The following is a 42,537-nucleotide window of genomic DNA, read 5'->3' as shown; positions in this document are numbered from 1 at the left end:
GCCGAAGGGAGCCAAGCCGAAGGGAGCCAAGCCGAAGGGAGCCAAGCCGAAGGGAGCCAAGTCGAAGGAAGCGATGCCGAAGTGGCGGGGTTTTAAACCCAATTTTCCGATAACTTATATGTTATGAGTTCATCCCCGCCGAACCCATTGATCTTATATATATGTGGGTTGTGAACACCCTAACGAAAAAATCTCCAAACTCCCCCCTTCCATAAAAGGAGGGTTAGGGGGGATAAAACCCACTCCTAAACCGCATTCTGCCATCTTTGACCATACTGTTAAAAAAAAAGTTTTTCCAAAGTGATATGAAATCTGATCGATGTGGGTATGTTTTATCTAGAAGCAAAAAAACACTAACCTCTACTAAACAGGAACTAAACCAATGAATAACACATTTAAAGCTAACCTCATCAAATCTCTCGCTAACAAAAAAGGAAACAAAGGTTTCACTTTAATTGAACTTTTAGTCGTTGTAATTATTATCGGTGTATTAGCAGCGATCGCCTTACCTAACCTCTTAGGACAAGTTGGTAAAGCTCGTGAGTCTGAAGCTAAGACTACTATCGGTGCATTAAATCGCGCTCAACAAGGTTTCTTCACTGAAAAGTCAGCATTTGCTACCTCTACAGATGAAGTTGAAGTACCTATCGGTAATGAAAAATACTACGTTATTGCTATTGAAGCAAATGGTGTTCAATTCGCTCAGGGTAGTCAAGATCCAGTCGCTGCTGCAGGAGTTCCTAGTGCTACTGATGCCGCTATTGCTAATGGTAAGAATGGAACCAGGGACTATGCCGGAGCCGTAAGCTACGATCAGATCAATCGCTCATTCGCAACTGTTGTCTGTCGCTCTACAGATAAACCTGCTCAATATGTGTTAGCAACTGGTGCTGCTGGTATAGCGGCGACTACATCTGGTGTTGTCGGTGACGGTATAGTCGTTGGGTGCGCTGCTACTGGTGTAGAAGAAGTCAAGTAAGTTTAAGACCTAGGCAACCTTTGCTTAATCTAAATATCGACAGGTGGTTAGTGTTAATGTTTCCACCTGTTTTTATTTTTTTTAGTGGTTTTTTAGGGGGGAGAAGTAATATAATTCAGATATGACATGGGAAATTGAATACACAAACGAATTTGGTAAATGGTGGGACGCACTCAGCGAGAAAGAGCAGAACAATATTGTGGTTGTGGTCAACCTTTTGTCAGACAAGGGTTCTAATCTTCCATTTCCTTACTCTTCAGGGATTGTGGGGTCTAAACATTCTCAAATGCGAGAGTTGCGGGTGCAAAGTGGCGGAAAACCTTTAAGGATTTTTTATGTTTTCGACCCAAGACGGACAGCCATCTTGCTTATTGGGGGAGATAAAACGGGAGATGACCGATTCTACCAGAAATACATTCCCATTGCTGACAGGTTATATGACATTTATCTAGAAGAGATTGAAAAGGAGGGCTTACTATGAGTGGACACCATAAATTTTCCCAACTGACTGAGCAGTTTTCTGAGGAACGCCAAGCCGAAATCGCCCAAAAAACTGCCCAACTCCAGGCAGAAATGGAACTTAGTGAGTTTTTGCAATTAGAAGAACGAGAAAAAAAAATATTAGCAATTTCCTTAGATGAGGATATTTTAGAATGGTTTAAAAATCAGGGACAAGGCTATCAAATCCTGATTAATAATGTTCTTCGTTCTTATGTTAATGCTCAACAAAAGAAAACACATTAAAGCTAACTGAAGAAGTCAAGTAAGATTTCTCCTCATCCGTAATTCTTGCTTAATCTTAATAATAACAGGTGGTTAGTGTTTAAGTTTCCACCTGTTTTTATTTTTTTTTGTTGTGTGTGTTAGACTGTATTATGTGAAGTCAAAAATTTGAAAAATGCTCAAGGAATGCAATGACAAAATCAAGTCAGAATCCTCAAGGAATATTTGCTCCCTATATGCAACATTACGGACAAATACCTTCAGAACAATTAAACAAAAATCAACCACTAATGGAACGTCTAAAAAAATGGATAGAAGAAACTGAAGCCGAAAAAATTACAGAAGAAGAAGCTAAAGCAAGAGAGCAACAATGGGAAGAATTCAAAGAAATTATTGATAGTTTTAGACCTGCTGGACACAAACTTTATAAAGAGGAATGATTATTTTTATCGAATGTTTGGGTTTAAAACCCCGCCACTTCGGCATCGCTCCCTTCGGCTTGGCTCAGGGCAAGCAGTGCATCGCGTTTTAGGGCGGCTTTATATTAAGTTTTGTGTGTTTTACAAAATCACTTGGCATTTAATAAAACGATACGTTAATATAAAAAGGCAACATAGCAAAGGTCGAAATGCTTAATCTCACTTACAACTATAAACTAAAACCAACTAAACAGCAAATAGAAATAATTGAACATAATTTAACTGTTTGTAAATCTGTTTGGAATCATGCTTTGTATGAGAGAAAACTTTGGTATAACTCTCGTAGTTGTAAGATAAATATGTGTTCACTCCATAGTGAATATATTGTAAAACCTTTTGAATCCCCTAACTATCATAATCAATCAGCTAAATTAACTTTAGCCAAGAAAAATAATGCTTTTCTAAAATCAGGTAATGCTCAAGCAATGCAGCAAACTCTAAGAAAATTAGATAGAGCATTTAACGACATGAGAAGTAAAAACATGGGACTTCCTAGATATAAAAAGAGTATGAAATCTTTTAATATTTTAGGAAAAATTTCTCTAGAAGAAAATCATATTGAAATGCCTTTACTTAAAAAAGTAAAAGTAATTAAATCTAGAGAGATACCAGAAGGATTTAAGATTAAGCAAATTCAAATCATTAAAAAAGCATCTGGATATTATGCGAATTTAATGATTGAACTCGATGTTAATGTTCCTCAACCTACTCCTCACAGTCATGCTGTAGGAATAGATGTAGGCATTCTTAGTATGTTGTCAACCTCCGATGGTTTAGTTATTCCAAGGCCTAAGTTTCTAGATAAAGCACTGCGTAAGATTAAATTACTACAAAGAAAGCTTAAAAAGAAAATGTTAGGTTCTAACAACTGGAAAAAACTACAACATCGTATAGCGTTATTACATGAAGCAGTAGCAAACAGACGTAAAAACTATCACTTCAAACTAGCTCATCAACTCTGTAAAGATGTGGGAATGATATTTGTAGAAGATATCAATTTCATCTCTTGGAGTAAAGGTTTATTCCGCAAACAATCTTTAGATATGGGATTAGGTAACTTTTTTACTATCTTAGAATATGTTTGTAGTCAAACCGATACTTACTTTGCCAAAGTTGATAAAAACTACACATCTCAAATATGCCCTAATTGTGGAACACATACAGGTAAAAAAGAGTTAAGTGAAAGAGTCCATCATTGTAATGAATGTAGATTTGAAATTGATAGAGACATTGCTGCTTCAATGATAATAAGGGATAGAGGTTTAAATCTTGTTGCGGCCGGTACGTCCGTGACTTAACACCTCGACTACGCTCGGTGTTAAAGCTGAGCGAAGCCGAAGCTTTAAGTTGCTTTTGGAGGCGTTCTAGCGGGGGCAGAAATGTCTAGTGTCGAGCCTGTGAAAAAAGAATCCACTCGCCTTTAGGCAGTGGAGGTTCAACAGAAGCAAAACGTCCTAAACCCAATCAAAAAGTCATGGACAAGCTAAAGCTATATAAATGGGAGATAGCAACAGCTTGACTAAAAAGAATATTATTGGCTTGATTATCAATGGACAATTGACAATTGACAATTGACAATTGGTTAATTTGGTTTAAAACCTCCTCTTTTAAGGGGAGAAATTAAAAAATTTTTCCTTATTTTCAATCCTCTACCTTTTAGGTAGAGGTAATTGTCAATTGTCAATTGTCCATTGTCAATTGTCAATTGTTGAAGAATCTAAAAGTTTGTCTATTCTGGCATAAATATCTTGAGAACTTCCTGCTTTTCTCAATCCAACTCCCACAATTAAAATTAAAATATCCTTTGGCTTCACCTGATAAATAATCCGATATCTTTGACCGACTGCTCTAATACTTCGATAACCTTTTAGGTTATCGGTTAAAGCTTTGCCTTGTTGTTCTGGATTAGATTTGAGCTTTTCAATTCGCTCCCTGAGTTTTTGGAGATGTCGCTGATCTTTAATTTCTGAGAGCATCTCTAATGCTAATGGGGTCAAACGAATGCTATATTCTTGTTCCTGAGTCATAATCCAAGTTGCGTTTTAGCATCTTCCCAACTGATAGTTTCTCCCTTCTCTGCTTGAGCAATACTCTCTTGTAATTGTCGTGCAAAGGTAGCATCAGAAAGGATACTGATAGTTTCTTGGAGAGACTCAAATTGCTCGTAACTCATTGCCGCCATCACAGGTTTACCGTGTTTGGTAATTATGATAGGTTCATCCATGATTTCATCGGCTAATTCTAAGAACTTTTGTCTGGCTTCTGTGATGGGTAGATACTTGGTCATAGTAAATGTACGTTAAAATGTACAGTTATATTGTATCACCTATGATTTTATAAAAAAATCTGACAAAACCCTTTTCAATTTTTGGAAGTTGTGTTAGCCTAGTATAAGTGAAAAAAAAACGCGGGTGTAGTTTAGTGGTAAAACCTTAGCCTTCCAAGCTAATGATAGGGGTTCGATTCCCCTCACCCGCTTCCTCAATGTCTGGTAAGTCTAAGGGTTTGCGTAATCTCAAAGCCTTAGCATTAACTTAATTTATCAAATCATCAAAAAATGTTAAGCAGGTAGGATGTAGCAAATTTCACTTACCTGTACAATGGAGAATGGAATATTCTAAAGAAACCTATGAACGAGAATGCGGTGTCTAGTCAGCGTACTGCTGATAAGGTAGAAATATCGATTCACCTCGATGCAGATGTCTTAGAACAGCTTAAGCATCTGACAAACGATCCCAGTCGTATTATAGAAACGGCCATTAAACAATGGCTACAAGGTGAGGGTGACAGAGATGATGATTTGACCCGCACATTTCGCCGTAACCCTCCCCTCCCACCGAGAGGAGAGTGGAACGATTAAAGCTTTTCTGGTCAGTAGTAGGGTGTGATGTGAATTTAACAGTAATTTAGGGGCGCAAATTTTGCGCTCCTAAAACCTCTGTAATTCTGTCCCAAGTTTCTATGGGGTTAGTTGATGTGACTAAGTGCATTCCGGCCTCTGCAAACCGTTGAAATGCGGCCTCTGCTTGAGGGGTAAAATCAACAATATTAGGAATGACAACGGGAGAAGTACAATCTTCCAATAAATAAACTTTTTGGGCTAACTTTGGGTCTTTGATTTGTATTTCTTTGAGTAAATCATCTACTGTCCAAGCAACACAGTGACTTTTGGCTTGCCCCGCAATTATAATGATATCAAAATTTAGTAATTGTTGCAAAAATCGAGTATTTTTGTGAGCAATGATTTCTCCTTGTTCATTGGTTAAAACTTCAGGACTTAAGACAGAATAATTTTCGGTTAAGGGGTTATTTCCTTTGAGTTCAAAATGAGTTTGACTATGACGGGCTATATTATGAAAAAATAGGGCTTCTTCTACGGATGAAACTAAGGCGTGTCCGATACCTCCTAACATAGAATGATAGGGCCATATCGTTAAGGGAAATTTTCCGTCCTCTGTTAGCTTTTTAACATAAAATTGAGTATATTTCTGTAAAGTTTCGTACTTAATATTTAGATTATTAGCAATTGTTGGATTCACTTTCCAGATACCTTGTTGAATATCTTCTAGATGAATCATGGTAACAGCAGGTTGAGGATTTTCTCCTGCATCATTAACCCAAAAAATTGGGTGAAAAATTTGCATTGCTGTGTGGGTGTCCATTGTTGGTGCAATGGTGGTAATGATCCCTAAATTATGATAAATAAACTCACATAATCTAATATTATCTTTTATTGCTCCATTGCCTGATTTTCCTGCTACAAATAACTCAAAATCAGGAAGGCAAAAGGTATTTTGTGCATCAATAATTAAGAGGATTATTTTAGTTTTATCTTCTGCTGAGGGTTTGATATTATGATGTTTTGCCCACTGTTTAGCTTCAATAGCTCTTGTTTGATAAGGAACTCGCCAAACTTTATCAACGTTTTGAGGAGCGAAAAATGAAGGAACATCTAATTGATTCATCTTGATAAATAAAACTTGGTGGGTTACGGTGGATAGAAAATTAAACGGTTTATATTTTGATTTTTTGCCACCTAACCCACCCTACTATACTATTAAAATAATCAAGTATTAACTAATCATCAACTTTAGTTTTTTCTTGTTTTTTCTGATATTCAATAATTCCCTGACGAAACCCTAAAACAACTAAAATATTAGAGATACTAAGCCAAGATTCTGCGCTACCATGTAACCAATCAATATTAGCTAATGCTTCCCCGTAATGAATTCTAGCATAAATTCCTGCTGGAATTGTTACCCCAACAAACACTAATAAAACATAGAAACCAATTAATGCTAATTTAGGGGTTTCTTGACAACGGGTAAGAAACCATAAAAAACCAAGATAGGGAAATAAAGAAACAGCAAATAATGTATCTTTAGAGAACATAATTAACGCCTAAAATCAAGAAATATTTTGACGAGAAGACCGAAAAATCCACCAAGCAGCCAAACAAAGGGTACAATTTCCTATGACTGTCATTGCTGCTTGAACTGTTACCAACCAAGTCAAAGATTCAGCATTATCAAAAAAATGCCAAGTACAAGCACACATAGCACTAATTAAAGCAGGTAACATTCCCCAAGAAAGCGATCGCCAATAAAACTTATCACTAACTTCAGCAAAAGTCCAGACAAACCAAATAGCAACTGTCCATTCAATGACACTAGAAACATGAACCATCCAGGTTGGAATTGAGAGAGCATTCATAAGCCATTAACTAATAATTAACTATCGAGATTCTAACCATTCAATCACTTTTTTACCAAGATTTGTGCCATCAAGACGATCAATTTCTCTAATTCCCGTTGGACTGGTAACATTCACCTCAGTTAAGTAACCACCAATGACATCAATACCCACAAAATATAAACCATTTTGCCGTAATCTAGGGCCAACAATCGCACAAATTTCCTGCTCTCTGGGGGTAATTTCTGTTTTTTCAACCCGTCCCCCTACTGCCATATTTCCTCTAAATTCCTGACCCGTTGGCACTCTATTTACAGCCCCAATAGGTTCACCATCTAAGAGAATAATCCGTTTATCGCCGTCCTTAGCTGCTGGCAGAAATTCCTGAATCATCACAGGTTCTTGGCCCTGGTGGGTACTCACTTCAATAATAGAATTAAAATTGCGATCGCTAGGTTCTAAAAACAAAATTCCTTCCCCTGCTTTACCCCCCAAAGGTTTCAAAACAGCCTGTTTTTTCTCCTCAACAAATCGCCGAATAATTGCCTTATCTTGACTCACCACCGTTTCCGGCATCACCGAGTAAAATTGTAAAGTGTACATCTTCTCATTTGCTTCCCGTAACCCTTGAGGAGAATTAATCACCAAAGTTTTTTCAGGATCAATTAATTCGAGGATATAAGTGGCATAGAGGTAACGAATAGTCACGGGTGGGTCTTTCCTCATAAACACCGCGTCCATGTCTTCTAGACACCTTAAAACCGCCTCAGAAACGTTATACCAATGAGGGGAACTAACCCAGCGTCCATCCTGCAATTCAACGGGGGTTAGTTGTATTTGAGATAACAGGCCCCACCCTTTCCCGTTAATGACGCTGAGTTGATGAACTTCTGTCACCCAAACTTCATGGCCCAAAGCTTGGGCCGCTTCCATCATGGCCACACTGCTGTCATGGCCTGGATCAAGTTTGGCTAAAGGATCAATAATAAAGGCTAATTTCATCCGGCCACCGATGTTTGTAATAACGGATCTAGTTTACCCTGGGATTCTAGAGAATATATGTCATCACAGCCACCAATATGCTGATCGTTGATAAAAATTTGTGGTAGACTACGACGGCCCTTTGCTCTTTCTGCCATCACTTCTCGCGCTTCGTCGTCTCCATCAATACAATATTCTGTAAATTCAACCCCTTTTTTGACTAATAGTGCTTTGGCCCGAATACAGAAAGGACAGGTACTCCAAGTATAAATTTCAACGTTAGGTGTCATTTTTTGGCTCAAGTGTTAAAGTTTCTATTAATTGTACTCTTTTCCCACCGTCCATTGTCACCTTAAAAGTCAATTTGATCAGCCATAATATAAGCGAACGTATGCTGTCTCAAGAATATCTTCTTATTAAAAGCCATGATGAAAATTACTTGTCTGAGTTTAACCAGTTTATTAACTGCGGTGGGTTTATCCTTTCCCGTACAAGCGGAAAATTTCAACCATCTTAATCAGTTATTGTCTACAAAACAATGTCAATTATGTGATTTAAGTGGTTCAGGTTTAGTGATGGCAGATCTTTCAGGAGCATCTTTGATCGGTGCTAATTTAGCAGGAGCAAATCTTTCTCAGGCCAATTTAGCGGGGGCTGATCTTCGGGGAGCAAATTTAAGTGGAGCGTCTTTATATGGGGCGAATTTAACGGGGGCCAATTTAAGCAGTGCCATCTTTAATGGAACAGATTTACGGGAAGCTTATTTAACCAATGCTAACCTAATGGGAACCAATTTACAGCAAGCTTATGTACAAGGAGCAAAAGGCATTGCTAATAATGCGGCAACCCCTGAATTATTTTATGGATGGGGATTAATTGAAACGAAAGAAGGGAATTATCGAGAAGCCATTGAAAATCATAATAAAGCTTTGATGTTAAATCCTGAATTTGCCCCTGCTTATTTAGCGAGAGGCTATGCTTTATTACGTTTAGGGAATGAAGAAGGCGCGATTCTTAATGCGAAAATGGCTTCTGAATTGTATGAGAAACAGGAAGATATTCAAGGGAAAGAAACCTCTGAGAATTTTGTTAAAAATATTGAGGCATTTCAAGAAGCAAGAAAGAAGGATCGTGGCAATCCACAATTAGACAGCATTGTTAGGGGAGTTGCGGGTTTGATGTTACAATTTTTGCTGAAAGGCGGTATTTAACCGTTAAGTCAGCCAGTATTTTAAAAATATAATCTACGATTTTTGATGGAGAGAAAGGATAAGCATGGCACAATTTAACCCCTTAAACAATTGGAAAATTCAAGGACAAAAATGGTTGCGTAATCATTTAATTGACATCGTTCATATTAATGATTGTACAACTCAAATTCAACAATTCCCCTTAAATTTGGGAGGAATTCCTACCCCAGAAATTAGGCAAATGTCATCCGTTCATCTTCCTGATCCTGTCCTTATTGATGCTTATTCTCTGCCGCCTATTTATACGGCAACTCTCAACAATATTCTGTATTATTCGACTTATAATTGTCTTTTTACTTCCTCCCGAAAACTGATTTTAGAATCCGCTGGTTATTTAGGGTATGAATTAAAATTAGAAAAGTTTAGCTTAAGAACTTTATATCTTAAGCCAGTTGAAAAATTATCTGGTACTTATAGTATTTATCGGGCAATTAATCGTCCTACTAATTATTATCATTCACTGATTGATTATCTACCTAGGGTTTATTTGTTAGATCAGCCTGACTATCAAAATCAACCCATTAAGTTATTATTATCTAGTCCCCCTACTAATATTGAAAATTTCTTTTTACAAAAACTATTGCCTAAAAATATTGAGCTTTGTATGGTTGATTCTCAGAAAATTTATGAGTTAGAAACGGTTGTTTTTCCCAGTATTATGACCCGTCCCAGAGCAGGTTATCTTCCTCAACCTTATCTTGAATACTTATTAAAAAAAATTGCACCTAAAAGACCAAGAAATAAAATAAATCGTATTTTTATATCGAGAGAAAAAGCTAAGAATAGACGAATTATCAATGAGGATAAATTGTTAGAAATTATTGCAAAATATGGGTTTAAAAAATATTGCTTAGAAACCTTATCTGTTGAAGAACAAATTGAATTATTTTATGATGCTGATTCAGTAATTGCGCCTCATGGTGCTGGCTTAGCAAATCTGATATTTTCTCGTCAAGTTAATGTCTTAGAACTATTTGCAGAACCCAAAGTTTTACCTCATTATTATTATCTTTGTCAAGCTTTAGACCATCGTTATGACTATTGTTTTGCTGAGTATAATTCTCCTCAAAAACTAAATGGATTTTCTGTTAATCTTCAAGGGATTTATAACTATTTAGAAACATTAAACTAGCTATTAAGCTAAAGTCTGTTTTTACAAAAAATGCTGCATAAGCAGCATTTTTTACAGACCTAATAAAAAAGTTTGCTAATAAACCTTGGTAGTCTTTTTTCTAGTCGAGAAACGAGTCTATAATCATCGAAAAAGCCTCGTAAACTCGGAATCTCTTGCCAATTTTCACAGGAAGTTCCCTTCGCTTTATTGCCATAACCAGGCCGATATTGTCCTTCTTGGGGATAAATAACTACTCGATCTTCTTGAGTTCCTAACCAAGCTCCCCACCAAGAAAAAGTAGAATAGGAACAGATAAAATGACGACATTGAGTCATCAAAAATAAATCTTCATAGTTTTGATTTCCCGTGACAAAAAAGGGATTATCAGCTACCCCTTCTAATAATTGTTTAGCTCGTTCTGGTTCATCAGAAAAAATGACAATAGAATTTTTATTAGGAATGTATGAGAGAGCTTTTTTATAATAACCGCGTCTCATTGGTGGTCTTTTTAACTGTCCTACTACATCCCCAAACCGTAAATGGATGCCCACAGAATCGGTAAAATCAAACTCTTTAAACTTATCTTGAATAGATGCAATTTTTTCGGGTTGAAATGAAAACCATTGACGCACTAACTCCGATTTATGATAATATTTTTCTGATTGAAAATACCCAAAAATCTCAGTGTTATCTTCTATATTTAGCGCGTCAGCACTAAATCCAGGATTATTAGATTCTTGTCGATAATGTTTAGTAATACCTTCCGGTTGACTAACACGCTCATCTTGATCATTCAGGGTAAATAATAACTCACCTTGCCAAGATGGACAATAAAATTTAACCCCTAAGCGGTTGGCCGTACTCCGTAAAAAGGCATACTGAAACATTTTATTTCCTAAACGAACATTGTAACCAAGGGTGGGAAATGAAATCATGTTAGGTGATTCTTGAACTAAACGTCTAGCAATTACTGATAATCATCTTAATCCTAGATGTCTAGCTTGATCAACATTTTCCCTACAGAGTCAAACAAGGTTGATTTAAGGCTAACTTATCTTGTAACAATTGAGTTAAGATCGGTAAGGCACTAGGTTCTGATAGGGTTAATGCTTTAATACCTGTTAGTTTCTCCACTAATTCTACCCCTGATGAGGTGCTAGTGGCGATCCCTGTAATCAGATCGGGCATAAACCCAAACCCCTGACAAACTCCTACCACTGCATAGGGATCTGAGGCACATAATACAGTAAAACAAATTTGATCTTTCAGTTCTTCTAAGACCACAGACCCATTATAAGGCTCCAAGGGAGAGGCCCCTGCTTCTACAACCGCTACATCTGGGTTTTCAACTGCCATCATACTCAATAATTGACGTACTGACATCCGAAATTCTTCGGGGGGTGCAACAGAAGACGGTAAACCCACATCCACAAAATCAAAAATGCGATCAGCCCCAGCATCTCCCATTGATAGCACATCTCGATAACGTCCGGCCCCTGTTAATTTGGCGGCGACAACTTTTAAGCCTAACTGTTTTAATTGATGAATAATAACCCGGGCCGCCGTAGTTTTTCCCGCTGACATTGATGTACCAATAATCATGATGGTGGGGCATTCATAAGGGATATTGCGAATAACTGGCGCAAAATCTTTCATACAAACTTTGTGGTGATTTCGTATTACATGGCCCCGATATTGAAGGGAGGTGATCGGCGGTAATAAATAAGACTTTGAGGTAACTTTACCAAACAAACCCGCACAAGTCATATTGTCCATGCGGCCATCTTCCTCAATAGACTGCCATTCTCCCACAGCTTCTAAAGTCGCTCGTCTGATGCCAAAAGCCCCAATAATGCGATCGCCTGGTAATAAGCTTGCTAAGCGTCCATTGGTCAGTTCTACTGTAGCATTGGGGGACACAGGGGACAAGACTTCCCCCACTACATAATCACCCGTTTCCCATTGTTTTCTGGGCAAAGAAACCACATCAAATGGTTGCAGTTTGAGATCAGAAATACGGGTTAAAGAACTATATAAATAAGGAGGGTTGAAAAGGTTAGTATTCATGATTTTTCTGCCTAATTTATAGTTTTGGTAGGGGCGAAGGGCCGCTCGCCCCTACATCATCACAACAAAGGAGGATCAAGTAACAACCGGGCCAACAAAGCTGATCGCTCTGCTAAAGTATCAACATAGATAAACTCTCCAGGAGAATGGGCCGCGTCTCCTACTGCCCCTAAACCGTCTAATGTGGGGGCATAACGGTTAGTGGTATTACCATCCGAACCCCCTCCTGCGGTGGCTTCTGTAAGGTCTAAACCCAACTCAGAAGCCATATTATAAGCCTGTTGCCAGAGTTTTTCACTTTCTGGGGTTTTTTCCATCGGGGGTCGTCCGATACCTCCTGTAATGATTAATTGTGTGCCTGGGGTGGTGGGTTGTAAACTGAGTATTTGAGACTCAATAAATTGGGCATCTTTTTGATGGAGTACCCGCACATCAACCACGGCCTGACTTTCAGGGGCGATCACATTGGAACGAATACCCCCGTCAATGGTTCCCACATTAACGGTAATGCCTTTTTCGGGGTTATTGAGGGCAAATAATTGTTGAATGACAAAGGATAATTCTAAAATAGCACTCGCGCCTTTTTCCGGTTCTAACCCTGCATGGGCCGCTTTTCCGACGACTTTGATCGTAAAACGTCCCACCCCTTTACGACGGGTTTTTAACTGTCCCGTTTCCCCTAAAGAGGGTTCCATGACAAAGACGCGATCGCATCCTTGGACTAATTTACGAATATAAGGGGTAGACTCTTTACTGCCTATTTCTTCATCGGAGTTGATTAAAAAAACAGGGGTTACAGTTGGTATAAAATCACAGTATAAAAGACTTTCTAAGGCGAAAATAGTTTGTATTAATCCTCCTTTCATATCATAAACACCGGGGCCATAAAGTTTGCCATTTTGTTGTATTAATGGCATAGTTCTTAAGGTTCCCAAGGGCCAAACCGTATCACAATGACCTAATAAAAGTTGTCGGGGTTGTGATTTAATGCGGTGTTTTGGAGTTGCTAAGAGGTGTCCTCCGTTAGTTTTGCCAGGAATAAGACGCACCCGATAATTACGGGTTTCTAGGGCATTTTTAAGTAAAGATAAGACCTGTTTTTGAGCAGTGGGAACCGTTGAAGGAGACTCGGCTAAAACTAACTGTTTTAAAAGTTCTACCATTTCCCCTTGACGACTGTGGAGATAGTCTAACAGTCGTTTAGAAATTTGGGAATTTAGGGTAGATGTTAACATTTTTGTAACTATTAACTATTAACTATTAACTCTTAACTATCAAATATCAATTAATAATTATTAACTATTAATTATTAATTAATTATTCACCGTTTAAACCCGGCATGAAAGGGGAAGGAAAAGCTATGATTAATGGTTGTATAGCGTCCAGGAGAGAGATAAACTAAGAGAGGAACATCGAGTAAAATATCTTGGTCATCTCGATCGCAACGTCTTAAAGCTGCTGTTTGTACCTGCGCGGCTGCAATTTTTCCGACAATTAAGCTATTTTCCCCAAAACCGTCTATGATACGGTCTAATTGGCATTCTAGGAACAAATAACCTTGCTGTAGTAACACTCCGTCAACGGTTGAAGCAGGGAAAGTCGGCAAAACCGATAAGCTAGGTTTGTGATCATGGTCACAACGGGGGGCGGCTGCTAAACTAGCGAATAGAACTTGATCAGGTTGAGGAAAACTGACAGTAAAAGCCTTTTCACGGCGAATATTTTGATAAGTGCCATGACGAGGGGTACAGATAAAGCCAAAATAATTATCCCATCCGAAGGGCATGGCCAAATGTTTCGGGGCAAGATCATAACTGCCGTCTGCTTCCTTCGTCCCAATAATAACCAAAGGCGCAACAGAAAAGAAACGATCCCATAAAGGTTTGTTAAGATCTAGATTAATTAGGCGATCGCTGGTAATAGGAGACATGACCCCTACCTCCCTAATGCTTCGGAGGCCAAATATAGGCTATCTCAATCCTAGATAAAATCAGCTTGAAAAAACCAAATTTTCCGCCTAAAGTTACAATTTTTCTCAATTTTTTAGACTTCTTAATAATTCGGCAAAAAAATGGCCGGATCATTCCGGCACCCCAATACAAGGGTCTTTTTTAAGCAATTTCATCTTTTATAACCCTTTAGTCTTGGTTTGACTCAGGATAACGGGGATGAATTTGTTCTGCTTCGGGACAATCATCAGAGACAGTAATATCAGAATTATATCGGGAAACAGAGGCCAGCTTTTGACTGACTGCCCCAATACTTTCAAGTCTCACCATTTCTTCCCAAGAACTAATTTCGTCGTCTTCTTCGGTTTCATAACGAATGGTAACTAAGTCCCCTTCCAAAGAAACAATAGTCGCTGCCTCGATCCAACGTTGTTGATCCCGCAAGAAAAGACAAACCTCTCGGTTTTCTGTACAGAGTTGATAAATCTTGCGGTGTAGCATAGATCTCTCCTTCGCAGGTAACATTCGTTTATGACTTTACCTTAACATTAAAGATTCACAAGATGCTACGTCAAGAAGGCTGTTTTTGAGAATTTTTTCAGTTTTGGCCCTTCCTTCCTTGGGGGTGAAGGAAAAATTGCCCGATGAGAGAGGTTTGATCTCACTAGCGATCGCCATAATGAACCACCCGAAAGCCGATATCATAAAGAGAGGCAAAGGGATCAAACTTATCCCGATAAGCGGAACGACATTTGCGGGGGCCGCTATTCCATGATCCTCCTCTAACAACCCGTTTCGTTTCATCCCCTGCTATGATCCAAGGGGTTCCGTTGTCAGGGGCATTCTCATAATTAGGATGCCAACCATCTTCGCACCATTCTCGGACATTACCATACATATCATATAAACCAAACCCATTGGCCACCCCAAAAAAGCCCACAGAGGTTGTTGTACGTCTATCTTCTCCTAAAGGGCCTTTTCCATAAGAACCCTGACTACAAATTTTCCCTTGATATTCCCAGTCTATCCCTGAATAGTTGGCTAAATCAGTGGTGATCGTTTCGCCAAAATGAAAAGGGGTGTTAGTATTAGCCCGACAAGCATATTCCCATTGAGCCTCACTGGGGAGATAATAAGAACGCTTACTATATTGGGAGAGTCTGGCACAAAATTCTAGAGCATCATACCAAGATACTTGTTCTACTGGATGATCAAGGCCAGCAAAACTTGACGGATGGGAGGTTAAGGGTTGTTTAACAGTCGGGAAATTTGCTACAGTTTGCCATTGTCCTTGGGTGATAGGATATTTACTGATCCAGAAAGGTTTAAGAGTAACGAGATGTTGGGGCGTTTGGGAGGAAAAACAACCCTCCTCGGTTTTGAGGGAACCCATATAAAAGATTCCCCCAGGAATGGCTACCATATCTAAGGTGATACCATGCTCTAATTGCTCCAGGAAATAAAGGGTTTTTTGGCGATCGCGTTGGATAATTTCGCCTTGGGGGTTGACTGTGACAACCTCAAATTCATAGGAGGATAGTGTAGTTGTCATGAAATTCGGTGATGAGAAGGTTAGTAAAAAGCTTTCTATTTATCGGAGTTTTCAGGATAGAATACCACAGTTGAGCAACAGGCAAAAGGCAGATCTCGACTACGCTCGATAACCAGATCTCGACTACGCTCGATAACCAGATCTCGACTACGCGGCAATTGAATTTCGACTTCGCGGCAATTGAGCGAAGTCGAAATTCGATAACCAGATCTCGACTACGCTCGATAACCAGGTAAAAGGAAAATAGAAAGATGCGAATTTTATTAATTGAAGATGAATCAGGAATTGCTCAATTTATTAGTCAAGGACTCAAAGAAATTGGTTATATAGTTAGTGTGGCTGAAGATGGGAAAGAAGGGAAAGATTATGTAGAAATGTCCGAGTATGACATCATTATTTTAGATATTATGCTGCCCAAAATTGACGGATTACAATTACTTCAAGAAATTCGTCAGCAACGGATTTTAACCCCTGTTTTGTTACTAACTGCTAGAGATCGGATTGAAGATCGGGTTAAAGGCCTTGATTATGGGGCAGATGACTACTTAGTAAAACCCTTTGCTTTTTCTGAATTATTAGCCCGTTTACGGGCCTTACAACGTCGTCCCCCGTTGCAAGTTAATACCCTTTTACAGTTAGCTGATTTAACCATGGATTTACCCACAAGAGAAGTGAGACGGGGGAGCCAATTAATTGAGTTGAGTCCCTTAGAATTTAAACTGTTAGAATATTTATTACGCAATGCAAATCAAGTATTAAGTCGGACACAAATTGGGGAACACGTTTGGAATTTAGATTTTTATAGTGAATCCAATGTAGTCGATGTTTATGTAGGATATTTACGACGAAAAATTGATCGAGATTTTGACACACCTTTATTACATACTATACGAGGAGTCGGTTATTGTTTAAAATGCCCTTAATCAGAATCATTAATCAGCAGCGGACTCGCTTTAATAAAATGACCTTAAGGGTTCGTTTAACTGCTTGGTATATCTTGTTATTAGGGGTAACTTTAGGGTTGTTTAGTGTTTATTTATATGGTCTATTAAAACATAATCTTTCTCGGCAAATGGACACTTCTTTAGAGGTAACAGCCTCAGAAACCCTTAATCTTCTTGTTGAGCAAAAAGGAAAAATTAAACTTAAGCATACTTTAGGATCTGATTCAGTTATTCATAATCTAACTGAAGCTGGTTTTATGGTGCGTTTAACTTCTAGAGATGGTAATGTTTGGGATGGGTTTGGACACTATCAATTATTACCACAATTTCTCCCTAAAACTATAGGCTACACTAATATTAAAATTAAGGATCAATTATGGCGAATTTATAATTTAGAAATCTCTCTTTTAAATACTCAAGGTTGGTTACAAATCGGTCAACCTTTGCAATCAGTATCAAAAACATTAGACCATCTATTGATATTAATGTTGTTGAGTTTTCCCCTAGTTTTAATGATTGCTGCTTGCGGAGGATTATTTTTAGCTGATCGCGCTTTAATTCCCATTGAGCGCATTATTCGCACCGCAGAAGCGATTAATAGGGATGAAATTACTTGCCGTATTAACTATCAAGGTTCTCTCGATGAAGTTGGAAGATTAGCGAATACTTTAGACCGAATGTTAGATCGATTACAAGCAGCTTTAGATCATGAAAGACGGTTTATTGCTGATGCTTCCCATGAACTTCGTACACCCTTAACAGTAATAAAAGGACGCATTGGTGTAACCTTAAGTCGTCTCCGAACTCCTGAAGAATATGTTAACACTTTACAACAGCTAGATCAAGAAGTTGATCGCTTAATTCGCTTAGCAAATGGTTTATTATTTTTAACTCGTTTAGAACAAGAAACTTTAACCAATCAAACCGTAAATTTAAGCAACTTATTAGAGATTTTAGTAGAACAATTAGCTCCTTTAGCTGAAGAAAAAAACATTGAAATCATTCAAAATATTGAGCTTGATTTAATTATTTATGGTCATTCAGATTATTTAACCAGTCTGTTTTTAAATCTCTTAGACAATGCCATTAAATATACCCCTAATCAGGGAATAATTACGGTAAAGACAGCTTTAGTAGAGCAAGGGGTAAACATCGTTATTAGTAATACAGGAGTAGGGATTTCTCCCCAATACTTACCCCATCTTTTTGAGCGATTTTATCGAGTAGAAGAAGCTCGTTCTCGACAAACTGGAGGGGCAGGATTAGGCTTAGCTATTGCTTACGAAATCGCCCGTTTACATCAAGGATTGATTACCGTTCAAAGTCAAACCAATAACATAACAACCTTCACCGTTTATTTGCCAGTTCAATGATAATATATAGCATTTCCACTCTTGTTTTCAAAGAATGAATTAGAATAAGTTTGAATTGATCACAGAACAAGAACCATGTTATCCATACCCATACCCATTATCCAACGCACCCTAGGAACCATCGGCTGCACCCTGGCCGTCATCATTGGTATAACCACCCTCAAAGCCATTCCTAAAACGGCTCAGGCTCAAACTGCACCCCCACCCCCCAATAGTCCCCTAACCGTTCGTTCCGACATCCAAGAAGCTAATTCAGAAACCGGAGTCGTCACCGCCAGAGGAAACGTGCAAATATTCTATCCTTCCCGTAATATTCAAGGAACATCAGCCCAAGCCCAATATTTTAGCAGAGAACGCCGTTTAGTTCTCACAGGCAACGTTTATGTCCTCCAAGAAGGAAATAGTATGCGGGCCGAAACCATGACCTATTTAATTGATGAAGGACGCTTTATTTCCACCCCAGAATCTGCTCAACAGGTAGAATCAATATACTTAGTCACCGAGGCGGAAAATGCGCCCCCAGAACCCGCCCCCGTTTCTCCTGCCCCTGTCTTCGATACTCCCTTGCCTACCCCCGACTTCTAAGCTAAACTATGACACTCATTTTAGAAAACATCCATAAAGCCTACGGAAAACGCCAAGTTGTCAACCGAGTTAACATCAAAGTTGCCCCTGGTGAAATTGTGGGACTCCTCGGCCCTAATGGGGCCGGCAAAACAACAACCTTTTATATTGCGACTGGCCTCGTCAAACCCAATAAAGGCAAAGTTTGGCTTAACCAAAAAGAAGTCACCCGCTTACCCCTAAATAGAAGGGCCCGCCTCGGTATTGGTTATATGACTCAACAGGCCAGCATTTTTCGTCATTTGAGTGTCTTAGAAAATATTCAATTAGCCCTGGAACAAACTAACGTCCCCTTGCGACAACGAACCCAACGCCTCTGTGATCTCTTAAGAGAGTTTCGCCTGGAAAAAATCGCTCATACCCAAGGCTCTCAAGTCTCAGGGGGAGAAAGACGCAGGACAGAATTAGCCAGATCTTTAGCGGTGGGCCAAGATGGGCCAGATTTCTTATTATTAGATGAACCTTTTGCTGGAGTTGACCCCATTGCTGTCTCAGAAATTCAAACCATGATCGCTCAATTACGCGATCGCTCAATGGGAATTTTAATCACGGATCACAATGTGCGAGAAACCCTGGCCATTACCAACCGCGCCTATATTATGCGGGATGGTCAAATTTTAGCGGCAGGTAGTGCCGAAGAACTTTATAACAATTCCCTAGTGCGACAGTATTATTTAGGGGAGAACTTCCAACTCTAAACCCACACATCTTATGGATATCGGCCAAGCAAACCCCGTTAAAATCAAGTTAAAATCCCAGATCCCTGGCCTCTCGATCATGGATCGTTACCTGTTTCTCGAACTCCTCTTACCATTTTTGTTTGGAATGGGGATTTTTACCTCTCTGGGCCTTTCCATTGGGACATTATTCGATCTGGTACGTCGTGTTACTGAGTCAGGACTTCTCCTTTCTGTGGCCCTAAAAATTCTCTTATTAAAAATGCCAGGATTTATTAGTCTGGCCTTTCCTATGGGAATGTTACTCGCTTCTTTGATGGCCTATAGTCGTTTATCTAGTGATAGTGAACTTATTGCCCTCAGAAGTTTAGGGATCAGTGTTTATCGTTTGGTGATTCCTGCAATTTTATTTAGTTTAGTGGTGACAGGATTTGCCTTTGTGGTTAATGACTGGGTGGCCCCGGCCGCTACCCATGAAGCTGCTGTTACGTTAGAAAGGGCAGTTAATCAAGAACGTCCTGATTTTAAAGAACGTAATATTGTTTATCCTGAATATAAAACGATTCAAGATGAAGATGGTCAAGATGTATCTGTCTTAACCAGGCTATTTTATGCTGAAGAATACAATGGGCAAAATATGGAAGGGTTGACTATTTTGGATCGTAGCCAAGAAGATGTTAACCAAATTGTCACCGCCCAATCAGCTACTTGGAATCTTTCAACGAATACCTGGGATTTTTTTAATGGGACGGTTTATATTATTGCTCCCGATGGTTCCTATCGTAATATTGTACGCTTTGAACATCAACAATTAGCCTTACCTCGCGCCCCCTTAGATTTGGCAAATCGTCGCCAAAATTTCACAGAAATGAGTATTAGTGAAACGAGAGAATATCTCCAAGCGATGAAATTAAGCGGCGATGAGAAACGGGTGCGAAAAGTACAAGTGCGTTTACAAGAAAAGTATGCTTTACCATTTGTTTGCTTAGTTTTTGGCCTGGTAGGGGCCGCTGTTGGAGTCAGACCCCAAAATACTAATAAAGCGACCAGTTTTGGGATTTGTGTTGGCCTGATTTTTGCCTATTATCTGCTCTCTTTCGTGGCTAGTTCCCTCGGTATTTGGGGTATTTTAAGTCCATTTTTCGGGGCCTGGTTGCCGAATCTTTTGGGATTGGGCGCAGGTGGTTTATTATTAGTTCAATCAGCAAGTTTACGATAATCTGTTTATGTCCCAAACCCAAACCTTGATTATTGGTTGGCTTTATCCTAATCTGATGAGTACCTATGGCGATCGCGGTAACGTTATCTGTATACAAAGGCGTTGTCAATGGCGTGGTATTCCAGTAACAATTAAACCTCTAGATCAACAAGCGGAAGTCTCTCAATTCTCTGAGGTTGATTTAATTGTCGGGGGTGGGGCCCAAGATCGTCAACAAGAATTAGTTATGCGGGACTTAAAAGGGGCAAAAGCAGCAGCATTAAAGGCTAAATTGGATGAGGGAACCCCAGGGGTGTTTACTTGTGGCTCTCCTCAATTATTGGGCCATTATTATGAACCCGCTTTAGGACAACGCATTGATGGGTTAGGATTATTAGATTTAGTTAGTAAACATCCGGGCCCCGACGCTTCCCGTTGTATTGGTAATGTGGTCTTTGAAATTACGGCTTCTCCCTTAGCTGAAGATTTAACCCAAATGTTAGGAAAACCTCCTTTAATTATTGGGTTTGAAAATCATGGGGGACGGACTTACTTAGGGGATGTTCAACCTTTGGGAAAGGTGCTTAAAGGTTATGGTAATAATGGGGAAGATGGTTATGAAGGGGCTTTTTATCGTCAGGCGATCGCTACTTATTCCCATGGCCCATTATTGCCGAAAAATCCTTTTCTAGCTGATTGGTTAATTAAAAGGGCTTTACAACAAAAATATCACACTGAAGTTACTTTAAGTCCCCTAGATGATACTTTAGCCTATCAAGCTAGAGCAGCTATGTTAAAACGCCTGGAAATGGCTGCTTAAGGTGACATAGTAATGAGGTGAGGTATTGCTTAAGTCTTTGTCGTTCATAGTTCTTCAATAGATTTCATTGGAAAGTATAGCTTCATAGGATTTTGCTTAAATTGTTGAAAGCCATACTTTTTATAGAAATTCAAGGCTTGCTCATCTAAAGCTTCAGCTATCACAGCTAGAGAGGCCACTTGTTTAGAGACATCCAGCGACTTTTTAAGAGCATCCACCAACATCAACTCCCCGAATCCCTTGCCCTTATGTTTATAATCTACAGCTAAACGACCCAACAGTGTAGCTGGCAATCGTGGGTAACGGGGCAGGCGTTTTGCCAAAGCTTCGTCTAGATCTGTAATATCAACAGTGAATGAAGAGAGCGTGTAATATGCCAATATATTAAAATCAGGCTCATCAAATAAAACGAACACAGTTGTAACTCGCTTTTTGAGATCTTGAGATGCCTGCTGACGTATGTAATTGTCTAAGCTATCCTTTCCACAGGAAAACCCTTTACGAATATGCTTACGAGCATCAAGCGGCTCAATCCTTACAACCATCAATCTGACATTACTTGCTTATAGCGTATAGCGGCTGATTTCAGAGAATCATTAGGCTTTGGAGGATTAAGGAGTGCATCGACAAAAGCTTCGCTATCCTCAACACTCAGCTTAAGTGTTTGGTGTTTCTGAATGACTCGACTAGCTTCTGCTTGAACACTTGCAACAACAAAATCTGTCAAAGTACGCCCTTCCAGATTTGCAGCTTTCTGAAAGAGAGCTTTAGTTTCTGGGGTGATACGAGCCTCAAGTCTCGCCATTTGTTTTGAATGATTCACATTAGCCATATCGACGAACCATATATATTATTAAAGGATTACAACTTCCATACTATACGGCAATTTGCCGTATGTCAACTCTGGAGCCGTCGTAAAATAATTATGACTCAAAAAAATCATACCAGTTTATCAATTCCCCGTATTTTAGATGCTAACCTTGATCGCGCTAGGGAAGGATTAAGGATAATAGAAGAATGGTGTCGCTTTGGTCTGGAAAATAGTAACCTCGCCGAAAAATGCAAGCAAATGCGTCAAGAAATTGCTAATTGGCATAGTTCAGATTTACGCATGGCCAGAGATACTCCTAATGACCCAGGAACCGAATTATCCCATCCCCAAGAGGAAACAAGAAGCAGTATTGATCAACTACTACAAGCTAATTTATGTCGGGTTCAAGAAGCCTTAAGGGTATTAGAAGAATATGGCAAACTTTATGACCCTAACATGGGAATTACCTTTAAACAAATGCGCTATCAAGTCTATACCTTAGAAAGTGATTTATTACAATGCTATCGTTACCAAAAATTAACAAATGCTAATTTATATCTGGTAACATCTCCCTCGGAAAATATATTAAAAATTGTTGAATCTGCTTTACAAGGAGGCTTAAAATTAGTACAATATAGGGAGAAAAATGCCAATGATATTATTCGCCTAGAAATGGCTCATCAACTCTGTGAATTATGTCATCAATATGATGCCCTATTTATTATGAATGATCGGGTTGATATCGCTCTAGCTGTTAAAGCAGATGGGATACATTTAGGACAACAAGACATTCCCATTGCCTTAGCTAGACAAATATTAGGGCCTAATAGAATTATCGGACGTTCTACTACAAATGAGCAAGAAATGGCTAAAGCGATCGCAGAAGGAGCAGACTATATTGGGGTCGGCCCTGTGTATGCAACCCCGACTAAAGCAGGTAAAAAACCCGCAGGATTAGACTATGTTAATTATGCAGCAAAACAGTCTCCGGTTCCTTGGTTTGCCATTGGGGGAATTGATACAATTAATATTAATGAAGTCATGTCAGCAGGAGCCAAACAAATAGCCGTAGTTCGTGCCATTATGGAAGCAGAAGATCCCCAAAAAATCACCCAAGAATTATTGACTAAACTCACAATAAATTAGAATATGAATACAACAGAAACCATCAGTTTACAAGTCAATGGAAAACCCGAAACCTGTTCCCCTCAAACTATTTTGCCCCAATTTTTAGTAAATTTGGGTTTAAATCCTCGTTTAGTTGCTGTCGAATACAATGGAGAAATTTTACATCGACAATATTGGGAAAATACCGAATTAAAAACAGGCGATCGCTTAGAAATTGTCACCATTGTTGGCGGGGGATAGTAGGGGCGGGTTTTTAACAATAAATTATGATTATTACCTATAATGTTAAATTAACCCGCCCATATATTAGTAATCAGTAATCAGCATTTTAATGGAGCAATATGGCAAATCAAACTCTAGGACTTGCACCCAATTTATACCAATATTTTAAGACTGTTTCTGTGAGAGAATCAGAAATACTTAAACAACTGCGACAAGAAACAGCAAAACATCCCATGTCCATGATGCAAATTGCCCCAGAGCAAGGACAATTTATGGCTTTATTAGTGCAATTAATGGGAGCAAAAAAAACCTTAGATATTGGGGTATTTACAGGCTATAGTGCCTTAGTTGTTGCCTTAGCTTTACCGCCAGATGGTCAAATAATTGCCTGTGATGTTGATGAAGAAACGACAAAAATTGCCCGACATTTTTGGGAAAAAGCAGGAGTCGCCAATAAAATTGATTTACGCATAGCACCCGCATTAGAAACCTTAGATAAACTGATAGCAGAAGGACAAAGTAACACCTTTGATTTTGCCTTTATTGATGCCGATAAAAGCAATTATGATAATTATTACGAAAAGGCATTATGGTTAGTCAGACAAGGGGGATTAATTGCCGTTGATAATGTATTGTGGGGGGGAAAAGTTGCTGAATCTGAGATACAAGATAATCGAACCCAAAAAATTCGTGCTTTTAATGAAAAACTGCACCAAGATCCCAGAATTAACCTTAGTTTAGTTCCTATTGCTGATGGGTTAACCTTAGCCTTAAAAAAATAAAAAAACAGGTTTTATTGATCAGCGATCGCTGTTATTTTCCGCTGAATTTGGTTGTAAATGGGGTTTATATCTAAAAAAATTTAATATAACATAAAAAACCCCCGTCTTTTGACGGGGGACGTATCGAAATGATACGAACTCAGCAATCGGAAAAATCAAACTTAGATGCGAATACTGCCCCCATCAAACAGAGGAATTGTCATGGAAAAGTTTTCCCCGTAGGTCAACTTTTGTTCTTGGAGAATACCGATCGCAACTTGTTCCCCAAGACGGAGAGATTCAAGATAATCTGTGAAGTAGTGAACCCCTGCCCAGTTTCGTCCAATGGCAATATTTGCAGCGATTTTGTTTAATTCCCCTTCAACCGTTAAAGGTTTATCTAAGGTAACAGGTTCTAATTTGCTGCCATTCGCACTAGGTTGAAAGGCAAAATTTAAGGTAGCACCCGCATCAAAAAACGCCTTGAGAATGGTAACACAAGCACCCGCAACGGTGGCATGACCTGCACCATAAGCCGGGTGCATGGGGGAACCTTCAGGAAAGGCCATAGGCAGCAAATAAGAAGCCTTGTAGCCATTATTAGCATCACTGGTGCGATCGCTAAATTTCTGATTTTGTTTGCAGTTATGGTCAGCCACTGCCTTCAAAAGACCTTCTCCTAAACCATCTACTAGGGGTTTAATGGCTTCAATGCCTTTGGTATCACCATTAACATACCGCGTCACCCAACCGCTAACAGCTTCAGGCCGCAGACGACGATGGACATTAAACTTCTGGAAACGTACCGCTTTGAGGGCGCGGGTTGCCACTTCTGTGACTAAAGACAGGATATGAGGGCCACCAAATTGAGCAAACCCTTGTTGTTTATCCTTAAAATCAGGCCCTTGGAAGGGAATACCTGGATCAAAGGGAATTTTTAGCCCCAACATGATTAAACAAGCATTCAAATAGGCTTCATAGAGAGCATCATAATGGACGTAGGTGGCTAAATCGCGGGGTGTAGCCATAAAACGATAAGGGGCGGGCGTTTCAGAATAAGTTTCTATCCCCCGTAAATCTGCCCCATTCTGAACATCCACCCAAGCTTCCCAAGTGGTCATATAATCTTTTAAAGGTTCAGCTACCCGTATTCGTTGATCGACGCGGATAGCACCATAGGCAATATAGCCATCACTGATGGCCTGTATGTTTTCTAATCCCTGATTTCCGACTAAAAGAAATTGAGATAAGTATGGCCCTACATTATCCCCAGGTGCAATACCTCGGAATACTGTTTCCTTGGTAAAGGGGCCCCGTAACCGTTTTTGCTCAGCCTGGGTTAAATTAACGTAATTGCTGGCTTGATTTTTAATCCAAGGAGACTGGTTAAGTAAATCAACAACTTTTTGAACTTCAGTAGAACTATTAAAATTGGCAAAGGGAACATCTCTTAAAAGAGCCATGCCATAGTTTTCAATCATTTCTGTGATTAATTCTTCACTGTCCAATTCAGGAGCAGGAGGCATCGTTACAGATTGAGAATCAGGCCCTTCTAATTCAAAGGTAGAACCGGCCCCCGCACTTTCCCACGCTCGAACGGGAACTTTGCCCCCTTTGCTGGTTTTAGCAATGTGAGACTGCCATTTAGGAAAGGGTACTCCATCTTGGTTCGGTGGGCCAAGGGGAGTATCGCGGAAGTCACGCACATCCCCTGAATCAATGCCCCTTACAAACTGTTGATAGTCGTCTGCATTAACGATCACACCTGTTTTTTCGCAATGGGGTAATCCTTTTGTATAGTTGGCCAGATGGGTGGGTTTATTCTCACTGTTGCGATAGCGAAGCTCTTCCCCATTACTAATATGAAGGGGGTGGGGGCGTTGACTGGCAACTTCAGCCGCATCACGGCGAATTCTGAGGGCTTCTATTCTGCGATCGTCCATAAAATTCTCCTAAAGATTCAGGGTGCTAGGTTCATACTGCCAACAAAGAAGACTTCACGACGTATATATCGGATTCCGGAAATTTACCGAAAATTTGGGTTTAAAGCCTCCCCCTTTATTTTATTTTATTCCTACTTTTATTTTAAGTCTGTTCCCAAAGTTCTGCTAATATTTTCTGCAATCCCTTCATAAAAATTTTGAAGCTGTGAGATGTATTTTTTTCTGACTTGTCCACTTCTAGATACTGGCCTATTTTTCTTGAACCACTTATTTGCTAATAATTACTAACCAATGTTTTAAGTTCTTGTTTCGCTGAATTGAGTTGATCAGGATCTCTATATTTTTGCTTGCTCTGTTTTTTACTTAATTTTCCTATTTGTAAATTAAACGCTTTTTCAACAGCAAGTAAGTCACCTAAAAACCAAGATTCGAGTTCATGACAAACAATTCTAATTAAAGTGTCCGAGCGTCCAGACTGTTGACATAAATCAGAAAGTTGTTTTTTTATTTCAAGACAATTTCCTGAGTCTTGATCTCGAATAATGATAAATTTTGCTTTTGTATTCCAAGCTTTTAGTTTTCGAGGAATAGATTTTTCAAGATCCTGTTTACCTTCATGGGGAATACATATAAAACTAATATTTGTTGGAATAATTCTAGGTAACAAAATATCTAACAGTGCTTTCATAGAAGCTTCTTCTAGCAAAAAAACTAAATCATAGTCATAGTTCATTTTGGATCAATACCTCCAAAAAGTCCCTGTTTCCATAAATACCCAGGTAGATCTCCTTCTTGAAATAGATTATTTAATAATTCTTGTTCAGAAGCACGATAAACTTTTGTAATTCCTTCATGTTTTTCTAACCAAAATATATTATTCAAATCAACAGCATTAAGAAAATCAGGGGAGTGAGTGCTAACAAAAACCTGTCCTTCTAAACGAGTATAAGCTTCAAATTCTTCAGCCAATTCTTGTAATAATAAAGGATATAATTGATTTTCTGGTTCTTCTACACATAAAAGAGGATGGGGATTAGGATCATGCAATAAAACAAGATAAGCAAACATTTTAATGGTTCCATCAGAAACATAACGAGCAATAAAAGGATCATGAAAAGATTCATCTTGAAACTTTAAAATTAAACGTCCATCGTCAGTTTCTTTTGCTTCTACTTTAGAAACTCCAGGAACTCTTTGCTTCATTTTTTCTAAAATATGCTCAAAAATATCTTTGTGATTTTCATAAATATATTGAGCAACTAAAGGTAAATTATCTCCTGTGGTGGATAAATGTTCTGCATATCCAGCATCTTTACTACCTCTAGCAGCACTGATATGAAAATCAGATACGTGCCAATTTTCGATTAAAAGTCGAAATGCACTAGCAGCTTTAAAGCGTTGAAATTGGCCAAGTCCTTTAATTGCTAAAGTATCTGCTGCGTCAAGTGTTTGCTCTTCACGAGTTAGTTGTTCCTCTGTTTTATCAAAATCTTCTTCATTTGTTATAGCATAACCTTTACCATTCTTAAAGTCTAGAAAATGAAAAGGAGATCCTTGACTACCACGTTTATAACGAAGAATTTCTCTTTTTACTATAGGTTTATTATTTTCTAAACCAATTTCTAGAACATAGGTAACTAATCTTACTTTTTTAAGAATTTCCATTGTAAATTTAATTTCAAAATAAATTTCTTCGTCTTCATGTCCTCGTGTAATTACTTCTTTAAATCCCCCTCTAAGTTGTAAACTTTGACGAACATTGTTTTTGAGAGAATCTCTTAAAAATCCAAATATGTCAAAAAGCGTACTTTTACCTGTACCATTTGCGCCAACAAATACACAAAATCTTGGAATATTACTAATAGTAATATTTTGAAAGGCCTTATAATTTTTAACAGTCAATGAAGTAATTTGCATAATTATTGATTGATTTAAAACACAAAAATATTTTATTTTTTAGAGGTTTAAGAATCTGGTTGATCTCCTAAAAATCTTCCATCAAATCGTTCATATTCATCTTCTAATAACCATGAATTTGCTTCATCATAAGTAAGACTTTTAAAAATCAATTTATACTGATTTGCTGGATCATAAATGCAGCAGCAACCATCTTGATCACCAACTAACATAAGCATTCGAGGAGGAAAAAGGATGGGATCGATCCAGACTTCAATGAATTGCCAATTCTTAATTTGTTCGTCTAGGTTTGGTGCGTGGGATAACATGATAAATATCGGTTCCTCTAATAATTTTTATCTCAGCATAGTAGAGTGGAATTTGATCACCATCTACTTTAATAATATAGCCAATTGGTTCAGTAAAGTAAAGTCCATAGCGTTCATAATTATCGTTTTAATCCTCAATTCCTGTTTTTTCTCCTCTTTCTATAATAGCTTGCGTTACTCGTTTCATATTAAGGGGAAGGTGCGCTATTAACGCACCTAAAATAGTCCCTAAAATTCACCCACTAAAGCATCATTACACCGTTCACAAATAGTAGGATCATCTTTAAATTCTCCGACTTTTGTAGAATAGTTCCAACAGCGATCGCATTTCTCTCCTTCTGCTTTAATAACCCCCACAGAAACTAAGTCAGACTCGCTTTGATAGTCTGCTTTTTTAATGCTTTCTAAACTATCCACTAATTCCACTTGAGAAGCTAAGACAAAATAGCGTAATTCATCGACTTTATTCCCTGTTAAACTATCATCAGGGTTGAATGCTTCTAGTTGTTTTCTCAAGTCTTTATCTGAGACATAAAGTAACACTTTTGCATCCAAAGATGACCCGATCGCTTTCTCTTTTCTAGCCAATTCTAGGGCGTTATTAATTTCATTCCTGATTTGCCGTAATTTTGCCCAGGAAGCCCCTAATTCTGGGTTTTCCCACTGTTTTGATGTTTTGACCCATCCCGCCTCAAAAACTGATTTATAAGGGGTTTCGTAGGGTAAGAATTGCCAAATGTCTTCGGCCATGTGACATAATACAGGAGCGATAGCTTTAGCTAAACTCTCTACAGCGACTGCTAATACTGTTTGACAACTGCGACGACGGATAGACTCAGGATGAGAAATATAGAGTCTATCTTTAGCAATATCTAGATAGAAATTAGACAAATCTACCACACAAAAATTTTGTACTGTTTGGAAGAAACGGAAGAATTGATAAGTTTCAAACGCATCTGTTACCTCTGTGAAAACTTCGGTGATGCGATGTAACATATATTGATCTAATTCCGGTAATTCCTCATAAGCAACTGTATGCTTTTTGGGATCAAAATCATGTAAGTTGCCTAATAAAAATCGGGCTGTATTGCGAATTTTGCGATAAACATCTGATAATTGCTTCAAGATGGTTTGTCCAACGGGAACATCTGAAGAATAATCTACCGATGACACCCATAATCTTAATACATCTGCCCCATAAGGCGGTTCCTGTTTCTGATTTTTGCCCCCATTAATAATGATTTGAGGATCAACAATATTTCCTTCTGATTTACTCATCTTACGTCCTTTTTCATCTAAGACGAAACCATGAGTTAATACTGTCTTATATGGGGCAATATCATTAACCGCAACACTGGTTAATAAACTAGACTGAAACCATCCCCGATGTTGATCAGTTCCTTCTAAATACATATCAACAGGATATTTTAATTCTGGTCGTTGTTTTGCCACTGCGGCCCAAGAAGAACCGGAGTCAAACCACACATCCATTGTGTCTGTTCCCTTGCGGTATTTGTGGGCATCTTTCTGATATTTTTTAGGTAATAATTCCTCTACAGACAATTCCCACCAAGCATCAGACCCTTTTTCTGCAATAATTTTCTGTACATAATTGATAGTTTCTGCTGTCAGTAAAGGTTCGTTAGTTTCTTCATCATAAAAAACGGGAATAGGCACACCCCAACTCCGTTGACGAGAAATACACCAATCTGAGCGATCGCTGACCATCGGAGTAATACGGTTTTCTCCTTGAGAGGGAATCCAATTGACTGTTTTAATCGCTTTTAATGCTGCATCTCGGAATCCTTCTACTGAGGCAAACCATTGTTCTGTTGCACGAAAAATAGTCGGTTTTTTGGTTCGCCAATCATAAGGATATTTATGTTTATATGGTTCCTCTTTTAATAATGCCCCCTTTTCTTTCAGTTCATTGATGATGACTTCATTGGCATCTTTAAGAACATTTAACCCTGCAAATTGTCCCGCTTCTTCCGTAAAGTTTCCCTTAGCATCAACCGGAGACAAAATTGCTAAACCATAGCGTTGACCGACGATATAATCTTCTTGTCCATGACCAGGGGCCGTATGCACTAAACCTGTACCTGATTCTGTGGTAACATAATCACCACCGATCAGAATTTCACTCTCTCTATCAAACAAAGGATGACGATAAATAGTGTGTTCTAAGTCCTTGCCTGGGAGAGTTGCTTTAACCGTTAACGCGGTTTCAAAGGTAGCTGATAACTTCTCCACTAAATCGGCTGCTACAATTAAATATTGATAGTTGCAAAGCTTAGAAGTCTGTTCTACTACAGCATAAGTGAGATCAGGATTAAGGGCAACTGCTAAATTTCCAGGCAATGTCCAGGGGGTAGTTGTCCAAATAGCAACCCCTAAATTAGATAAGAAAGGTTTTAAGGTTTTTTCTGCTTCCTTTGAAGCTTTAATGATAGGAAAAGCAGCAAAAACACTACGGGAAGTATGACCTTCAGGATATTCTAATTCTGCCTCAGCTAAGGCAGTTTGAGAACTAGGACTCCAATGAACAGGTTTAAGACCTCGATAAATATACCCTTTGAGGGCCATTTCTCCAAATACCCCAATTTGGGCCGCTTCGTATTCAGGAGTGAGGGTTAAATAGGGGTTTTCCCAGTCTCCCCACACTCCGAACCGTTTAAAGACTTCACACTGTTCTTGTTGGGTTTTAAGGGCAAAATCTCGCGCTTTGCGGCGTAATTTGAGAGGGGTTAAACCTTCCCTTTCCTGAGACTTCATACTTTGCAAAACTTTAAGTTCAATGGGGAGTCCATGACAGTCCCAACCAGGAACATAACGGACTTTGTGACCTTGCAATAATTTATATTTATTGATAATGTCTTTCAGGGTTTTGTTTAATGCGTGACCCATGTGGAGTGACCCGTTAGCGTAAGGGGGGCCATCATGCAGAATAAACAAGTCTTCTGGATTTTCTTGGGATAATTTCTCATAAATCTGATTTTCTGCCCAAAATTGCTGTAATTCTGGTTCTCGGTTCACGGCATTGGCCCGCATACTAAAATCAGTTTGGGGTAAGTTAACGGTGTCCTTGTAGCTTTTGGGTTCTGTCACTGTGGTAATAGAAATTTCTGTGTCGGTTTACTCTCTCTCATGATATTACAAGGGATAAAGTTATCTCTGTTGACAAAACCCAATCGCTTAGGTTAACATGAATGTCTTATAAAAAATTATTATAAATCAATATATTGTTATGCCTACTGTTTTAAGGAAGGATGGTTTTTGTGTGCGTATTTACCCAAATGATCATCTACCTTCCCATGTTCATGTTTTCAAAGCAGATGGAGAAGCTAAAATTAATTTAGGGAATGAAACACAACGTCCAACTTTTGTCACCATTTCTGCTCAAATGAGTAATCAAAATGCGGCTAAAGCATTAAAATTAGTTATTGAGAAACAAAAGTTTCTTCTGCAAAAATGGAGAGAAATTCATGAACAATCTTAATTTAACTGACGAGATTCTTGAAAAGGAAATTAGTCAAGCAAGGGAAGCAGCAAAACTCGCTGATTCCCAAGAACCACGCGCCCAATCAGTACATTATAATACTCAAGAAAAACAAATCGTTCTTAAGCTAAAAAATGGCACTACTTTTTTGTTTCCTCCTAATTTAATTCAGGAATTAGTGAGTGCATCTGATCAAGATATTGCGGACGTAGAAATTACGCCATCCTGTGAAGGATTACATTGGGAAAAATTGGATGTAGATTTAAGCATTCCAAGCTTATTAATGGGGATTTTTGGCACTAAATTATGGATGGCAAAATTAGGGAGTAAAGGAGGATCAGTTACGTCAGAATTAAAAGCGAAAGCAGCTAGAAACAATGGAAAAAAAGGGGGAAGACCTAAAAAAAATTGCGTGTGATTACGTGAAATAATCTCTAAAAATATTTAGAGATTCCTGGTTGTTTTAAAACAACATTGGCACAAAAATATCTACCACATAAAAGACAAAAACCTTGAAATTATAATGTTTTCTTCATAAAAATCTGAATTTAACGAGAAATAGTCATTTTGGGCCGGAGCTTGAAAAATAATGTATACTATTGTAAAGTTTATGAGAAACAGGTTAACATTAAAAACTTAATATTTACATTTGTCCAGTTCAATGAATTTATTAAATCAAACAAAGCCCATTCTTCAATGCAAGCAAAGGGGACTCTATTGCAAGGAATTTCCAGGATTCCTGAGCCTTTATTTAAAAATAGCAGGAAAAACCATCTATTCTGGTATTTATAGCTGTCTTGATCAAGTTTTCGTGATATGGGGCTTAATTTCCGCCGCAATTTTCATCACTGCCCAATTTTCCCCCATTAGCTGGACAACCCAAGCCATCATCTGGTCAATTTTAACCCTAGCGGGAACCCTATCCATGGTCATTCTCACCTATTTCTGGGTGCAAGTTAAGCAAATTCAATGGATACTCTATACGTGGGTAATAATCATGGTTGGCGGCGTAATTCTCACCGACTGCGGTATTTTTTTAGGGTGGGTTCATATTTTAGCCAATCTTTCTCACCTTTGGTTAGGATTATGTGGTTTAGGATATCTGATCACAGGATGGGGTGTAAACTCCCGCGCCTTGTTGTTAACAGGATTATTGCATCTTCTTGGCATCGCTATCTTACCCTACGTGATCGGTTGGCAATTTTTAGCCACAGGCCTCATCATGTTAGCGAGTCTCCTCCTGTTAGCAGAAACGCGATGGGATATTGATCTTCCCCTTGCAGGAGGTGAGGGAGTGGGGAAATGAGGAGGCGATGAACCAAGTAGGAGTACAATACACCCTAACTCCTAATGAAATCTTTAACTTTGCTTCGGGGGTATTTGCTCGTGAATAAGTTAGAGTCAGAAATATAAATGCTCTAGCCTGATGGAAGATGTTACAACACGATGTGGTCATTATTGGTGGTGGTTTAGCTGGATGTCGCGCCGCCTTAGAAATTAAACGCCTCACCCCGACTGTCGATGTTGCTGTGGTGGCCAAAACCCATCCTATTCGTTCCCACTCCGTCGCTGCCCAGGGGGGTATTGCTGCGAGCTTAAAAAATGTTGATCCCAAAGATAGCTGGGAGGCCCACGCCTTTGATACAGTAAAAGGATCAGACTATCTAGCAGATCAAGATGCTGTCGCTCTCCTCACCCAAGAAGCCCCGGATGTTATTATTGATTTAGAACACATGGGGGTTTTATTCTCCCGTTTAGAAGATGGGAAAATTGCTCAACGGGCCTTTGGGGGCCATACCCATAACCGGACTTGTTACGCTGCTGATAAAACGGGTCATGCTATCCTTCATGAATTAGTTAATAACCTGCGCCGCAATGGGGTTACGATTTACACTGAATGGTATGTGATGCAATTGATCCTCGAAGATGGAGAAGCTAAAGGCATTCTCATGTATCGCATTGAAGATGGCAAACTAGAAATTATTCGCAGTAAGGTGGTAATGTTTGCCACAGGAGGCTATGGACGGGTTTTTAATACCACCTCTAATGATTATGCTTCCACTGGGGACGGGTTGGCAATGTCTGCGATCGCAGGGGTTCCCTTAGAAGACATGGAATTTGTGCAGTTTCACCCTACCGGATTATATCCCGTCGGTGTCTTAATTTCAGAAGCTGTAAGAGGAGAAGGAGCTTATCTCATTAATAGCCAAGGCCGGCGATTTATGGAAGATTACGCCCCTTCACGCATGGAATTAGCCCCCCGTGACATCACCTCTCGCGCCATTACCCTCGAAATACGGGCCGGCAGGGGTGTTCATCTTGATGGTAGCCCAGGAGGCCCCTTTGTGTACTTAGATCTGCGTCACATGGGGGAAGAAAAGATCATGAGTCGGGTTCCCTTTTGTTGGGAAGAAGCCCATCGTTTGGTCGGGGTAGATGCCATTTATGAACCTATGCCCGTCCGTCCTACTGCCCATTATTGCATGGGAGGCATTCCGGTGAATACTCAAGGCCGGGTTAGGTTAAGTGGCGATCGCTTAACGGAAGGGTTTTTTGCCGCAGGAGAATGCGCTTGTGTGTCGGTACATGGGGCCAACCGTTTAGGCAGTAATTCTTTATTAGAATGTGTTGTTTATGGCAGAATTACTGGGCGAAATATTGCCAGTTATGTGCAAGATCGTAAGTTTTCTGATTTTGATGCTCAAGCTTATTTAGAAGGGGCAAAACAACGCATTGAAAGTCTTTTAAATAAGAAAGGAACTATCCGTTTAGGGGCATTACGTCAACAATTTCAAGACTCTATGGCCGAACATTGTGGGGTGTTTCGCACGGAAGCATTAATGAAAGAAGGACTCGCACAAATTGAACAATTTAAAGCACAATATGAGCAAGCTTATCTTGATGATCAAGGCAGTTGTTGGAATACAGAATTAATTGAAGCGATGGAATTACAGAGTATTATGGTAGTAGGAGAAATGATTTTAACCTCTGCTTTAAACCGCAAAGAAAGTCGCGGGGCCCATTCACGGGAAGATTATACAAAACGGGATGATCCAAACTTCTTAAAGCATACTTTAGCCTATTATTCTGCTGCTGGTATTGATGTTCAATATATGCCTGTGGTGATTAATATGTTTGAACCCAAGGAACGGAAATATTAAATAAAAGGCAGAGGGCAAAAAGGCAATTTATGGACAATTTGTCTATTTTGTTTATAATAAAAAGAAAGAGGTATCATGATGCAATTTGTTTCAGCGACCGAAGCCAAGCAAACCCTTGCGACCGTCATTGATAAAGCACAACTGGAACCAGTGGTCATTCGTCAACAAGATCGTGATGTGGCGGTTATTATGTCGATAGAAGACTATCAGCGTCTCACTCAAGCTAATATTCAAGAATTTCAGCAGTTTAGGGAAAATATGGGGCGTAAAGCGCAAGAAAGAGGGCTAACAGAAGATAAATTGAATGAACTCTTAGCCATTGATGAACCTTAGAAATGCGTCTTGTTCTTGATACAAATGTCTTAGTCAGTGCTATTTTGTCTCCCAATTCCACACCAGCAAATGTCTTAAATTGGGGAGAAAAGCGTGGAGTAATTTTATATTCTGAGCCTAGTTTAACAGAACTTTTATCTGTTCTCCAGCGACCAAAATTTGCTAAATATATTGATGCCAAAGATATTAATGGCTTATCAATTCGTGTTAAAAATTTATGGTATAGAGTACCTATTTTAAAGAAGATAAAGTTATGTCGAGATCCAAAAGATGACAAGTTTTTAGAACTAGCCTTAAATGGCGAAGCTTCTCATTTAATTACAGGTGATACTGACTTATTAATATTACATCCTTTTCAAAATATTCCTGTGATTAATCCTCGTTCTTTTTTCGATGAAATCATGGACGAATATTCCCCATAAACCTGATTTATAGGCAATTCTCCTCACTTCTTCACCCCCTCACCCCCTCACCGTTATTTTTAGCAAACATTTAAGAATGTCATTCTAGTGGGAATTATCAGGAAATTTTGATAAAATCTTTAAATAGGGATTTCTCCCTAAAGCCATTTTAGATAATCCATCTTAGTTTATTATGTCAGTTTTGGCCGCGATCGCAGTCTTGCTTGTTTTAATTGTCGTTCATGAATTAGGCCACTTTGCCGCAGCTAGGTTACAAGGGATTCATGTTAATCGCTTTTCCATTGGGTTTGGCCCCGTTTTAGCCAAATATAAAGGCCCTGAGACGGAATATACCCTTTGTGCCATTCCTTTGGGGGGATTTGTGGGTTTTCCTGATGATGATCCTGATAGTGATATTACCCCGGATGATCCCAATTTACTCCGTAATCGTCCGATTTTTGATCGCGCCATTGTGATTAGTGCGGGAGTCATTGCTAATCTCATTTTTGCTTACTTTCTGTTAGTTGGACAAGTTGCAACTATTGGTATTCAAGATATTCAAGCAGGGTTAGTTATTCCTCAAGTAGATCCTTCTTCTCCAGCGATGACAGCAGGAATGCAAGGGGGTGATGTTGTAATTGCCTTGAATGATCAACCATTAGGTGATTTTCCAGAAGCGACAACGATCTTCATTGAAAAAGTGCAAAATTCGGTAAATAAGCCCCTAAATTTAACGGTAAAACGGGATGATAAAACCCTAAACTTAACTGTAATTCCCCAAGAAAATGAGGAAGGCCAGGGTAAAATTGGGGTTGGGTTACTTCCCAATATAAAGTTAAATCAGGCTAAAAATTTCATCGAAGCGTTTACCTATAGCGCAGAAGCTTATGAAAATTTAGCTAACCTGACGGTTAAAGGATTTTGGCAACTGATTAGTAATTTTCAGGAAAATGCTAAACAAGTAGCGGGGCCTGTCAAAATTGTCGAATATGGGGCGAGTATTGCTCAAAATAATGCGGGGAATTTGTTTCAATTTGGGGCTTTAATTAGCATTAATTTGGCCATTATCAATATTTTGCCCTTACCTGCTTTAGATGGGGGACAACTCGCCTTTTTATTGTTTGAAGGATTATTAGGAAAACCCTTACCCTTGAAACTGCAAGAAGGAATCATGCAAACAGGTTTAGTCTTGTTATTAAGTTTAGGGGTGTTTTTAATTGTGCGTGATACAGTTAATTTGGCAGTTTTTCAGGACTTTATTCAACAAATTGGCTTATAAGTAAACTGTAGGGTGGGCATTGCCCACCAATATCCTTTAATCTACTAATTAGATGAGTCTTACTCGAAAACGTGCTAGTAAAAAACAACGGGCTTTAGAAATTTTAATTATTCTTAAACGTCTCTATCCTGACGCAACTTGTAGTTTAACTTATGAAACCACTGTACAGTTATTAGTAGCGACAATTTTATCGGCACAATGTACGGATGAAAGAGTAAATAAAGTCACACCGGAATTATTTGCTAGATTTCCTGATGCGCCATCTTTAGCTTCAGCAAATAGGGAAGAATTAGAAACCTTGATCCGTTCTACTGGATTCTATCGTAATAAGGCTAAAAATATTCAAGGTGCTTGTCAAAAAATTGTCGAAGAATTTGGGGGCAATGTCCCGAAACAAATGGAACAATTACTGAGTTTATCAGGAGTGGCGAGAAAGACAGCTAATGTGGTGTTAGCGCATGGTTTTGGTATTAATGAAGGGGTAACAGTAGATACCCATGTTAAACGCTTAAGTCAACGATTAGGGTTAACAGAAGCAACCGATCCGATTAAAATAGAAAGGGATTTAATGCCTCTATTTCCTCAAGCAGATTGGGAAAATTTTTCAATTCGGATTATTTATCATGGTCGGGCAATTTGTAAAGCGAGAAAACCCCTTTGTTCAGACTGTGATTTAGCTCATTTGTGTCCTTCTGTTCAAGCATAATAATCTTATTTTTGCCAATATTGTTTAATTAATTGTCCAATTTTTTTACTGTGAGTATGAACTAAATTATGATCAGCTTCAGGAATAACTTCTAAAGCAGCTTGAGGAATATTATTAGCATAGGTTTGGGAATGCCAAAGGGGAATAGTTTGATCTTGTTCACCAGCAATGACTACAGTAGGAATATTGATTTTATGAATATTTTTATCAACAGTATCAACCGCATCTTCTGGTTTTAAACGATTAGTAAGCATGGCTTTAGCAACAGGTTGATTGATTAAAGATTGACGAACTTCTCTAATAAAATTAAATTGCTTTTTTTGCCCAATTAACTTAGCAATAGGAGCAATTATATTTAAACTAAAATCAACTAAGGGACTTTCCCAGAGTAAGGGTTTAAGATGATTATATCTGCCGACAAATTTATCATCTCGAATACCCGCAGGAGCTATTAAAACCATTTTTTTAAAATGATATTTTTCATGGCTTACTAAAGCAATATTTTCAGATTTATCAATAGTTAAATTATTAACCGAAGATAGTTTTGTTTGAGAAATAGCATAAGCAGCAGCTACCCAAGCACCATAAGAATAGCCAATTAGATAAAATTCTTTTAAGTTTTTGGCTTGAATAAATTCCCGTAAAAAGCTAACTTGATGCTCAATCAAATAATTGATTTTAGGTTTAGAAGAATCACCAAAACCTAATAAATCTAAGCCAAGACAATGATAATCATCTTTTAATTCTTGAATAATCGGGTTAAGTGTTGAACCATCACCAAAAAATCCATGTAATAAAATCACTGGAATTCCTTGACCAATACTGGTATAAGCTGCTTGATATTTTCCGAGTTGAATTGTTTCTTTTTTCATCATTAAAACATTGTATTTAAGACAGGTTGTTTAGTCGAAACGACTTTTTCTATAATATCAACTGCCAGCTTAACACCTCCGGCCTGATCAATCGCCTTTTGTAATCTTAACGCATTATTTCGATAAGTATCTTCAGTAAGTACCTTTTCAATCATAATGCGAAGTTTAGGAACAGTTAACTTAGATAAAGGAATTAGTTCCCCTGTTCCAGTCCAAGCAATACGGGCCGCAATTCCTGATTGATCATTAGTAACAGGAATAGCCACCATTGGAACCCCATAAGTTAAAGATTCTAAGGTTGTATTCATGCCCGCGTGAGTAATATTTAACGCCGCTTTTTGCAATAATTCTAATTGGGGTGCATATTCCACAATTAGAGGATTACCTGGTAATTTTGGTAAGGATTCAAACTTATTTTTTCCTCCTAAAGATATCACTAATTGAGCCTCTAAGCCTACACAAGCTTGAGCGATTTTTTCAAATACATCAATCATGCCATTTTGTAAGGTTCCCATTGACGCATAAATCAAAGGCTGTCCCGTTAATTTATCCCAAGGAAAGGGAATCATCGGACGTTCCATACTGGTATGATAAGGGCCAGTAAAATGAAACCATTGGGGCAACTTTTCCCTAGGAAATTCAAACTCAATCGGTTCATGAGATAAAATAGCCCAAGGAGAATCAACGGAAGATTCGGGGGGTAATTTCCACTTTTTTCTATATTTCGCTCTTAATTGTTTTAAAGATTGTCCAAAGGGATTTGCTAAAGTATAAATAATTTGATTACGAAGACGGGCCCACCAAACGGAATTATATTGCCAAGTAGTAAAAAAAGGAGGAATACCCGATTCTTGATTAAAAGGTAAAGCAGAACAAACCGTAATAAAAGGAATATTCAAAAATTCTGCAATTGTTCCCCCTTCAGGAGAAATTTGATCCACTAATAAAGCATCGATGTTAGCTGATTTAATAATAGTCGGGGCTTCTTGTAAAAAAGTCTCTGCTAACCCCCGAAACCAATTCATTGTATAAAGTAAGGCAGGAATGCCGCTGAGTTTAGCAAGTTCAGCAAAACCTGCTTCCGTAGACCCCAAAGGAAAGGCTTTCTCTCCAATGCCCTGAAATTCTAACCCTGCGGTCTTAATTTTTGCCTCAGCGTCCACAATGCCAAAAAAAGTTACCTGATGACCACGCCGTTTTAATTCTTTTCCCAAAGGCAGCATGGTATTGAGGTGTCCGGTTTCTACTGGGCAGATTAGTCCAAAATGAGCCATATTACTGTATTAAAATCTACTAGATAGCCAAAAAATGCTGAAAAAATACTATAAAATCAGGTTTGATCATATTTTCTTCCAAATTAAACCTTTCTTAATCCTGTACTTACCTCCCATCGTCCTTAAAATAGCTTGAATTTCTGTAATAAACCTTAACATTAAAGCCCTTGCACCCAATATTTTATCTGGAAAATTTAACAAATTTACAACCATTTTAAAAATCATGCTTATAATCGGGACAGGATTCTTTATCATCCGAACATACTTCTTCGTAAACGTTTACATTTAGTTATCAATTTGTTGCAATGCCGCGAATACTCGTAATCGATGATGATGCCGCAATTTCAGAACTCGTCGCTATCAATCTAGAGATGGCGGGTTATGACATAAACCAAGCGGAGGACGGAATTAAAGGACAGGCCTTAGCCGTCCAATTACAGCCCGATTTAATCATGCTTGACCTGATGTTGCCCAAAGTAGATGGGTTTACTGTCTGTCAACGACTTCGCAGAGATGATCGTACCTCTGATATTCCTGTGCTGATGTTATCGGCCCTAGGACAAACCAAAGACAAGGTAGAAGGTTTCAATGCGGGGGCCGATGATTACCTCACCAAACCCTTTGAAGTCGAGGAAATGTTAGCCAGAGTACGGGCCTTACTCCGACGGACTGATCGCATACCTCAAGCTGCTAAACATTCTGAAATCTTGAATTATGGCCCCTTAACCCTAATTCCTGAACGATTTGAGGCCATCTGGTTTGATCGAACAGTCAAGTTAACTCATTTAGAATTTGAGTTATTACACTGCTTACTGCAACGTCATGGACAAACGGTTTCCCCTAGCGAAATTCTTAAAGAAGTGTGGGGTTACGATCCTGATGACGATATTGAAACCATTCGGGTTCATATTCGCCATTTACGGACTAAATTGGAACCAGATCCCAGACATCCCTGTTACATTAAAACGGTTTATGGTGCTGGTTACTGTTTAGAATTGCCTAGCAGTGAACAGCTAATTATGACTCCTGATGTCGCTGTTGTTTAAATGGTTCCCGATATTAGGGAGATAGGGTTTAACCGTCTCTATCTAAAAGTGGAAGTGGGGGGCATTATTGCCGAAATTCGCCGAAAAAACAGGTCACTCAATGCACTATTGAGGACAAAACCCTTAACATGGTGAATCCAATTGTGAGAACATAGGAAAAGTATCGACTTCCCTTCATGTCACCCCCCATTCAACCTCTTTCTCCTCATCTCATTAATTTAATTGCCGCTGGCGAAGTCATTGACTCTTTTGCTGCTGTGGTTAGAGAATTAGTAGAAAATTCCCTTGATGCGGGGGCAACTCGTTTGGTGATCTCCCTAAACCCTGAAATTTGGCAGGTAAAGGTTGCAGATAATGGCTGTGGGATGTCTTTAGAAGATTTGCGTAACTGTGCAAAACCTCACAGTACGAGCAAAATTTGTGATATTGATGATCTTTGGAAAATTACTAGCTTAGGGTTTCGTGGGGAAGCGTTACATAGTATTACCCAAGTCGCTGAGTTGGAAGTGATGAGTCGTCGCGCTGATCACGATGAGATTGGTTGGTGTCTTCGCTATGATCTTGATGGGGAAGCTAAAACAGAAGAAACTGCACCTATTGCCCCAGGAACTATTATTACAGTGTTTAATTTGTTTGGGCGCATTCCCATCCGTCGTCAAGGTTTACCTGCCTTCTCGCAGCAGTTAAGGGCAATTCAGGGCATTATTGAAAACCTGGCCCTGTGTCATCCTCATATTACTTGGCAGGTTCAACAAAATGATCAATCTTGGTTTAATATTAGTCCAGGCAAGACACCACAGCAGATTTTACCCCAATTACTTAAGCGGGTTCATTTTCATGATTTACAGTATCTTAGCCAAGAGATAGAGGCGCAAGGTACGATTGAGGTGGTGTTAGGATTACCCGATCGCACCTCACGGGGTCGTCCTGATTGGGTTAAGGTAGGAGTGAATGGCCGTGTTGTGCGATCGCCGCAGTTAGAACAAACTATTTTGGCTGCTTTTAGTCGTACTTTACCGAAAGATCGTTTTCCTGTCTGTTTTCTTCACTTAAAAATATCACCTAATCAAATTGACTGGAATCGTCATCCGGCCAAAACGGAAATTTATTTACAGTCTCTTGATTTTTGGCGAGAAACGGTAACAGACGTTATTGAACAAACTTTAAGATTATCTGCTGTTACATTAGAAACTCCGGCACAAAATCAACGGGTAAAAAAGTTACTGAAAGCATCAGAAGAAAAGGGAAGTTATCTAGTTAACTCAGAAAAAAAGAATGAATTAGATATTTTTGAATTACGGGCGGTGGGCCAAGTTAATCAGACTTATATTGTAGCAGAGCATTCCAGTGGTTTATGGTTAGTTGAGCAACATATTGCCCATGAAAGGGTTTTATATGAAAAATTACAAGATTATTGGCAATTAATTACTGTAGAAACTCCGATTATTTTAACC

At 38.8% G+C, this 42,537-nt stretch carries 50 protein-coding genes and 1 tRNA gene (1 of these 51 running past the window's edge); 28 read left to right on the top strand and 23 right to left on the bottom strand.

Features of this window, described 5'->3' with window-relative positions; translation table 11 throughout:
- The first annotated feature begins 382 nt into the window (after positions 1–382).
- The 5 genes from VB691_RS12030 to VB691_RS12010 all read left to right on the top strand — a co-directional run bounded on the left by VB691_RS12030 (position 383) and on the right by VB691_RS12010 (position 3,479).
- Positions 383–979 carry a type IV pilin-like G/H family protein gene (locus VB691_RS12030; RefSeq protein ID WP_323291733.1) on the top strand — a complete coding sequence of 199 codons (597 nt, stop codon included), beginning with the start codon at positions 383–385 and terminating at the stop codon, positions 977–979.
- A gap of 121 nt (positions 980–1,100) precedes the next feature.
- Positions 1,101–1,460, top strand: coding sequence for a type II toxin-antitoxin system RelE/ParE family toxin (locus VB691_RS12025; RefSeq protein WP_323291732.1), 360 nt, complete (start codon positions 1,101–1,103; stop codon positions 1,458–1,460).
- Positions 1,457–1,723: a BrnA antitoxin family protein gene (locus VB691_RS12020; RefSeq protein WP_323291731.1), complete on the top strand. Its 267-nt coding sequence runs from the start codon at positions 1,457–1,459 to the stop codon at positions 1,721–1,723. Before VB691_RS12025 ends, VB691_RS12020 begins: the two co-directional genes overlap by 4 nt.
- Before the next feature lie 170 nt (positions 1,724–1,893).
- Positions 1,894–2,142: a hypothetical protein gene (locus tag VB691_RS12015; protein WP_323291730.1), complete on the top strand. Its 249-nt coding sequence runs from the start codon at positions 1,894–1,896 to the stop codon at positions 2,140–2,142.
- A gap of 188 nt (positions 2,143–2,330) precedes the next feature.
- Entirely contained in the window at positions 2,331–3,479 is a 1,149-nt protein-coding gene (locus VB691_RS12010; protein ID WP_323291729.1) for a transposase, read from the top strand.
- A 396-nt stretch (positions 3,480–3,875) separates the two neighbouring features.
- Here the strand turns inward: VB691_RS12010 and VB691_RS12005 are convergent, their stop codons facing one another.
- Both VB691_RS12005 and VB691_RS12000 read right to left on the bottom strand, forming a co-directional pair.
- On the bottom strand, positions 3,876–4,208 hold the full coding sequence (locus tag VB691_RS12005) for a type II toxin-antitoxin system RelE/ParE family toxin (RefSeq protein ID WP_323291728.1): 333 nt from the start codon (positions 4,206–4,208) through the stop codon (positions 3,876–3,878).
- Positions 4,205–4,468 carry a type II toxin-antitoxin system Phd/YefM family antitoxin gene (locus VB691_RS12000; RefSeq protein ID WP_323291727.1) on the bottom strand — a complete coding sequence of 88 codons (264 nt, stop codon included), beginning with the start codon at positions 4,466–4,468 and terminating at the stop codon, positions 4,205–4,207. The genes VB691_RS12005 and VB691_RS12000 overlap by 4 nt, the downstream gene beginning before the upstream one ends.
- A 120-nt stretch (positions 4,469–4,588) precedes the next feature.
- On the opposite strand from VB691_RS12000, the gene VB691_RS11995 reads away from it, so the two are divergent.
- Both VB691_RS11995 and VB691_RS11990 read left to right on the top strand, forming a co-directional pair.
- Positions 4,589–4,659 (top strand) — tRNA-Gly (locus tag VB691_RS11995).
- Positions 4,660–4,810: 151 nt separating this feature from the next.
- Positions 4,811–5,041, top strand: a complete 231-nt coding sequence (locus tag VB691_RS11990; protein ID WP_323291726.1) for a hypothetical protein — start codon at positions 4,811–4,813, stop codon at positions 5,039–5,041.
- A gap of 46 nt (positions 5,042–5,087) precedes the next feature.
- Here the strand turns inward: VB691_RS11990 and VB691_RS11985 are convergent, their stop codons facing one another.
- The 5 genes from VB691_RS11985 to grxC form a co-directional block, all read right to left on the bottom strand.
- On the bottom strand, positions 5,088–6,146 hold the full coding sequence (locus VB691_RS11985; RefSeq protein ID WP_323291725.1) for an isochorismatase: 1,059 nt from the start codon (positions 6,144–6,146) through the stop codon (positions 5,088–5,090).
- Between the two features lie 112 nt (positions 6,147–6,258).
- A complete protein-coding gene (locus tag VB691_RS11980; protein ID WP_323291724.1) occupies positions 6,259–6,573 on the bottom strand; it encodes a DUF3593 domain-containing protein in 315 nt (104 codons plus the stop codon).
- A 15-nt stretch (positions 6,574–6,588) separates the two neighbouring features.
- Positions 6,589–6,894, bottom strand: coding sequence for a DUF2499 domain-containing protein (locus VB691_RS11975; RefSeq protein WP_323291723.1), 306 nt, complete (start codon positions 6,892–6,894; stop codon positions 6,589–6,591).
- Positions 6,895–6,915: 21 nt separating this feature from the next.
- On the bottom strand, positions 6,916–7,875 hold the full coding sequence (gene gshB, locus VB691_RS11970; protein ID WP_323291722.1) for a glutathione synthase: 960 nt from the start codon (positions 7,873–7,875) through the stop codon (positions 6,916–6,918).
- Entirely contained in the window at positions 7,872–8,144 is a 273-nt protein-coding gene (gene grxC / locus VB691_RS11965) for a glutaredoxin 3 (RefSeq protein ID WP_323291721.1), read from the bottom strand. The genes gshB and grxC overlap by 4 nt, the downstream gene beginning before the upstream one ends.
- 135 nt (positions 8,145–8,279) lie before the next feature.
- Between grxC and VB691_RS11960 the strand changes: the two genes are divergently transcribed.
- Together VB691_RS11960 and VB691_RS11955 are read left to right on the top strand one after the other, a co-directional pair.
- The gene (locus VB691_RS11960; protein WP_323291720.1) at positions 8,280–9,065 is read left to right on the top strand and encodes a pentapeptide repeat-containing protein; all 786 of its coding nucleotides are present in this window, start codon (positions 8,280–8,282) and stop codon (positions 9,063–9,065) included.
- Between the two features lie 64 nt (positions 9,066–9,129).
- Entirely contained in the window at positions 9,130–10,236 is a 1,107-nt protein-coding gene (locus tag VB691_RS11955) for a glycosyltransferase family 61 protein (protein ID WP_323291719.1), read from the top strand.
- A 59-nt stretch (positions 10,237–10,295) separates the two neighbouring features.
- Here the strand turns inward: VB691_RS11955 and VB691_RS11950 are convergent, their stop codons facing one another.
- The 6 genes from VB691_RS11950 to VB691_RS11925 all read right to left on the bottom strand — a co-directional run bounded on the left by VB691_RS11950 (position 10,296) and on the right by VB691_RS11925 (position 15,786).
- A complete protein-coding gene (locus tag VB691_RS11950) occupies positions 10,296–11,153 on the bottom strand; it encodes an alpha-1,2-fucosyltransferase (RefSeq protein WP_323291718.1) in 858 nt (285 codons plus the stop codon).
- Positions 11,154–11,235: 82 nt separating this feature from the next.
- Positions 11,236–12,285: a hypothetical protein gene (locus VB691_RS11945; protein ID WP_323291717.1), complete on the bottom strand. Its 1,050-nt coding sequence runs from the start codon at positions 12,283–12,285 to the stop codon at positions 11,236–11,238.
- A 59-nt stretch (positions 12,286–12,344) separates the two neighbouring features.
- Positions 12,345–13,520 carry a M20 family metallopeptidase gene (locus VB691_RS11940; RefSeq protein WP_323291716.1) on the bottom strand — a complete coding sequence of 392 codons (1,176 nt, stop codon included), beginning with the start codon at positions 13,518–13,520 and terminating at the stop codon, positions 12,345–12,347.
- Positions 13,521–13,606: 86 nt separating this feature from the next.
- The gene (locus tag VB691_RS11935; protein ID WP_323291715.1) at positions 13,607–14,215 is read right to left on the bottom strand and encodes a flavin reductase; all 609 of its coding nucleotides are present in this window, start codon (positions 14,213–14,215) and stop codon (positions 13,607–13,609) included.
- A 208-nt stretch (positions 14,216–14,423) separates the two neighbouring features.
- The gene (locus VB691_RS11930) at positions 14,424–14,735 is read right to left on the bottom strand and encodes a DUF6679 family protein (protein WP_323291714.1); all 312 of its coding nucleotides are present in this window, start codon (positions 14,733–14,735) and stop codon (positions 14,424–14,426) included.
- 163 nt (positions 14,736–14,898) lie between these two features.
- Positions 14,899–15,786, bottom strand: coding sequence for a formylglycine-generating enzyme family protein (locus VB691_RS11925; protein ID WP_323291713.1), 888 nt, complete (start codon positions 15,784–15,786; stop codon positions 14,899–14,901).
- A 251-nt stretch (positions 15,787–16,037) separates the two neighbouring features.
- Between VB691_RS11925 and VB691_RS11920 the strand changes: the two genes are divergently transcribed.
- The 6 genes from VB691_RS11920 (at position 16,038) to VB691_RS11895 (ending at position 21,422) form a co-directional block, all read left to right on the top strand.
- Positions 16,038–16,709 carry a response regulator transcription factor gene (locus VB691_RS11920; protein WP_323291712.1) on the top strand — a complete coding sequence of 224 codons (672 nt, stop codon included), beginning with the start codon at positions 16,038–16,040 and terminating at the stop codon, positions 16,707–16,709.
- A complete protein-coding gene (locus VB691_RS11915) occupies positions 16,700–18,103 on the top strand; it encodes a sensor histidine kinase (protein ID WP_323291711.1) in 1,404 nt (467 codons plus the stop codon). Before VB691_RS11920 ends, VB691_RS11915 begins: the two co-directional genes overlap by 10 nt.
- Positions 18,104–18,178: 75 nt before the next feature.
- Entirely contained in the window at positions 18,179–18,688 is a 510-nt protein-coding gene (locus VB691_RS11910; protein WP_323291710.1) for an LptA/OstA family protein, read from the top strand.
- An 8-nt stretch (positions 18,689–18,696) separates the two neighbouring features.
- Positions 18,697–19,425, top strand: coding sequence for an LPS export ABC transporter ATP-binding protein (lptB, locus tag VB691_RS11905; RefSeq protein WP_323291709.1), 729 nt, complete (start codon positions 18,697–18,699; stop codon positions 19,423–19,425).
- 13 nt (positions 19,426–19,438) lie between these two features.
- The gene (locus tag VB691_RS11900) at positions 19,439–20,623 is read left to right on the top strand and encodes an LptF/LptG family permease (RefSeq protein WP_323291708.1); all 1,185 of its coding nucleotides are present in this window, start codon (positions 19,439–19,441) and stop codon (positions 20,621–20,623) included.
- Positions 20,624–20,630: 7 nt separating this feature from the next.
- Entirely contained in the window at positions 20,631–21,422 is a 792-nt protein-coding gene (locus VB691_RS11895) for a type 1 glutamine amidotransferase (RefSeq protein ID WP_323291707.1), read from the top strand.
- Between the two features lie 44 nt (positions 21,423–21,466).
- Here VB691_RS11895 and VB691_RS11890 read toward each other — a convergent pair whose 3' ends face one another.
- Together VB691_RS11890 and VB691_RS11885 are read right to left on the bottom strand one after the other, a co-directional pair.
- Positions 21,467–21,967 carry a GNAT family N-acetyltransferase gene (locus tag VB691_RS11890; protein WP_323291706.1) on the bottom strand — a complete coding sequence of 167 codons (501 nt, stop codon included), beginning with the start codon at positions 21,965–21,967 and terminating at the stop codon, positions 21,467–21,469.
- Positions 21,967–22,227, bottom strand: a complete 261-nt coding sequence (locus tag VB691_RS11885) for a DUF1778 domain-containing protein (protein WP_323291705.1) — start codon at positions 22,225–22,227, stop codon at positions 21,967–21,969. The genes VB691_RS11890 and VB691_RS11885 overlap by 1 nt, the downstream gene beginning before the upstream one ends.
- Before the next feature lie 120 nt (positions 22,228–22,347).
- On the opposite strand from VB691_RS11885, the gene VB691_RS11880 reads away from it, so the two are divergent.
- From VB691_RS11880 to VB691_RS11870, 3 genes are all read left to right on the top strand, one after another.
- Positions 22,348–23,379 carry a thiamine phosphate synthase gene (locus VB691_RS11880; RefSeq protein WP_323291704.1) on the top strand — a complete coding sequence of 344 codons (1,032 nt, stop codon included), beginning with the start codon at positions 22,348–22,350 and terminating at the stop codon, positions 23,377–23,379.
- Positions 23,380–23,382: 3 nt separating this feature from the next.
- Positions 23,383–23,601, top strand: coding sequence for a sulfur carrier protein ThiS (thiS, locus tag VB691_RS11875; RefSeq protein ID WP_323291703.1), 219 nt, complete (start codon positions 23,383–23,385; stop codon positions 23,599–23,601).
- A gap of 101 nt (positions 23,602–23,702) precedes the next feature.
- Positions 23,703–24,365: a class I SAM-dependent methyltransferase gene (locus VB691_RS11870; protein WP_323291702.1), complete on the top strand. Its 663-nt coding sequence runs from the start codon at positions 23,703–23,705 to the stop codon at positions 24,363–24,365.
- A gap of 161 nt (positions 24,366–24,526) precedes the next feature.
- Here VB691_RS11870 and VB691_RS11865 read toward each other — a convergent pair whose 3' ends face one another.
- The 6 genes from VB691_RS11865 to ileS form a co-directional block, all read right to left on the bottom strand.
- Entirely contained in the window at positions 24,527–26,287 is a 1,761-nt protein-coding gene (locus VB691_RS11865; RefSeq protein ID WP_323291701.1) for a vanadium-dependent haloperoxidase, read from the bottom strand.
- A gap of 274 nt (positions 26,288–26,561) precedes the next feature.
- Entirely contained in the window at positions 26,562–27,020 is a 459-nt protein-coding gene (locus tag VB691_RS11860; RefSeq protein WP_323291700.1) for a DUF4276 family protein, read from the bottom strand.
- Entirely contained in the window at positions 27,017–28,204 is a 1,188-nt protein-coding gene (locus VB691_RS11855; protein WP_323291699.1) for an AAA family ATPase, read from the bottom strand. The genes VB691_RS11860 and VB691_RS11855 overlap by 4 nt, the downstream gene beginning before the upstream one ends.
- Before the next feature lie 47 nt (positions 28,205–28,251).
- A complete protein-coding gene (locus tag VB691_RS11850; protein WP_323291698.1) occupies positions 28,252–28,512 on the bottom strand; it encodes a hypothetical protein in 261 nt (86 codons plus the stop codon).
- The gene (locus VB691_RS25850) at positions 28,475–28,585 is read right to left on the bottom strand and encodes a DUF6972 family protein (RefSeq protein WP_416245041.1); all 111 of its coding nucleotides are present in this window, start codon (positions 28,583–28,585) and stop codon (positions 28,475–28,477) included. Before VB691_RS25850 ends, VB691_RS11850 begins: the two co-directional genes overlap by 38 nt.
- A 155-nt stretch (positions 28,586–28,740) precedes the next feature.
- Positions 28,741–31,620 carry an isoleucine--tRNA ligase gene (gene ileS, locus VB691_RS11845; protein ID WP_323291697.1) on the bottom strand — a complete coding sequence of 960 codons (2,880 nt, stop codon included), beginning with the start codon at positions 31,618–31,620 and terminating at the stop codon, positions 28,741–28,743.
- A gap of 139 nt (positions 31,621–31,759) precedes the next feature.
- Between ileS and VB691_RS11840 the strand changes: the two genes are divergently transcribed.
- The 8 genes from VB691_RS11840 to nth all read left to right on the top strand — a co-directional run bounded on the left by VB691_RS11840 (position 31,760) and on the right by nth (position 37,891).
- Positions 31,760–32,011 (top strand): DUF4160 domain-containing protein, encoded by a 252-nt coding sequence (locus VB691_RS11840; protein WP_323291696.1) that lies wholly within the window; start codon positions 31,760–31,762, stop codon positions 32,009–32,011.
- Complete coding sequence (locus tag VB691_RS11835) at positions 31,998–32,429, top strand: DUF2442 domain-containing protein (protein ID WP_323291695.1); 432 nt, start codon at positions 31,998–32,000, stop codon at positions 32,427–32,429. The genes VB691_RS11840 and VB691_RS11835 overlap by 14 nt, the downstream gene beginning before the upstream one ends.
- Before the next feature lie 243 nt (positions 32,430–32,672).
- On the top strand, positions 32,673–33,317 hold the full coding sequence (locus VB691_RS11830) for a hypothetical protein (RefSeq protein WP_323291694.1): 645 nt from the start codon (positions 32,673–32,675) through the stop codon (positions 33,315–33,317).
- A gap of 127 nt (positions 33,318–33,444) precedes the next feature.
- The gene (locus tag VB691_RS11825) at positions 33,445–35,172 is read left to right on the top strand and encodes a succinate dehydrogenase/fumarate reductase flavoprotein subunit (RefSeq protein ID WP_323291693.1); all 1,728 of its coding nucleotides are present in this window, start codon (positions 33,445–33,447) and stop codon (positions 35,170–35,172) included.
- Positions 35,173–35,247: 75 nt separating this feature from the next.
- A complete protein-coding gene (locus tag VB691_RS11820) occupies positions 35,248–35,505 on the top strand; it encodes a type II toxin-antitoxin system Phd/YefM family antitoxin (RefSeq protein WP_323291692.1) in 258 nt (85 codons plus the stop codon).
- A 2-nt stretch (positions 35,506–35,507) separates the two neighbouring features.
- Positions 35,508–35,927 carry a putative toxin-antitoxin system toxin component, PIN family gene (locus VB691_RS11815; protein WP_323291691.1) on the top strand — a complete coding sequence of 140 codons (420 nt, stop codon included), beginning with the start codon at positions 35,508–35,510 and terminating at the stop codon, positions 35,925–35,927.
- Positions 35,928–36,099: 172 nt separating this feature from the next.
- Positions 36,100–37,185, top strand: a complete 1,086-nt coding sequence (gene rseP / locus VB691_RS11810; RefSeq protein ID WP_323291690.1) for an RIP metalloprotease RseP — start codon at positions 36,100–36,102, stop codon at positions 37,183–37,185.
- A gap of 52 nt (positions 37,186–37,237) precedes the next feature.
- Positions 37,238–37,891, top strand: a complete 654-nt coding sequence (gene nth, locus VB691_RS11805; protein ID WP_323291689.1) for an endonuclease III — start codon at positions 37,238–37,240, stop codon at positions 37,889–37,891.
- Between the two features lie 5 nt (positions 37,892–37,896).
- Here the strand turns inward: nth and VB691_RS11800 are convergent, their stop codons facing one another.
- Together VB691_RS11800 and VB691_RS11795 are read right to left on the bottom strand one after the other, a co-directional pair.
- Positions 37,897–38,766 carry an alpha/beta hydrolase gene (locus VB691_RS11800; protein ID WP_323291688.1) on the bottom strand — a complete coding sequence of 290 codons (870 nt, stop codon included), beginning with the start codon at positions 38,764–38,766 and terminating at the stop codon, positions 37,897–37,899.
- Positions 38,766–40,037, bottom strand: coding sequence for a glycosyltransferase (locus VB691_RS11795; protein WP_323291687.1), 1,272 nt, complete (start codon positions 40,035–40,037; stop codon positions 38,766–38,768). The genes VB691_RS11800 and VB691_RS11795 overlap by 1 nt, the downstream gene beginning before the upstream one ends.
- A gap of 305 nt (positions 40,038–40,342) precedes the next feature.
- Here VB691_RS11795 and VB691_RS11790 point away from each other — a divergent pair, with 305 nt between their 5' ends.
- Entirely contained in the window at positions 40,343–41,083 is a 741-nt protein-coding gene (locus VB691_RS11790) for a response regulator transcription factor (protein ID WP_323291686.1), read from the top strand.
- 176 nt (positions 41,084–41,259) lie between these two features.
- Positions 41,260–42,537 carry the 5' portion of a DNA mismatch repair endonuclease MutL gene (gene mutL, locus VB691_RS11785; RefSeq protein ID WP_323291685.1) on the top strand. The gene runs 375 nt beyond the window's last position, so only the first 1,278 of its 1,653 coding nucleotides appear in the window; the start codon lies at positions 41,260–41,262; its stop codon lies beyond the right edge, outside the window.

It is taken from the genome of Crocosphaera sp. XPORK-15E (assembly GCF_034931425.1).
In the GTDB taxonomy this organism is placed as follows: Bacteria; Cyanobacteriota; Cyanobacteriia; order Cyanobacteriales; family Microcystaceae; genus UHCC-0190.
This window is presented reverse-complemented; position numbering and strand designations above follow the sequence as displayed.

Bases quoted from the DNA above. Each gene is read 5' to 3' on its own strand.
- VB691_RS11860 (WP_323291700.1), bottom strand. From the start codon at position 27,020: ATGAACTATGACTATGATTTAGTTTTTTTGCTAGAAGAAGCTTCTATG.
- VB691_RS11945 (WP_323291717.1), bottom strand. From the start codon at position 12,285: ATGAATACTAACCTTTTCAACCCTCCTTATTTATATAGTTCTTTAACC.
- VB691_RS11915 (WP_323291711.1), top strand. From the start codon at position 16,700: ATGCCCTTAATCAGAATCATTAATCAGCAGCGGACTCGCTTTAATAAA.
- VB691_RS12015 (WP_323291730.1), top strand. From the start codon at position 1,894: ATGACAAAATCAAGTCAGAATCCTCAAGGAATATTTGCTCCCTATATG.
- VB691_RS11925 (WP_323291713.1), bottom strand. From the start codon at position 15,786: ATGACAACTACACTATCCTCCTATGAATTTGAGGTTGTCACAGTCAAC.
- VB691_RS11985 (WP_323291725.1), bottom strand. From the start codon at position 6,146: ATGAATCAATTAGATGTTCCTTCATTTTTCGCTCCTCAAAACGTTGAT.
- gshB (WP_323291722.1), bottom strand. From the start codon at position 7,875: ATGAAATTAGCCTTTATTATTGATCCTTTAGCCAAACTTGATCCAGGC.
- VB691_RS11855 (WP_323291699.1), bottom strand. From the start codon at position 28,204: ATGCAAATTACTTCATTGACTGTTAAAAATTATAAGGCCTTTCAAAAT.
- VB691_RS11920 (WP_323291712.1), top strand. From the start codon at position 16,038: ATGCGAATTTTATTAATTGAAGATGAATCAGGAATTGCTCAATTTATT.
- VB691_RS11930 (WP_323291714.1), bottom strand. From the start codon at position 14,735: ATGCTACACCGCAAGATTTATCAACTCTGTACAGAAAACCGAGAGGTT.
- VB691_RS11815 (WP_323291691.1), top strand. From the start codon at position 35,508: ATGCGTCTTGTTCTTGATACAAATGTCTTAGTCAGTGCTATTTTGTCT.
- thiS (WP_323291703.1), top strand. From the start codon at position 23,383: ATGAATACAACAGAAACCATCAGTTTACAAGTCAATGGAAAACCCGAA.
- VB691_RS11790 (WP_323291686.1), top strand. From the start codon at position 40,343: ATGCCGCGAATACTCGTAATCGATGATGATGCCGCAATTTCAGAACTC.
- VB691_RS11840 (WP_323291696.1), top strand. From the start codon at position 31,760: ATGCCTACTGTTTTAAGGAAGGATGGTTTTTGTGTGCGTATTTACCCA.
- VB691_RS12025 (WP_323291732.1), top strand. From the start codon at position 1,101: ATGACATGGGAAATTGAATACACAAACGAATTTGGTAAATGGTGGGAC.
- VB691_RS12030 (WP_323291733.1), top strand. From the start codon at position 383: ATGAATAACACATTTAAAGCTAACCTCATCAAATCTCTCGCTAACAAA.
- VB691_RS11850 (WP_323291698.1), bottom strand. From the start codon at position 28,512: ATGTTATCCCACGCACCAAACCTAGACGAACAAATTAAGAATTGGCAA.
- VB691_RS11880 (WP_323291704.1), top strand. From the start codon at position 22,348: ATGACTCAAAAAAATCATACCAGTTTATCAATTCCCCGTATTTTAGAT.
- VB691_RS11990 (WP_323291726.1), top strand. From the start codon at position 4,811: ATGAACGAGAATGCGGTGTCTAGTCAGCGTACTGCTGATAAGGTAGAA.
- VB691_RS11870 (WP_323291702.1), top strand. From the start codon at position 23,703: ATGGCAAATCAAACTCTAGGACTTGCACCCAATTTATACCAATATTTT.
- VB691_RS12020 (WP_323291731.1), top strand. From the start codon at position 1,457: ATGAGTGGACACCATAAATTTTCCCAACTGACTGAGCAGTTTTCTGAG.
- VB691_RS11980 (WP_323291724.1), bottom strand. From the start codon at position 6,573: ATGTTCTCTAAAGATACATTATTTGCTGTTTCTTTATTTCCCTATCTT.
- VB691_RS11825 (WP_323291693.1), top strand. From the start codon at position 33,445: ATGTTACAACACGATGTGGTCATTATTGGTGGTGGTTTAGCTGGATGT.
- VB691_RS11935 (WP_323291715.1), bottom strand. From the start codon at position 14,215: ATGTCTCCTATTACCAGCGATCGCCTAATTAATCTAGATCTTAACAAA.
- VB691_RS11940 (WP_323291716.1), bottom strand. From the start codon at position 13,520: ATGTTAACATCTACCCTAAATTCCCAAATTTCTAAACGACTGTTAGAC.
- VB691_RS11890 (WP_323291706.1), bottom strand. From the start codon at position 21,967: ATGGTTGTAAGGATTGAGCCGCTTGATGCTCGTAAGCATATTCGTAAA.
- lptB (WP_323291709.1), top strand. From the start codon at position 18,697: ATGACACTCATTTTAGAAAACATCCATAAAGCCTACGGAAAACGCCAA.
- VB691_RS11800 (WP_323291688.1), bottom strand. From the start codon at position 38,766: ATGATGAAAAAAGAAACAATTCAACTCGGAAAATATCAAGCAGCTTAT.
- VB691_RS12010 (WP_323291729.1), top strand. From the start codon at position 2,331: ATGCTTAATCTCACTTACAACTATAAACTAAAACCAACTAAACAGCAA.
- rseP (WP_323291690.1), top strand. From the start codon at position 36,100: ATGTCAGTTTTGGCCGCGATCGCAGTCTTGCTTGTTTTAATTGTCGTT.
- VB691_RS11960 (WP_323291720.1), top strand. From the start codon at position 8,280: ATGATGAAAATTACTTGTCTGAGTTTAACCAGTTTATTAACTGCGGTG.
- VB691_RS12000 (WP_323291727.1), bottom strand. From the start codon at position 4,468: ATGACCAAGTATCTACCCATCACAGAAGCCAGACAAAAGTTCTTAGAA.
- VB691_RS11975 (WP_323291723.1), bottom strand. From the start codon at position 6,894: ATGAATGCTCTCTCAATTCCAACCTGGATGGTTCATGTTTCTAGTGTC.
- grxC (WP_323291721.1), bottom strand. From the start codon at position 8,144: ATGACACCTAACGTTGAAATTTATACTTGGAGTACCTGTCCTTTCTGT.
- nth (WP_323291689.1), top strand. From the start codon at position 37,238: ATGAGTCTTACTCGAAAACGTGCTAGTAAAAAACAACGGGCTTTAGAA.
- VB691_RS11820 (WP_323291692.1), top strand. From the start codon at position 35,248: ATGATGCAATTTGTTTCAGCGACCGAAGCCAAGCAAACCCTTGCGACC.
- VB691_RS11950 (WP_323291718.1), bottom strand. From the start codon at position 11,153: ATGATTTCATTTCCCACCCTTGGTTACAATGTTCGTTTAGGAAATAAA.
- VB691_RS11900 (WP_323291708.1), top strand. From the start codon at position 19,439: ATGGATATCGGCCAAGCAAACCCCGTTAAAATCAAGTTAAAATCCCAG.
- VB691_RS11910 (WP_323291710.1), top strand. From the start codon at position 18,179: ATGTTATCCATACCCATACCCATTATCCAACGCACCCTAGGAACCATC.
- VB691_RS11830 (WP_323291694.1), top strand. From the start codon at position 32,673: ATGAATTTATTAAATCAAACAAAGCCCATTCTTCAATGCAAGCAAAGG.
- VB691_RS11865 (WP_323291701.1), bottom strand. From the start codon at position 26,287: ATGGACGATCGCAGAATAGAAGCCCTCAGAATTCGCCGTGATGCGGCT.
- VB691_RS12005 (WP_323291728.1), bottom strand. From the start codon at position 4,208: ATGACTCAGGAACAAGAATATAGCATTCGTTTGACCCCATTAGCATTA.
- VB691_RS11955 (WP_323291719.1), top strand. From the start codon at position 9,130: ATGGCACAATTTAACCCCTTAAACAATTGGAAAATTCAAGGACAAAAA.
- VB691_RS11895 (WP_323291707.1), top strand. From the start codon at position 20,631: ATGTCCCAAACCCAAACCTTGATTATTGGTTGGCTTTATCCTAATCTG.
- VB691_RS11835 (WP_323291695.1), top strand. From the start codon at position 31,998: ATGAACAATCTTAATTTAACTGACGAGATTCTTGAAAAGGAAATTAGT.
- VB691_RS11885 (WP_323291705.1), bottom strand. From the start codon at position 22,227: ATGGCGAGACTTGAGGCTCGTATCACCCCAGAAACTAAAGCTCTCTTT.
- VB691_RS11795 (WP_323291687.1), bottom strand. From the start codon at position 40,037: ATGGCTCATTTTGGACTAATCTGCCCAGTAGAAACCGGACACCTCAAT.